Source organism: Arthrobacter sp. sptzw42 (genome assembly GCF_059089685.1).
In genome coordinates this window covers 112,056-169,237 of record NZ_JBNHEX010000007.1, presented here as the reverse complement: position 1 = coordinate 169,237, position 57,182 = coordinate 112,056, and the positions used below count along the sequence as shown (strand labels likewise).

The window sequence follows — 57,182 nt, the reverse complement described above, 5'->3', positions numbered from 1 at the left end:
CGAGGACGTCGAAGCGTTCGACGGCGGCATCCTCACCGTCGCTTTAAGCGTTGGCAGCCTGCTGGCATACGCCGCGTTGCTTCCGTTGGTCGGATTCGAAATTCCTACCGTCCTGCTTCTTTTCTTCTGGATCAAGATCCTGGGGAAGGAGGGCTGGCGCCCCGCAGTCACGGTGTCCATCATTGCCACCGTTGTGGTCTACGTGCTCTTCATCCTTCTCCTGGCCGTTCCCATCCCCCACCTTTTCTAGGAAACGTCTCCCCACATGGATATCATCAACGACGCCATCGGCGGCTTCGACGTGGTGCTGCAGCCGGGCAACCTGCTGTTTTGCCTGGTCGGCGTCACCCTTGGCATGCTTATCGGTGTACTGCCCGGGCTGGGGCCGGCAGCAACCATCGCCATCCTGCTCCCGCTGACCTACACCATGGAACCGGCCAGTGCCATCATCCTGCTCGCGGGCATCTTCTACGGTGCCCAGTACGGCGGGACCATCACCTCGGTCCTCCTGCGCCTGCCCGGCGAAGCTTCAAGCGTTGTGACAGCCCTCGACGGCTACCAAATGGCCCGGCAGGGGCGGGCCGGCGCTGCATTGGGAATCGCAGCAGTAGGGTCCTTCATCGGCGGCACCATAGCCATCGTCGGACTAACCTTCCTGGCCCCCCTGGTGGCCAGCTTCGCGCTGGACTTCGGCCCGGCCGAGTACAGCCTGCTGGCCATGCTCGGTATTTTGCTGGTCTCCTCCCTGGGCAACGGTTCGGCCCGGAAGGCAGCCGTCTCCGCCACCATCGGCCTCCTTCTGGCTACTGTGGGCCGGGACCCGGTCACGGGCGTCAGCCGGTTCACTTTCGGCTCGGACAACCTGGCAGACGGCATCGACTTCGTTATCATTGCCATGGGTCTGTTCGGCGTCGGCGAAATTCTGTACAACATGGCCACGCCCCCATCGGCATCATCGGTAACTCCCAAGTTCAAGCGGGCCCTGCCCACGGGCAGCGACCTGAAGCAGTCCTCAGGTGCCATCGCCCGTGGTTCCGTCTCCGGCTTCGCGCTGGGCATCCTGCCGGGCGGCGGAGCCACCATCGCCTCGCTGGTCGCCTACGCCACCGAAAAGAAGTTCTCCCGGAACCCAGAGCGCTTCGGGCGCGGGGCCATCCAGGGTGTTGCAGGGCCCGAGACTGCGAACAACGCGGCAGCAACCAGCTCCTTCATCCCGCTCCTGACCCTCGGCATTCCCGCCAACGGAACTATGGCCATCATGTTCGGCGCGCTCCTGTTGCAGGGCATCACGCCGGGACCGAGCCTGATCAACGATCACCCGGATATCTTCTGGGGCGTCATCGATTCCATGTACATCGGCAACGTCTTCCTGCTCCTGCTGTCGATCCCGCTGATTGGCATCTTCGTCAAGCTGTTGTCGGTAAAAGCAACCATCCTCAACCCGTTGACCGTCCTCATCACCATGATTGGCGTGTACACCGTGCGGAACAGCGTCTTTGACATGTTCCTGGTTATCATCTTCGGCGTTGTGGGCTACCTGATGAAGAAGCTGGGATTTCCCCCGGGCCCGCTCGTCCTCGCCTTCGTACTTGGAGGGCTGCTGGAAACGTCCTTCCGCCAGGCCATCCGGCTCTCCGAAGGCAGCCTCGGAATCTTCGTTTCAAGCCCCATTTCAATCACCTTGGCCGTTACTATCCTTATTGCCCTCGCTGCTGCCCCCGTAATGACCTGGGTTTTGCGTCGCCAGCAAGCCAAAACTGAGGCCGTCCTGCACACGCATGGCCGAGGATTCGAAGACTGACCTGCCCGGAAAACCACAACTCGAACGGAAGTTGCTATGTCCATCGTCTTAGGATTCATCCCCAATGAACGCGGTGAAGCCGCCTTTGCCAAGGCGTTGTCCCTGGCCTCACAGCTCAATGAGAAACTCGTCATCATCAACAGCAGCAGCCGCCATTCGCACACCGACCCGAAGCTTGCCTCGGATCCGGACCTCGACGCACTCGTGGCCCGCGCGGCCCGTGCCGGTGTCGCCGCGCGGATCGAAAGGGATGCCCATGAAGACGGCCCGGATGCCCTCATCGAGGCTTCAACGGCTGAGGACACCGAAATGATCGTCATCGGTATCCGCAAGCGCTCCCAGGTCGGCAAGCTGCTTCTGGGAAGCGATGCCCAACGCATTCTCCTTGAAGCCAGTTGCCCGGTTCTTGCAGTGAAGGCCTGACCGGCGCAGCTCTGGAAAAGCGCCGAAAGGGCAGGCAATCAGGCAACCGGCGGTAGCATGCCTTTCACTTGGATTACTTACGCCAAAGAGACTGCGAAGGGTTAAATGTTTACCTTTGATCAGCTGGCCGGCTTCATCGCCGTCGCTGAAGAACTGCACTTTGGCCGCGCCGCCGAACGCCTGGAAATGACCCAGCCCCCGCTGAGCCGGCTGATCCAGAAACTGGAAAAGATTGTGGGAACCAGTCTTTTCGAACGAACCAACAGAAACGTGCAACTGACTCCCGCAGGCATGGCCTTCCTGGACGAAGCCAGGCGCCTCATGGCACTGGCGGAACGGGCGCCTACCGCTGCCCGAAGAATAGCTTCCGGCCGCTCCGGCTACCTGCGCATCGGCTTCACCGCCGCAAGCGCATTGAACGTTCTGGGGCCACTGCTGGGGGAGACCAGCCGCCTCCTGCCCGATGTCGACGTCGAACTCCTGGAGCTGGTCTCGGGCAAGCAAATCAGCGGCCTGCTGACCGGAGAGCTGGACATGGGCCTGGCCCGTCCGCCGTTCGATGAAGAAACTTTTGACTCCCGGCTGCTCTTCAGCGAGTCCATGCTGCTCGCTGTACCCTCGGGCCACCGGCTCACAGGCCTGGGCCGGGACCTCAGTCATGAGGACTTCAAAAATGAGCCGCTTATCATGCACTCACCAACAGAAGCGCGGTACTTTTACGACCTCGTGGTCCGGATGTTTCCGATCAGGCACGGGAACGTCGTCCATGTCGTCAGCCAGATTGTCACCATGGTCTCCCTCGTTGCTGCCAAGCGGGGCGTGGCGCTTGTTCCCGCGTCCGCCGCGCAATTGAACATCGAGGGCGTCAGGTACCTGCCACTCTCAAGCCAGGGTAATAACCTGGTGGAACTGCACGCCATCTGGATTAAGAGCGCGGAAAACCCGGCGCTGCGAAGGCTTTTAAAGGAGTTGGACTTCTCCGCTGAAAGCTCGAACCTCAGCAAGTAACACCAATAATGCTTTGCGGGCATCATTGGATACCAGAAAACTCTTGGACAGGCATCACACAGCCTGCCTACTCTAGACACAACACCATCACGCCCACAGCGGCATTACCCAGAGGACACAAACCGTGGCAAAGTACTCACCCCAGGAACTGGCGGACACTCTCAAGGAAGGCCTGCTGTCCTTCCCCGTGACCTCGTTCGATGCAGAGCTGCAGTTCGATGAAGAGAACTACCGCAAGCACCTGGCCTGGCAGGCAAGCTTCCCCGTTGCGGGCCTCTTCGCCGCCGGCGGCACCGGAGAGGGCTTCTCCCTGTCCGCAGCCGAGTCCGAGCGCGTCGTCCGCACCGCCGTGGAGGAAGTGGGCGGCCAGGTTCCCGTCCTCGCCTCTGCCGGCGGATCCACTGTCCAGGCCATCGAGAACGCCAAGGCTGCCGAAGCAGCGGGCGCCGAAGGCATCCTCCTGCTGCCCCCGTACCTCACCGAAGCCGACCAGGGAGGGCTCATCGAGCACGTCAGCGCTGTCTGCAGCGCCACTTCCCTCGGCGTGATCATCTACAACCGTGCCAACGCCATCTACAAGGACACCACGGTGGCCGCGCTTGCCCACCGGCACGAGAACCTCATCGGTTTCAAGGACGGCGTGGGTGACCTCGAGCACGATGCCCGCGTCTACGCCAAGCTCGGCGACCGGCTCTTCTACCTCGGCGGCCTCCCCACTGCCGAGACCTTCGCCCTGCCGCTGCTGCAGCTGGGCATGAGCACCTACTCCAGCGCCATGTACAACTTCGTGCCGCAGTTCGCCCTGGATTTCTACCAGGACGTGCGGAACAACGACCGCGTAGCCGTCAACAAGAAGCTCAATGACTTCGTCATCCCGTACCTGGACATCCGCGACCGGGTCAAGGGTTACTCTGTCTCCATCGTCAAGGGCGGCCTTGACGCTGTCGGCCGCTCCGCCGGCCCGGTCCGCCCGCCGCTGCAGAACCTCGCTGAGCAGGACCTCGCAGACCTCAAAGCCCTCATCGCCACCGTCTCCTGATCCACCACCTCTCATAGGAGGAACCATCGTGACCCTCACCGGACACTCCCTGATCGCCGGACAAACCGTTATCGGCGAAGGAAAAACAGCCCACGGCTACAACCCCGCCACCAACGGGCAGCTCGACCCCGCCTATTCGCTCCTGACCGAGGACCAGCTCAAGGCAGCCACCGCAGCGGCCGCCGCCGCGTACCCGTCCTTCTCGACCCTCGACCCGGAATCCCACGCGGGGTTCCTCGAGGCCATCGCGGACAACATCGAAGCCATCGGCGAGGAACTGATCATCCGTGCAAGCCAGGAAACCGGCCTCCCGGCTGCCCGGCTCCAGGGCGAACGGGCGCGCACCACCGGCCAGCTGCGGCTCTTCGCAACAGTTGTCCGTACGGGTGACTTCCGCGGCGTTCGCATCGACCCCGCCATCCCGGACCGCACCCCGCTGCCCCGGGCAGACATCCGGCAGCGCCAGATCCCCCTCGGACCGGTGGCAGTGTTCGGTGCCAGCAACTTCCCGTTCGCCTTCTCCACCGCCGGTGGCGACACCGCGTCAGCCCTGGCTGCCGGTTGCCCGGTAGTTTTCAAGGCCCACAACGCCCACCCGGGCACCGGTGAACTCGTCGGCCAGGCCGTCGTCAAGGCCGTCAAGGACTTCGGCCTGCACCCGGGAGTGTTTTCCCTGATCTACGGACCGGGCGCCAGCATCGGCCAGGACCTCGTCGCCGACCCCGCCATCAAGGCCGTCGGCTTCACCGGCTCCCAGGCCGCGGGCATAGCACTCATGAAAACCGCCGCTGCCCGCCGCGAGCCCATTCCCGTCTATGCGGAAATGTCCTCGCTGAACCCGGTCTTCGTCTTCGAAGGTGCCCTGAGCGGCTCCGCGGAACAGATTGAGGCCTTGGCCCAGCAGTACGTCACCGCCGTCACCGGCAGTTCTGGTCAGCTCTGCACCTCGCCCGGCCTGCTGTTCGCCCCCAAAGGTGAGGCAGGGGACAAACTCGCAGCCGCCGTCGCCCGTGCCGTGGCCGCCTGCGCCGGCCAGACCATGCTGACCGAAGGCATCGCCGGCTCCTGGAACGCAGGCACCGAAGCACTCGGAAACGCCGCAGGTGTGGACCTCATTGGCAAGGGCCTGGAGGGTGCAACGAAAAACGCGCCCGCTCCCACCATCTTCGGCACGCAGGTCAAGGACTTCGTGACCAACCACGTCCTCCACGAGGAAATCTTCGGTGCTGCCAGCCTGGTCATCCGCTACGCCAGCTCGGAGGACCTGATCGAGGCCATCAGCGGACTCGAAGGCCAGCTGACAGCATCGCTGCATCTCACCGAAGAGGACTACCCGACGGCGGCACCCCTGATCCCGGCGTTGGAGCAGAAAGTAGGCCGCATCATCATCAACGGCTGGCCCACCGGCGTCGAGGTAGGCCACGCCATGGTTCACGGCGGCCCCTTCCCCGCCACCTCCGACAGCCGCACCACCTCCGTTGGAACCCTCGCCATCAACCGCTTCCTGCGCCCCGTCGCATACCAGAACATTCCCCAGGAACTCCTCCCTGCCCCGCTGCAGGACGAGAACCCCTGGAAGGTCAACCGCCTCATCGACGGCACCGTAGTCCTGGCAGCTGAAGAGAAAGCCGAGGTCGGCGCATGAGCAACCAGCCCATCATCACCGGCGTAGAGGTGGTCCCCGTTGCGGGCCACGACAGCATGCTGATGAACCTCAGCGGCGCCCACGGCCCGTTCTTCACCCGCAACATCGTCATCATCACCGACTCGGACGGACGTACCGGCCTCGGTGAAGTTCCCGGCGGCGAAAAGATCCGCACCACCATCGAAGAAGCCGGTGCCCTGATCAACGGCAAACCGGTGGCCCGCTATCGCTCACTCCTGCGGGAGGTCGCGGCCGAATTCGCAGACCGCGACGCCGGCGGGCGCGGCCTGCAGACCTTCGACCTGCGCACCACGGTCCATGCCGTTACCGCCGTCGAGTCAGCCCTGCTGGACCTGCACGGCCAGTTCCTCGGCGTCCCCGTGGCCGAACTGCTCGGTGATGGCCAGCAGCGCACGTCCGTGCCCATGTTGGGCTACCTTTTCTTCGTGGGCGATCACAAGCGGACGGACCTCCCCTACCTGGTGGAGGACGCCCCCGCTGACCGCTGGGAGGAGCTCCGGCGCCAGGAAGCCATGACTCCGGAGGCCGTCGTCGCGCTGGCGGAAGCTGCGCAGGAACGCTACGGCTTCAGCGATTTCAAGCTCAAGGGCGGCGTGCTGTCCGGCGATGACGAGGTGGACGTGGTCACGGCCCTCGCCAAGCGTTTCCCGGACGCACGGGTCACGTTGGACCCGAACGGCGGCTGGCTCCTGGAGGAGGCCATCCGGCTGGGCAAGCGGATGCAGGGTGTGGTGGCATACGCCGAGGACCCCTGCGGCGCCGAAGGGCGTTTCTCCGGCCGCGAAGTGATGGCGGAATTCCGCCGCGCCACCGGGCTGAAGACGGCCACCAACATGATCGCCACGGACTGGCGCGAGATGTCCCACGCCATCCGCAGCAACGCCGTGGACATCCCGCTTGCCGATCCACACTTCTGGACCATGCACGGTTCAGTCCGGGTGGCCCAGATGTGCCACGAGTTCGGCCTCACCTGGGGCTCGCACTCAAACAACCACTTCGACATCTCGCTGGCCATGTTCACGCACACCGGCGCCGCGGCTCCGGGCGAGATCACGGCACTGGACACCCACTGGATCTGGCAGGACGGACAGGGGCTGACCAAAAACCCGCTGCAGATCAAGGACGGCGCCATCGAGGTCCCGGCAGCCCCGGGCCTGGGAATAGAGCTGGACCGCGAAGCCCTGGACAAGGCCCACAAGCTGTACCTGGAGCATGGCCTCGACGCCCGCGACGACAGCATTGGCATGCAGTACTACATCGACGGCTGGTCCTTCGACCCTAAGCGGCCCTGCCTGGTCCGGTAGCAGGGCGCAGCCTCAAGGCCTGACCGCGGCCCCTTCCGTCCTGCAACCGCAGGCTGGAAGGGGCCGCAGCCGTCTGCTGCCCCAGGGGCCAACACCATGCCCAGAGGGCATGAAGCCCGGCGTAAAGCGTGTTGGACCTGCATCACAGCAACGACCTAAAGTAGGAGGGTCGCTGTGGCTGGCCCCACACTCTCCCCGCCCCGCAGCAGGCCCGGGATCTCTACCCCAAAGGAAATACAGTCAATGATGTCTGTTGACAGTGCTGTCTCGGATGTGGCCACAGCCACAAAGAAGTTCTTCAAACGCGTGCTGCCCATCATGCTGGTCATGCTGGTGTGCAACCAACTGAACCGGTCAAACATCGGCTACGCACAGGACCACCTCCAGGCTGACGTGGGCATCGGCGCCGCTGCGTACGGATTCGGAGCCGGGCTTTTCTTTATCGCCTACGCCATCTTCGAACTTCCCAGCAACGTGATGATGGAAAAGTACGGCGCCAAGGTGTGGCTGGCCCGGATCATGGTCAGCTGGGGCATCGTCTCCTTCCTGATGGCGTTCGTGCAGAACGAGACGATGTTCTATGTCCTGCGTTTCCTGCTGGGCGCAGCCGAAGCCGGGTTCTTCCCCGCCGTCATCTTCTACTTCGCCCGCTGGGTCCCCGCCGGCCAGCGGGGCAATGCCACCGCAATCTTCATCGCCGGTTCCTCCATCGCTGCCGCGATCTCAGGCCCCATCGCCGGGATGCTGCTCAGCCTCCACGGCGCCCTTGGCCTGCGCGGCTGGCAGTGGCTCTTCGGCTTCGAGGGCGCCCTGTCCGTGGTTGTGGGCTTTACCGTGTTCTTCCTCCTGGACGCCAGAATCGCGGACGCCAAGTGGCTCAACCAAGCTGAGAAGACCGCCCTGTCCCGCGCCATCGCCGATGAGGACGCCCAGCACACCGCAGCAGACGGTGGAAAGATCAACCGCTGGAAGATGCTCCTGAACCCGCAGATCCTGCTGCTGTGCGGCATCTACTTCTCCATCCAGCTGTCCATCTACGCCAACACGTTCTGGCTTCCCAGCATCATCAAGCAGATCCCGGGCACCACCGACCTCACCGTGGGCTTCCTGTCCTCCATCCCGTGGGTCTGCGCAGTGTTCGCCATGTACTTTGCCGCCAAGCTGCAGGACAAAGCCAGGTCCAAGCGCCCGCTGCTGGTGGTTGCACTCCTGGTAGCCGCCGCAGGTACATTCGCCGCCGCGGTCGCCTCGCCGGTCATGGCCCTGGTCTTCCTGGCCATCGCCGCCATGGGCTTCAGGAGCGCCTCCTCGCTGTTCTGGACCATCCCGCAGTCCGGGCTGCATCCGATGGTCCTGGCTCCGGCCATCGCCATTATCAACTCCTTGGGAAACCTGGGCGGGTTCGTTGCCCCGTTCGGTTTCGGCATCATCAAGGAGCAGACCGGAAGCGTCATCCCCGGCCTGTTTGCGCTGGCAGCGGCCTCCACAGCCGCTGCAGGCCTGGTGTACTTCCTGAAGGAACGCCGCAGCGGAAACGGCGAAGCACTGGAGTCACACGCAGTCCCAGTGGAGGCACCGGTTCCGAGCCGGGCATAACGCCTTCAAGGCCGGCAGGAATCCTGCCGGCCAACGGATGAAGCCCGGAGCCAGGGAACTGGCTCCGGGCTTTTGCGTTATTCCCCCGTGATTACCAAGGCAACACTGTGCCCGCCAAACCCGAAGGCGTTCACCAGGCCCGCCGGGGCGTTGCCTGGCTGGAGCTGGCGGACGTCTTCGGTGACGACGTTGAGCTCTACCTCGGGGTCCAGTTCCTGGACGTTCAAGGTTCCCGGAAGCATCCCGGTCCGCAGTGCCTCAACCACCACAACGGCCGCGAGCGCACCGGCACCGCCCAGCAGATGGCCGGTATGGCCCTTGGTGGAAGTGACAGGGATGTCCGGACCGAAGATTGCGTTGATCGCCTGGCCTTCCAAACGGTCCCCCACCGGCGTGGACGTGGCGTGGGCATGCACAAACCCGATGTCTTCGGCAGCAAGGCCCGCGGAATCAAGCGCCTTCTGCATAACCCGCCGCTGCATGGCAGGATCAGCCGCCACAATGTCATTTGCGTCCGATGTCACAGCACCGCCTGCCACAGCACCCAACACGGCTGCGCCGCGGGCGCGGGCGTGCTCTTCGCTCTCCAGCACCACCACACCGGCGCCCTCCGCGAGGACAAAGCCGTCCCGGCCGCCATCGAACGGGCGCGAAGCCTGCTGCGGGTCCCCGGAACGGGTGGACAAGGCGCGGATCTGGGAAAAGCCGGTGATAACCAGGTCATTAACCGAGGCGTCAACGCCGCCGGCAATCACGAGGTCGGCAGCACCGGAGCGGATCATCTCGGCTGCCTGGACAATCGCCTCCGCCCCGGAGGCACAGGCACTGACCGGCGTCCGGGCGCCGCCGCGGGCACCGAGGTCGATCGAGACCCAGGCCGCCGGGCCGTTCACCATAAGGCGGGTGAGCGTGTGCGGTGAAACCTTGCGCGGGCCGGATTCGGCAAGGGTGCGGTCCTGCTCCAGGGTGGACCCGAGCCCGCCGTACGCCGAGCCGATCACCACCGCGAAACGCTCAGGATCCACGTCCGGCGCGCCGGCCTGCTTCCAGGCTTCCCGGGCAGCGATGAGCGCGAGCTGCCCGCAGCGGTCCATGCGCTTCATTTCGCGCGTGCTGAGGTGGCCGGAAAGGTCGGTGGTCACCTGTCCCGCAATTTTCACGGGCAGCTGTTCCGCCCAGGCTTCCCCAAGCGGTCCAATGCCCGACTTGCCGGCCACCATTCCGGACCAGGTTTCGGCCACCGAGGAGCCGAGCGGGTTGATGGTCCCGGCGCCGGTGATCAATGCGCGGGGTTGGACTGCGCTGGGTTGCACTGCGTTCACGGTTCCTACTTTGCGGGGTTGTGGGTGCCGATGGGCACGAGGGTCAGGTCCGGGTGGTTTTTTTCGATCCTGCGGAGGGCCCAAACGTCGTTGAACAAGGCGAGGTACTCGCCGTCGGACCGCAGGAGCACCTCGGCGCCCGGTACGTTGGCGAGCGCGGGCATGGCGTCCGCCGTCGTGATCCTGGCCAAAGAGTAGGGCAGGCGTTCCAGCCGCATAGGGGCACTGAAGTCGTGCGCCATCCTGTCCTCCACCACTTCGAACTGCATGGGTCCGACGGCGGCAAGCACCGGCGCCTGGTCCCCGCGGACGTCGGAGCGGAGCAGCTGGATAACGCCCTCGTGCTCGAGCTGTTCGATGCCGCGGCGGAACTGCTTGAACTTGCTGGGGTCCTTGGACCGGGCCACCTGGAAATGCTCGGGGGCGAATAGCGGGATGGCCGGGTATTCCACGGCGTCCTCAAGGTAGAGGCTGTCCCCCACGCGCAGCGAGGAGGCGTTGACCAGGCCCACCACGTCGCCGGGGTAGGCCTCGTCGATCACTTCGCGCTCCCGGCCGAAGACCTGCTGGGCGTATTTGGTGGCGAAGGATTTTCCGGTGCGGGTCTGGGTGACCACCATGCCGCGCTCGAAGACGCCGGAGCAGACGCGGATGAAGGCCACGTGGTCGCGGTGGGCTTTGTTCATGCCGGCCTGGACCTTGAAGACGAAGCCGGAGAACGGGGAGGCCACCGGACGCGGCGTGCCGTCCACGTCCGGCCGCGGTGCTGCCGGCGGGGCGAAGTCCACCAGCGCGTCCAGCAGTTCCTTGACGCCGAAGTTGAGCGCGGCAGAGCTGAACAGGATGGGGGTGGCCTTGCCGGCGTGGAAGCTTTCGACGTCGAACTCCAGGTTCGATTCGATGACCAGGCCGGCTTCGTCCACAGCGTCGGACCAGTTGCTGCCCTGGCTTTCCGCCGCTTCCTGCGGGGTGAAGTACTCGGTGATGGCGATCTGTGCGCCGGCGTTGTTGCGCTGGAAATGGGCGAAGCGGTCATTGCGGAGATCCCAAACGCCGCGGAAGTCGCCGGATATGCCTACTGCCCAGGTCAGCGGCATGGGCTGCAGCCCGGTTCGCTCGGTGATCTCATCCATCAAAGCAAGAGCGTCCAGGCCGGGGCGGTCCCACTTGTTGATGACGGTGATGATGGGCAGGTTCCGCTGTTTGCAGACCTCGAACAGCTTCATGGTCTGGGTTTCCAGGCCCTTCGCGGCGTCCACGAGCATCACGGCGCAGTCGACGGCGGCGAGCACCCGGTAGGTGTCCTCCGAGAAGTCGGCGTGGCCGGGGGTGTCCAGGAGGTTGATGACGGTGTCCCGGTAGGAGAACTGGAGCGCCGCGGAGCTGATGGAAATGCCTCGGTCCTTTTCCATCTGCATCCAGTCCGAAACTGTTTCCTTGCGGTTTGCCTTGCCGCTGGACGCGCCGGCGGTGCCGATCACCTTGGCGTGCAGGGCCAGGGCCTCGGTGAGCGTGGACTTGCCCGCGTCAGGGTGGGAAATGACAGCAAAGGTCCGACGCCGGCCCGCCTCTTGGTGAATCTCCGAGATCCGGGCGGGGGTGAGGACATCTTGGGACACGGTGCTACTTTCGGTGCGGTTTTGGGCAAACCCCGTTCACTGCCTCATCAGGCGCGGCTGGGGGCCGGGGAAACGGACTGGCGAACAGCCAAGTTCAAGTTTATCGCAGGGCTGCAAACCGGCGGGGGCGGCGTTCGTACCTTCCATCGCCGCACCCGCCAGTCACCCGGCTCCCGGCCGGCCCACCCGATCAGGGAATGAGGTTTTCAGCCCGGTAGCGGTCAAACAGGGCAGTGAATGCCTCCAGCGTCCGCCGGTACCCGGTGAACCCGGCATCCCGGCTTTTGCCCATGTCCGTGACTACTTCAATATTGCGTCCCAGGTCGCTGTCCGTGTGCCACCAGGACGCGACGCGGTCCAGGTCCGGCTCGATCAGGTTATGGCGCCCGGCAAGTTCCCTCCACTGGTCCCCGCGCCCTGCCATGGTTTGTTCGAGGGGGCGTGGTTCCCGTTCGAACCCTTCCCAGGCCACGCCGAAGTAGGCCGCGAGCTTCGGCCACATCCAGCGCCAGCGGAAGACATCCCCGTTCACGATATTGAACGCCTCGTTGGCTGCTTTCGGCGTGGTGGCGGCCCAGACCATGTGCTCCGCAAGCACGCCCGCCTCCGTCATGTCAGTCAGTCCGTTCCACTGCGTCTCGGATCCCGGGAAAACGAACGGCTCGCCGTTTTCCCGGCAAAGTGCCGCCTGCGCCGCAAGCGTGAGGCCCATATTCATGGCGTTGCCCACCGCGTGCCCGATCACGGTGTGGGCGCGGTGGACGGACCAGGTGAAACCTTGCGCAGCAGCGGCGGCCCAGAGCTCATCCTCCTGCGCATAATAGAAGTTGGCCACCGGCAGGCGTGGCTCCTCCTCGTGGAAGGGCGTATCCGCCATTTCTCCGGCCGCATAGGCCTCAAAAGGTCCCAGGTAGTGCTTGAGTCCGGTCATCAGGGCAACGTGGGCTACGTCCTTGCCTCGGAGTGCCGCGAGGAGATCGCGCACCATACCGGCGTTGACGGTGATGTTTTCCTCTTCAGTGTCACGCCGCGACCATGCTGTGAAGAAGACATGCGAGGGGTTCTCGGGCCCCAGTGCAGCGGCCAATGACGCCGCCGAGGTGAGGTCAGCGGAGAGCCAGCGGACACCGGGGCGCTCTGCTCCGGGTCTCCGGGACAAGGCCAGGACAGCCCACCCCTCCCCTGCCAAATTGTCCACAAGAGCTGATCCGGCGATGCCGGTGGCCCCCACTACCAGCGCCGTCCGCTCCGTGCGGGCTGTTGTTCCTGAGGCTAAATCCATGGTGCTCCTATTGGTCGGTGCTGCCCGTGCGGCAAACGAATCCGGTGGGCCGGGCGCCGGTGTGTCGCTGCCCTGCGGGCACGGCCGCTGCCGGGCCGTTGTCGGTCTCTTAGGGACAAGCCACCTGGCCGGGCAGATATTCCTGCAGCTGCTGAGGGTAGTGAACGGAGCGGAAGCCAAAGTACCCACCCGGCCGGCCGCCGTCGGGCGCGTTAATGTACGCTTCCACGGACCCTGCAGTGGGGCACTTTAGGGCATCACCGTGCGGAAGTTGGGTTTTCTTACCCCTATCATTGAGCTTGCGGGAAAATGAGTACTTTTGTTCCTGCCGGCCAAGCGTGAAAGCCGGCATTTCTGCGGGCTGCAACCCGCACCTTTGAAGGGAAACACCTGATGGCGCGGAGCCCCGAAGAATCTTTGAGGGCAACTCTTGCCAGGGTGGCACCCGGGACCCCGCTGCGCGATGGCCTTGAGCGCATCCTCCGCGGCCGGACCGGCGCACTGATCGTACTGGGCTCGGACCGAACCATCGACTCCATTTGCTCGGGCGGCTTCGACATCGGCATTGATTTCTCCCCCACCCGCCTGCGCGAGCTCGCCAAGATGGACGGCGCTATCATCTGCGACAAGGACGCCGGCAACATCCTCCGCGCCGCCGTCCAGCTTGTGCCGGACTCCAGCATCGAAACCCAGGAATCCGGCACCCGCCACCGCACCGCCGAGCGCGTCGCCATCCAAACCGGCGTTCCCGTCATCTCCGTCAGCCAGTCGATGCAGATCATTGCCCTCTACGTGAACGGCCTGCGCCACGTCCTGGAGGGCTCGGAGAAAGTCCTGGCGCGCGCCAACCAGGCCCTCGCCACCCTTGAGCGGTACCGGTCGCGCCTGGACCAGGTCACAAGCTCCCTTTCTGCGTTGGAAATCGAAGCGATGGTGACGGTCCGGGACGTGGCCGTCACCCTGCAGCGGCAGGAAATGGTCCGCCGCATTTCGGAGGAAATCTCCCAGTACGTCCTTGAACTCGGCGAGGACGGCCGTCTCCTTTCACTTCAGCTCGATGAGCTCACCGTGGGCCGCGGCCCCGGAAGCGACGTCATTATCCGCGACTACGCCTCGCCCAACGCCTCCCCCGAGGACATCGAAAAAGCCGTCAGCGCCCTCGTGAACCTCGGGCCTACGGAGCTGATCGACCTCGGCCGGATCTCGGGAATCGTCGGCTTCGCGGGGGGCGAGGCGAACCTTGACGCCGTGGTGCAGCCCCGCGGATACAGGCTTCTTTCGGGGTTGAAGGCAGTTCCAAAGGCCGTGGCGGACCGCCTCGTGGACCACTTCGGCGGGCTGCAGTTCCTGATGGCAGCCACGATTGATGACCTGATGACAGTGGACGGCATCGGCGACCAGCGCGCCAGGACCGTACGGGAAGGCCTCAGCCGGATGGCCGAAGCAAGCCTGCTGGACCGCTTCCTCTAAAACCTTCGCGTAACAAGCCCTTTGGAGAACCCGTCAGTTCAGCTGGAAAACCGCCTTGGGGCTGGCTTTGGATCCGAGCTTCGCAGTGAAAATGTAGTACGCCCCGCCGTCTCCTGGTTTGGCTTCCACGGGCTGGCAGCCTTCAACGCTGCGGTTCCGGGACCACGGGAAGTTGGCGGTCTCGCTGGCGCCGGGTGCGATGATTTTCACCAGGTCCTCGCTCTTTGCCTGGCAATCGCGGGACGAGAAGATGCGGTCCGGCCCACTCGTCACCAAATACTCCATCTGAGAGGTCCCGATGTTGACCTCGCAGGGCATGGTGCCGCCATTGGTCACCTTGAGGGTGAGCATCGGGTTTTCCCCGGGCCCGTAGGAGGCCTTGTCCGTGGACGCGGAGACCGTGACCAGGTTCTGGTTGCAGGTGGGTGTGGCTGATGGCGTCGGGGTGGGCGTCGGTACCGAAGCCGAGCGCGACAGCGACGGTTCCGCTGAGGGGTCAGCTGAAGCCGTCGCGCCGGCGGTTGGGTCCGCTGAGGACGCCTGCTCAGACTTGCCGCCTAAGGCACCGGCCAGGGTGAACCCTCCGGCTACCAGAGCGATCACCATCAGCAGCGCCGCACCGAGGAACAGCCGGCGGCGGCGGTACACGGCCGGGCTCGCCTTATGTACGCTGCTGGAACCGGATGCCGTCGCCCTGCCCTGTGATGCTGAATCGCCTTGCCTGCCCATCCTTCTAGGCTAGAGAACCGGCGCGGATCTGCCTGCCCACCACGCCGCCGCCCTGCCGATGCTCTGGTCACATCCCGTTTCAACGGTGGAGCAGGATCAATTACAGTGTTGGGATCGACACTCCAGCCCCCGCCACAGCAATGCCCGCACTCTTTCCGGCGGGGACGGAACTGCACAGCCTGCACGGCGTGATTAACAACTGGTTCGCGGAAATTGCCCGGGACCTTCCCTGGCGGAAACAGGAATGCTCGCCCTGGGGTGTGCTTGTCAGCGAAATCATGCTGCAGCAGACCCCGGTGGTCCGGGTGCTGCCCGTTTGGAATGAATGGTTGCGGCGGTGGCCCACTCCCGCCGGCCTGGCCGGGGAACCGGCCGGCGAGGCAGTCCGCTCCTGGGGCCGGCTCGGCTACCCTCGGCGCGCGCTGCGGCTGCATGCGGCAGCAGTGGCGATCGTGCAGGACCATGGGGGCCGGGTTCCGGACAACTACGCTGAGCTGCTGGCGCTGCCCGGGGTGGGCAGCTACACGGCGGCTGCGGTAGCTGCTTTCGCCTACGGCCGCCGCGAAACGGTGGTGGACACGAATATCAGGCGGGTCCATGCCCGGCTTGTTTCCGGTGTTGCGCTCCCCGCCCCGGCGCTGACCGCAGCAGAAATGCGGCTCGCCGCCCAGCTCCTGCCGCACGACGACGGCACGTCCGTGCGCTGGAACGCTGCGGTGATGGAACTGGGGGCGCTCGTCTGCACAGCCCGGGCACCCAAATGCGGCGACTGCCCGGTCCGGAATTCCTGTGCGTGGCGGGCGGCAGGGGAGCCGCCGCCGTCGTACATTCCGAAGGGCCAGGCATGGCACGGCACGGACCGCCAGGTGCGCGGCGCCGTGCTGGCCGTACTGCGCGAGGCCGAGGCGCCCGTGCCGCCGGAGATGTTCCAGCGGGAGCCCGCGGACCTTGGTTTTGCGCCCGAGGGAATCGGCGTGCCGCTGGGCGCCCTGCACAGGCTGAATTCCGCTCCGGAGCAGCTGGACCGGGCTTTGGCGGGACTGCTCGCGGATGGCTTGGCGGAACTTCACGGCGGCGGATACCGGCTCCCCGCGTAAGGATAACGATGTTTGTACCACTTAGTCGGGGGCGGCAGAGGTCTTTCCCGCCCGGCCGTACCCTGAAGTATGGGCAAGCGCGTGCTGCTTTTGGCTCTGATGACGACGGCGGGACTTGCCTCTGCTTGCGGCCCCGGTCCCGGCGCCGTCCCCTGCCCGGCCATCGCACAAGCCACTGCCGTTTCGGTGCGTGTTTCGGCCGACTACGCCCCGCGGGTGGCAACGCTGCATCTGCAGGCCTGCCAGGACGGCACCTGCACCGAAGATGACGTGCAGCTCCACCCGGGCAGTGCCTCCATCGACCAGGGCTGCACCCCGGAGGGTGTCTGCTCTGCCACCGCTTCCCCGGATGGCACGAAGTTCGCCACGCTGTTCCTGCAAACCCTCACCGAGGCGCCAATGTCGGTAACGGCAGCACCAGCTGCCCCTGACGGATTACCCCTACCCGTGAAGACCCTGGACTTCCGCCCCCGCGGCGACTACCCCTTCGGAAAGCAGTGCGGCAGGTTCATCACCGCATCCCTGCTGCTCGACGCAGAGGGGCTGCACGAGCAGGCCTGACGGTCAGAACAGCGCCGCTTGGCTGAAGCTTTCTTCGGTACCAGCCTGGTCCGGGCATCCCCCAACCCCTGATTCCGGCAGCCACTCGAAACCCAGCTCAACAAGGAGTTCTTCAACGGACGTCTGCCCCTCCAGCACTTCAATATCCGGGGAATTGTCTTCGAGGTACAGCCGTTCCATGGCATCGAGCATATTCGCAGGAGCGCTTTGCGGTGCCGCTAACACACCGCCCGGGCATCATCCAGGTTGGACCGTGCCGTCCTACGGTTCCCCGAAGCCGGCCTGCACCAGCCCGCCGACGTAGTTGACTGCACGTTCCGCGTCCGTTCCCCACGCTTGGACGTGCAGCACTGAACCCTTGCCGGCGGCCAGCGTCATGAGGGCTGTCATGGACGCGCCGTCAACGCCATTGACCTGGACTTCCGCGTCGAGCGATGAAAGCCCGCCGGCGATTTTCGCGGCTGGGCGCGCATGCATGCCGGCCTGGTTCACCAGCTCAAAATCTCCGGTGTAATCGGGGGCGGGACCGGTGGCAGAACCCTTCCTGCCAAGCAATGCCGGTGTTTCGGAGTACAGGGCAGGGCCGCGGACGGCTTCAGCCGCCCTCTTAACCGTTTGGAGGTCGCCGCCACCCTGGGCGGCGACTGCAGCTGCCACCAGCCCCTCCACCAGGGGCGCGTCCGCCAACACCATCTTTGAGGCGTCTTCCGCAAATTCCAACGCAGACTCGGCTGTCATCACGGCCGAGCCCAGGTCGGTCATGATGACCGCACCATCACCCCCGGCCACCTTGTCCAGCGCGGCAAGAACCTTTTCCAGGCTGGTGCCGATCCTGCCGTCCATGGTGCCGCCCGCTGCCAGCAGCACGACGTCAGGCGCCATCTGCGCGGCAAGCTCCACAGCGCCGTCGGCGATCTTTCCGCTATGGGAGACCACCACAATGCTGACGGTCACGCGGCCGCCTGCACGGCGGCACGGAGGATCAGGGCACTGGAAGCGGCCCCGGGGTCGCGGTGCCCGGTGCTCCGCTCCCCGAGGTAGCTGGCGCGTCCCTTGCGGGCAACCAGTGGATCGGTAGCCACGGCTCCGGCTTCAGCGGCCTCCGCCGCGGCCACCAGGACGGTCAGTGCATCCGGGCTGCTGCCGGCGGCTGCCTGGCTTGCTGCCTCCGCCGCAGGAGTCCAGGCATCCACCATGGTCTTGTCCCCCGGCTCCGCCTTTCCCCGTGCCACTATCCCGTCGCGCGCAGCGGTGAGGGCGCCGGCCCAGGCGGCAGGAGCAATTTCCGCCGCGTCCCCCAGGGAAGTGGCCGCGCGAAGGAACGCCGTCCCATACAGCGGGCCGGCCGCGCCGCCCACCTTTGACATCAGGGTCATGGCGGTCAGCTTCAGCGCGGCTCCCGGGGTTTCCGGGGGGGAGTCGGACAGTTTATCCAAAACAGCCTGGAACCCGCGGTCCATGTTTTCGCCGTGATCAGAATCCCCAATGGCACGGTCCAGCTCGATCAGCTCCACCCTGTGCTCCGCCATTGCCTGCGCGCACAGGGTCAGCCATTTGACCGTCCACACCACATCCAGGACCACAGTCACACGCCCCAGCGCAGGGCCGCCGTGTGCACCGGCGCGTCCCACAGTTCGGTGAGTTCGTCGTCCAGCCGCAGTACCGAGATGGAGCAGCCCTGCATCTCCAGGGCGGTGATGTAATTACCTACGAGGGAGCGTTCGACGGCGGCTCCCCTGTCTTCGAGCACCTGCGCAGCCCTGCGGTAGACGATGTAAAGCTCGCTCAGGGGTGTGCCGCCCATTCCGTTCACGAACAGCAGCACCTTGTCCCCCGGCGCGATTCCCAGGTCGGTCAGTACAGGTTCGAGCAGCCGGTCCGTGATGCCGTCTGCGTTTTCCATCGGGATTCGGTGCCTGCCCGGCTCGCCGTGGATCCCAATGCCGATCTCAATTTCATCCTCGGCCAGGTCGAAGCTGGGCGAACCCGCGTGAGGTACGGTGCACGCGGTCAGCGCGACACCCATGGTGCGGACGTTGCTGTTGACCCGTTCACCTATGGCGGCAACAGCGTCCAGTGCGTCACCGCGCTCGGCAGCAGCTCCGGCGATCTTTTCCACAAGCACTGTCCCGCCCACTCCCCGACGGCCTGCCGTGTAGAGCGAGTCCTCAACGGCGACGTCATCATTGACCAGGACGGTACGGACGTTAACGCCTTCAGCTTCGGCAAGTTCTGCTGCGGTCTCGAAGTTCAAGACATCGCCGGTGTAGTTCTTGACGATGTGCACGACGCCGGCGCCCGAGTTGACCGCGAGGGTCGCGGGGAGGATTTGGTCTGGTGTGGGCGAGGTGAACACCGCGCCGGGCACTGCGGCGTCCAGCATGCCGCGCCCCACAAAGCCGGCATGGAGCGGCTCATGGCCGCTGCCGCCGCCCGACACGAGGCCTACTTTCCCACGAACCGGCGCGTCCTTGCGCGTGATGTAGGTGGGATCGGCACTTACGGTGACGAGATCTGAATGCGCCAGGCCGAAGCCCTGCACGGATTCGTCAACTACCGATTTTGGATCGTTGATGAGCTTTTTCACGGGTGTGCTCCTGGTCTGCTCCTGGAGGATGACATTCCCGACCCTACTACCGGCGTATGGGGAGGCGGTAGGGTTCCCGTCCTGTCGAACGGAGAAAAGGGACAGCCCCCAATGACTGTCCCTTTCCTTGGGCCCCCGCCCCTGCCCTCAACAGTTTATCCATTGATTCGAGTAAAAGAAAGCGCAGGTCAGGGCTATTTGTTAGGCATTGGGAAGAAACGGGCGGTTACAGGAATTTGATCATGCGGGTATTTCCCAAGGTATTTGGCTTGACCCTGGCCAAGTCGAGGAATTCCGCCACGCCTTCGTCATGGGACCGGAGCAATTCCGAATACACCATTGGATCCACTGCCGATTGGTCGGCCATTACTTCGAAGCCGTGGCGCTTGAAGAATTCCACCTCGAAGGTAAGGCAAAAAACGCGGGCGACCCCCAGGGCGCGCGCCTCCTCAAGCAGGCTCTCCACCAGGACATGCCCTATGCCTTTTCCCCGCCAGTCCGCCGAAGCGGCAAGGGTCCGCACCTCTGCAAGGTCCTCCCACATTACGTGGAGCGCGCCGCAGCCAATGACTTCGCCGTCCGAGGACTCGGCAATCCGGAACTCCTGCAGGCTCTCGTAGTAGGCCACCGTCTCCTTGGCCATCAGGATCCGCTGCTCGGCCAGCGGCGCCACAAGTTTCTTGATAGCGGAAACATCACCGGTGCGTGCAGGGCGGATATGGAAGGAGTCAGTCACAGAGCAATCCTACGAGGCGAGGGCTTCCGGCTTGGGGACTGCGACATTTACCGCGTGCTCGCTCGTTCCTCGCTTAGACGCACGCTACGTAAATGCCCCAGCCCCTTCGCCTCGTGCTTAGCCTCCTGAATGGACCTGTGCACCCATTGGTGCGCAGGGAAATGTCCCAGCCTCCGAGCCGAAGGTGAGGTGCTACAACCCCAGCTCAGGAGGCACCGAAAGGTCCTGGTCCAAGACATTCCGGGCCAGGAAGCTCTCCACGACGGCGTACCAGACCTTTGCGTGCTGCGGCTGAAGCACCCAGTGGTTCTCGTCCGGGAAGTACAGGAACCGATGCGGGGTCCGGCCGTCCTGGTCCGCCGCGAGTTGTGACTTGGACAGCAGCTCGTACCAAAGGCGCAGGCCTTCCCCGATGGGTACGCGGTAGTCCTTGTCCCCATGGATCACCAGCATCGGTGTGCTGATCTTTTCGACGTGAAGGTGCGGGGAGTTCTCCAGCGCCATCTCCTCAGTCATTTCCTTCAACCAGTACTGTGACGCGTCCGTGGTGGGGCCAAACTGGTCCAGCGCCCAGAGGCTCGCATGGGTGACGATGGCTTTGAATCGGTCGGTTTGCCCGGCAACCCAGTTGGCCATGTAGCCACCAAACGAGCCGCCCATTGCCGCAGTGCGCTCGGCGTCGATGTCAGGGCGTTCGACGGCGGCATCGGTCACGGTCATAAGGTCGGTATACGGGCTCTTACCCCATTCGCCCCAGCCCCGCTGGATGTAGTGCTGGCCGTACCCGGTGGAGAGAGCGGGATCGGGCAACAGTACGGCATACCCTTTCGCCGTGAGCAGCCACGGGTTCCAGCGCCAGGTCCAGGCGTTCCAGGATCCCAGCGGTCCGCCGTGGATCCAGAGGAGCAGCGGCGCCGGGGATTCAGCGTACGCGCCATCCGGCAGCGCGAGGTATGCCGGGACGCGTGAGCCGTCCGCCGCCGTCGCCGCAATCCGTTCCAGCTTCCCAGGATGGGAAGGCCGCTCCGCCGGTGCCGGCAACCTGGTGGTCTCCCCGGTTTGCAGGTCGATGCGCACAGCCTCCGGCGGGAACTCATAGGAACTGCGGAGGGCATAAGCACTGCGCCCCTCCGGTGAAACCACGACGTCGGTGTACGCCGCCGCGTCCTGCGTCACCCGGGTGACGCTCACTTCAGCCGCAGACGCCGGGACGCTGATCCGGAAGACGGGCGACGCGCCGTCGTCGTCCGCGGTGACCAGGAGGGCGGACCCGTCCGGCAGCCAGGCTGCCGGCTTGGCCCACCGGTCCCAGTCGTGCGCCAGGGGTGTCAGGAGCTTCACTCCGTCCGCGGCGTTATCGCTGACATCCAAAAGGTGCAGTTTCACCTGGGGCGCCTCGTGCGGGGTGGTGTCACTCTCGCTCAGCACCACCAAGGTCCGGCCGTCCGGACTGACCGGGCCGGGGAAGTAGCTCATGCCCTCGCGGTCCAGGAGCACCCTGGTATTGCCGGAGGCTGTGTCAATGGCCAGCAGGACGGAGCGGCTGTCCGCCTTGGCCAGCGGCTTGGTGTAGCTGGCATAAATGGTCCGGCCATCGGGGCTGACGACTGTTTCCGCCTCGCGCAGCCTGGCACCTGCATCAGGGGTGAGGTTCCGGAGAACCAGCGGAGCCGTGGCGTCCAGGGTGGCGGGTTTACCGGGATCCTTCTCTTTTCCCGGCTCGACAGCGAAGATCCTCGGCTGGCCGGGCCCAAGGTCCGCATCCCAGAACCGGACCGGATATCCGCTGTGCAGTATGGCGGAGACTTTGTTGTCCTTGCGAACCTTCCGCCGCTCGGCGTCGTCGTCTTCATCGGCGGATCCCGCCAGGACCTCCGCTACGACAAAGGTGGCGTCCGCGGCTTTGGCTGTCATCACGGCAGCGACGCCGCCGGGCCGGTTCAGGACCACCCTTGCCTCGCCCCCATCGGCGGGAAGGAGCCAGAGGGCGTTGACGGGGTCACCCTCGGGGCTGTCCGGATCGGGCCGGGCGGAGGTGAAGTACACGTCGCCGTTGGCAGCAAACGCCGCTCCAGCCTCACCCTTGGCGCTGCGCGTTATGCGGCGGGCATGCTTCTGCCCTGCCGGGTCCAGCTCCCACAGGGCCGTGCCGAATTCGGTTCCCTTGGCGTTCAGGGTGGCCACGGTGGTAACCAGCCGGCGGCCGTCGGGGCTCATCGCCAAACCACTCACCCGCGGGATGGACAGGTAATGGTCAAGATCATGAAAAGGGGTCAAAGGTTGCTCGTCCGGGATCGCCGGATTCTCAGTAGCCATGCCCCGATTCAACCCCACTGTGCCCCACATCACAAAAGACCCAACGGCGACGCTCACCATGCCCCTCATCGATGCCTAGCGCAAACGCTGCTGCGGGGCACTGGGCGGCCGCGGCTGGGGCGCTCCGGCCCCGGCGCCATTTGCCGCTTGCTGCTCCTTCGTCGCTTTGACGCAAGCTACACAAATGACCCCGGCACCCTCGCTTCGCTTAAGGCGGCAAATGCACGAGGTGCCGGGCATCAGGGATTTATGTAGGCGCCGTCAAAGCGAGGAACGAGCAGGCGCCGGGAAATCTCTGATGGCCGGCACCGGACCGAAACACTGCAGCCTCGTAAGCAAAGGTAACCGCCGGACGCCAACGCTTTGACGGGACGGGGGCAAGCGAAAGCCCCGCCTGCTCGGGGAGCGGGCGGGGCCTTTGCTTTGGTGTTTAGACGCTCGGGGCGATTTCCGGGATGCGCGGCTTGGCATTGCCGGCGAACGTGAACTTGGCGTCGTCGCCGTCGCCTTCCACATCCACTACGACGATGTCGCCGGCGTGGATTTCGCCGAACAGGATCTTCTCGGAGAGCTGATCCTCGATCTCGCGCTGGATGGTGCGGCGCAGCGGCCGTGCACCCATGGCGGGATCGTAGCCGCGGGTTGCCAGGAGAACCTTGGCCTTGGGCGTGAGCTCGATGCCCATGTCCTTGTCCTTGAGGCGCTTCTCCAGGCGGGTGACGAACATGTCCACGATCTCGATGATCTCGTCCTGGGTGAGCTGCGGGAACACCACAACGTCATCCACACGGTTCAGGAACTCCGGGCGGAAGTGCTGCTTGAGCTCCTCGGTGACACGAGCACGCATGCGATTGTAGCCGGTCTGCGTGTCGGTGCCGGACTGGAAGCCGGTGGCAACGCTCTTGGAGATATCCCGGGTGCCCAGGTTGGTGGTCATGATGATCACGGTGTTCTTGAAGTCCACCACGCGGCCCTGGGAGTCGGTCAGGCGGCCGTCTTCCAGGATCTGCAGCAGCGAGTTGAAGAGGTCCGCGTGGGCCTTTTCAACTTCGTCGAACAGGACTACGGAGAACGGTCGACGCCGGACCTTTTCGGTCAGCTGGCCGCCTTCCTCGTAACCGACGTAGCCCGGAGGTGCACCGAAGAGCCGGGAGACGGTGTGCTTCTCGGAGTACTCGGACATGTCCAGGGTGATGAGGGCGTCCTCTTCACCGAACAGGAACTCCGCAAGTGCCTTGGCCAGTTCGGTCTTGCCGACGCCGGTGGGGCCGGCGAAGATGAACGAACCGCCCGGACGCTTGGGATCCTTGAGCCCCGCACGGGTACGGCGGATTGCCTGGGACAGTGCCTTGATTGCCTCGTTCTGGCCCACGACCCGCTTGTGCAGTTCCTCTTCCATCTTCAGCAGGCGCGAGGACTCTTCCTCGGTCAGCTTGAACACGGGGATGCCCGTGGAGTTGGCCAGCACCTCGGCGATCAGATCCTCATCCACCTCAGAGATGTCGTCCATGCCGCCGGACTTCCAGTGGCGTTCCTTTTCGGAGCGCTCGGTGATCATCTTCTGCTCTTTGTCACGGAGCGCGGCTGCACCTTCGAAGTCCTGCGCGTCAATCGCGGACTCCTTTTCCATCTTCAGCTTGGCGATGCGCTCGTCCATGGCCTTGAGCTCCGGCGGAGCGGTCATGCGGCGGATGCGCAGCCGTGCGCCGGCTTCGTCGATCAGGTCAATCGCCTTGTCCGGCAGGAAGCGGTCAGATATGTAGCGCTCGGCGAGGCTTGCAGCCGAGGCGAGGGCGCCGTCGGTGATGGTTACGCGGTGGTGCGCCTCGTAGCGGTCACGCAGGCCCTTCAGGATCTCAATCGCATGCGCAACTGAAGGCTCCTTGACCTGGATCGGCTGGAAGCGGCGCTCCAGCGCGGCGTCCTTTTCGATGTGCTTGCGGTACTCGTCAAGCGTGGTGGCACCGATGGTCTGCAGTTCCCCTCGGGCCAGCATGGGCTTCAGGATGGACGCAGCATCGATTGCACCTTCGGCGGCACCGGCACCCACAAGGGTATGGATCTCGTCGATGAAGAGGATGATGTCGCCGCGAGTGCGGATTTCCTTGAGGACCTTCTTCAGTCGCTCTTCGAAGTCACCACGGTAGCGGGAACCGGCCACCAGGGACCCGAGGTCCAGGGTGTAGAGCTGCTTGTCCCGGATGGTCTCCGGAACATCGCCGCGGACAATCGCCTGGGCAAGGCCTTCGACGACGGCGGTCTTGCCGACGCCGGGCTCACCGATCAGCACCGGGTTGTTCTTGGTGCGGCGGGAGAGGACCTGCATAACGCGTTCCATCTCCTGCTCGCGCCCGATCACCGGGTCCAGCTTGTTCTCGCGGGCAGCCTGGGTCAGGTTGCGCCCGAACTGGTCCAGTACAACTGATCCTGCCGGCGTGCCTTCAGGCTGGCCCGAGCCGACGCCTGCGCCGGTGGTTTCCTTGCCCTGGTAGCCCGACAGGAGCTGGATGACCTGCTGACGGACCCGGTTGAGGTCGGCGCCGAGCTTGACCAGCACCTGGGCGGCAACACCCTCACCCTCGCGGATGAGTCCCAGCAGGATGTGCTCCGTGCCGATGTAGTTGTGGCCCAGCTGGAGGGCCTCGCGCAGCGAGAGCTCCAGCACCTTCTTGGCACGGGGGGTGAAGGGGATGTGGCCGGACGGCGCCTGCTGGCCCTGCCCAATAATCTCCTGCACCTGCTCGCGAACGCCGTCGAGCGAAATGCTCAAGGACTCAAGAGCTTTGGCGGCAACGCCCTCACCCTCATGGATAAGACCCAAGAGGATGTGTTCGGTACCGATGTAATTGTGGTTCAGCATGCGTGCCTCTTCTTGGGCAAGCACAACTACGCGACGGGCACGGTCCGTAAATCGCTCAAACATTTCGCCACACTCCTAGCTACGACGTACTTTGATGCTACGTGGCCCGCCCATACTTGTGGAGCGTGTTCGCCACGGGGGAAACCGGGGTGGACCGGGAATACCGGCAGCCGGTCCCGCCAGGCACCGCCGGCAGCCGGGGGGAACCCGAAAAAGTACGGTGAAACAAGCCTTATTCCGGGCCCGATGCGGCGACCCACTCCGGGCCTTTGGACACCGGTGCCTCCCAGCGCGGGTTCGCCTCCTGCAACGTCCTGCGCCCTATATGCAGCCCTGCACGCCGATGCCGCCGGCCTGTGGGAGTAAATGCGGCGTGACGGGCTCTTTCGGCGCGGGAAACCAAAGAAGCCCTGCCTCCCAAAGCGGGAAGCAGGGCTTATAGGCCGGCTCTGGCTGAAACTAGGAATTGGCCTTTTGGTAGGCTTCCTGGATTTCGGCCTGAATTCGGCCGCGGCTGTTAACGGTGTAGCCGTTTTCCCTCGCCCATTGGCGAATCTGCGCTGAATCGTGGCTGCGGCCGCCACTCGGTGCTTTGCTGCGGGCAGTCCGGCCGCTGCTGCCGCCGGAAGCCTTGCGTGAAGCGTTGATAAAACGTTCCAGTGAGGAACGGAGTTCAGCGGCATTGGCTGCCGAAAGGTCAATCTCGTAGTTGACCCCGTCAAGGCCAAACTTAACATTCTCGTCTGCGGATCCCCCATCCAAATCATCAACGAGGATGATGTTTACTTTCTGTGCCATTTAAAGTCTTCCTTTGGAAAGGGTTCGGTTTTCAGAAAAGCAGGATGTTTCACTGAAAGTATGACTCTTTTTATGGCAACGCGTCAAAGCGTAAATTGGTTCCTGGGGATATAAGCGGAAAGTCGAGCGGTTTATCTATTCGATTCCGGACCAGGGCTGCCGGCAGGCCCGGCAGCCTGCTCCTCTGCTTCAGCCTGGGCCTGTGCCTCCGCCTGGCGTTCGGATTTGTCCGCATTAAAGATCGCCTTCATGGCGAACCAGAAGAGGAGGCCCACTACCAGCGAAGGCAGGAGTACAGCTACATACTCCATGCTCAGTGCCCTTCCGGCTTCAGCAGCGGGAAGAGGATGGTTTCGCGGATTCCGGCACCGGTGAACAGCATTACCAGCCGGTCGATGCCGAGCCCGATACCGCCCATTGGCGGCGCCCCGTATTCTAGTGCGCGCAGGAAGTCCTCATCCAGCTGCATGGCCTCGTCATCACCGGCGGCTGCGTGCCGGGACTGCTCGGTAAGCCGTTCACGCTGTATAACGGGGTCGATCAGTTCGGAGAAGGCCGTCCCGCGCTCCATGCCGCCGATAATGAGGTCCCAGGCCTCGATCAGCCGGCCGTCTTCGCGGTGCGGGCGGGCGAGCGGCTGGGCAGAGGGCGGGTAGTCGTAGACGAAGGTGGGGTTCAGCAGGGTGGGCTCCACGATTTCGCCGAAGAGCTCCACTGCCAGCTTCTCGGCGTCCCACTTGGGATCGACCTTGACCTCGTGCTTGTCGGCGATTGCACGCAGCACCTCCAGCGGCGTCTCCGGGGTGACTTCCTGGCCAACGGCGTCGGACAATCCGGGGTAGACGGAAACCCAGGCCCATTCGCCGTCGAGGTTGATTTCCCCCGCTTCGGTCTGCAGGACGCGGCCGGCACCCACGGCGTCCGCGGCATCGAGGATAATTTCCTTGATGCGCTGCGCCATAACGAACTGGTCCGCCCATGCCTCATAGCACTCCAGGGTGGTGAACTCCGGGCTGTGGGTTGAGTCCACGCCCTCGTTGCGGAATACGCGCCCCATGTCGTAGACGCGGTCGATGCCGCCCACCACGGCCCGCTTGAGGTAGAGCTCCGTGGCGATGCGCAGGGTCATCTTCTGGTCGAAGGCGTTCATGTGGGTCTCAAACGGGCGTGCGAGCGCGCCGCCGTGGACCAGCTGGAGAATGGGGGTTTCGACTTCCACGTAGTTGTGGCGGAAGAGCGTCTCACGGATGGAGCGCGTGATGGCGGCGCGGGTATAGACCATTTCGCGGGCTTCGTCGCGGACCATCAAATCCACGTAGCGCTGGCGGACGCGGGTCTCCTCGTTCAGCTCGGCGTGGAGTACCGGCAGCGGACGAAGCGCTTTGGAGGCCATGGACCAGGACTCGGCCATAACGGACAGCTCACCGCGGCGGGAGGAGATGACCTCACCCCGGATGAACACGTGGTCACCGAGGTCCACAAGCGCCTTCCAGTCGGCCAGCGCTTCCTCACCCACGTTGGCGAGGCTGAGCATGGCCTGCAGGCGTGTTCCCTTGCCGTCGGTGCCGCCCTCCTGGAGGGTGGCAAAGCACAGCTTTCCGGTGTTTCGCACGAATACTACGCGGCCGGTGACGCCTACAACGTCGCCGGTGGTGTCGTCCGCCTCAAGGTGGGCATACTTTTCGCGGACCTCCGCGAGAGAATGCGTCCGTTTCACACCCACCGGGTACGCCTCAACGCCGCGCTCAATCAGCTTCGCGCGCTTTTCCATGCGGATGCGCATCTGCTCACTGGCATCAAGCGGCTCTGGGGCGTTTTTGGGCGAGGGGGTGTTTTGGGAAGTCACAATCATCAAGTTTACCGGGAGTTGGGCCCGCCCCGCTTCGCACCGGCGGACGGCACCACGGCCCTCGGGGCCGCGGCACCGCCCGCCGGAGTCACCGCCGCTCGCCGCGGCTGAACCCGGCGAGGGCAGCCTCCCCCAGGTTTTGCCACACGTTGCGGGTCTCGTGCTGCTCACGGCGGTCCGCGGGCTCATGCCGGTCCGCCAGCCAGTCGCCGTAGTGCGTGATGTCTTCTCCCTGCGCAGCTGCGACAGCATCACAGGCGAATCCAACTGCCTTCAAACCGTCCGCCAGTTCCACCGCTCCGAGCAACATGGGTTCGGGGAGCGCGGCCAGGAATGCTCCCAGCCCCGCTTGAGACACCAGCCACCGTTCACCCGCAAGCTCTGCGCCGCCGTCGTCTGAGCGGTACATCCCGGGTTTCGGCGGCACGGTGTCGAGGGACACCATCCGGTAGCGGGCCGCGGTCCGGACAGGGCCGTCCCAAGCGGCTCCGAGTTCTTCCAGTTGCGGCGCGAGCGGTTGGCCCTTGCGGTGCGCGCCCACCACCACCAGCGGTACGGCTACGGCACCCGCGGCCACCGGCCAGGGAACGGACGACGACGTCTGGCCGGAAAAATGTCCAGCTGCGGGGGCCGCGCCGCCGGCAAAGAGGGCCGGAGGATCCGGGGTGACCTCCAGGGCGCGTGCAATATCGGCAGCAACAGCGTCATCGAAGGTGCGGCCCACTACCGTCAGGCCGAATTGTGCGCCGTCCACCTCGCCGGCCGGGACGGCAACAGCGCATAGGTCGAACAGGTTGCAGAAGTTTGTATAGGTGCCCAGCAGGGAGTTGACGCCTACCGGGTCCGCCGCAACATCGGCCAGCGCGGGGTGGAAGGGTGCGGTGGGAATCAGCAGGGCGTCGAAGCTCTCAAAGCGAGACATTGCCCGGCGCTTGAGATCTTGGAGTCTTGCTGTGTCCGTGACGTAGCGGTGGGCCGGCACCTGGCCGGCGGCCTGAATGATGCGTTTTACAGTGGGGTCGATGCCCGCCTGCGTCTGCGCATCGCCGTCGGAAGCGTCGAGGTAATTCCCGACGGCGGCGTAACGCTCCGCGACCAAGGCACCGTCATATAACAGCCTGGCAGCGTCGAGGAACACATCGAATTCGAGAGGTTCGACTTCCACGCCCAGCGCCTGCAGCCGGTCAATGTGCCGGTGGAATTCGGCAACCCAGGCTTCGGGCAGGGCCGGCAGGGTGGCAGGGTAGGCGACGCGCGGCTTTTCCGGGGCGGCCAGCCTGATGTCCGCCGGCCAGGCCCTTGCCCCACCAGCCATTACGCCCATGGCGAGCTCGGCGGTGGACAGGTGGCGGGCAAAAATGGTCACGGCATCCCAGGACTTGCAGGCCGGAACCACTCCTTCGGTGGACACCACGTGCAGGGTCGGCTTGATGCCTACGATGCCCTGGAGCCCTGCGGGCACCCTGCCGGAACCGGCCGTGTCCGTCCCGATGGCGAGGTCCGCGAGGCCCAGTGCCACCGCGACCGCGGAACCGGAGCTTGAGCCACCGGAAATGAAGTCCGGACGGCGGGAATCGCGGACCGCCCCATGCGGGCTTCGGGTGCCTACAAGGCCTGTCGCGAACTGGTCAAGGTTGGTGGCCCCGAGTACCAAGGCTCCGGCGGAACGCAGCCGTGCCACGGCTTCGGCGTCCTTTTCCGGGAGGTAAGCGAACCCGGGACACGCCGCTGTCGTCGGGATTCCTGCCACGTCCACGTTGTTCTTGACGGCGAGCAGGAGCCCGGCCAGCGGCAGATCCGCACCACCGGCAACGGCCGTATCAATGGCAGCGGCCTCGGCCAACAGCTCGTCCGCTCCGCGCAGGGTGATCCAGATTTCCGGGCGGTCGATGGTTTCCAGGGCGGCGAGGGCAGCCCTGACCCGCCTGGTGGCCGCCCCTTCGGTTCCGTTGCTCATACTGCCAACTCCTCCAGGTCCTGCGCTTCCAGTCCGCCACCCGGAGCTGTGGTTTCCAGGTCCACGTCCGGGCCGCCCAGCACTACCACTGCTTCGCCCGCCACAACCTGCGAACCGGCAACGGGTAGGACCCGCAGCACCACGCCGTCGCAGGGAGCTTCCAGCACGGTTTCCATCTTCATTGCCTCCAGGGATACCAGCGGCTGGCCCTGGACCACCCGGTCGCCTGCCTTGACATCAACCTTCCAGACGCTGGCCGCGAACGGCGCGGCGACCAGGGAGCCGCCGTCCGGCACCGCCACCTCGTCCGCAACCGGGGAGACCACAGCGGCCAGCGCGTCCGCGCGGTCAAACTCTCCGGCGTCCGCCCAGGCCTGGCGCTCCACCGAGAACGCCGCGCCCTGCTTCTCGCGGAACGCCGCGATGGACCCGCGGTTTTCCTCGAGGAACACCTCGTGCTCGGCGAGCGAGAACGTGCCGTCCTCGATTTCCACGCCGCGGCCCCTGCCGGCCGCCATATCCGCGCGGAGATCCAGGAGTTCCTCCGGGCTGACCGGGTACCAGGAGATCCGGTCAAAGAACCGGAGCAGCCACGGCGAACCGGCCTCGAACGGGGCGGAATCCGCGTACCGGGACCAGACCTGCGTGGTGCGGCCAACGAACTGGTAGCCGCCCGGTCCTTCCATGCCGTAGATGCACATGTACGCCCCGCCGATGCCCACCGCGTTCTCCGGCGTCCAGGTGCGGGCCGGGTTGTACTTGGTGGTGACCAGCCGGTGGCGCGGATCCAGCGGCGTTGCCACCGGAGCACCAAGGTAAACGTCGCCCAGTCCCAAGACCAGGTATTCGGCGTTGAACACTGTATCGAATACGTCGTTCACCGACTCCAGCCCGTTGATCCGGCGGATGAACTCGATGTTCCAGGGGCACCACGGGGCGTCGTCACGGACACCGGCCATGTAGCGTTCGATCGCTTCACGGGTGGCGGGGTCGTCCCAGGACAACGGCAGCCGGACGGTGCGGCTGGGAACCACCAGCTCCGAACTTGCCGGGAGCGCGGCCTCGATCTCCTGGACCACATCCAGCAGGCGCCTGGTGGACAGAACGGAGGGATCCACCTTGATCTGAAGGGAACGGATCCCCGGGGTGAGGTCCACGATTCCCGGTACGCGGAGCTGCCCGAGGTGCTGGTGCAGGGCGTGGACCCTGGCACGGAGTCCCAGGTCCAGCACCATCTCGCCATACTCCACCAGGAGATTGTCATCGCCCGACCGGCGATAGGTGACCGCGGGCCTTCCGGCGCCCTGCGGCACCCGGCCCAGCACACCGTCGTCGCCATCCCCCCGTGCGGTGCGGACAGCAGAGGACAACCCGGCTGCAACCGAAGGGATGCCGCCGAACCACCCGGCGTCTCCGGGCAGCACCAGCTGGCGGCCCGGTCCAAGATCCCTGGCCGACGGCGACTGGCTGACAGGGATGGGAACGAACCGGACCTTGTCCCCCGGCCGAAGCTGGCCGAGCTTCCAGCGGTCCGCTGTCACCACCGTGACCGGGCAGACGAAGCCGCCCAGGCTGGGCCCGTCGGGACCGAGCAGGATGGGGGTGTCACCGGTAAAGTCCAGGGCACCAACAGAGTAGGCGGTGTCATGGATGTTCGAGGGGTGCAGCCCTGCCTCACCGCCGTCGGTCCGTGCCCAGCGCGGCTTGGGACCAATGAGCCGGACACCGGTGCGGGCAGAGTTGAAGTGGACCTCATACTCGGAGGCGTAGAGCTCCTCGATGTCCTCACGCTGGAAGAATTCCGGAGCACCGTGCGGCCCTTCCACAACGCTTAGTTCCCACGTTGAGGTCAGGGCGGGCCGGCTGTCCAACGGCACTGCCGCCGTCATCGCTTTCCTGCTTAAACCTTCCGCGGCGTCGGGGGCTTCCGCAGCCGGCTGCACTGCCCGCAGCACATCCCCTGCGCGAAGGACCCGCCCCGCGTGGCCGCCGAACTGGCCGAGGGTAAAGGTTGAGGCGCTGCCCAGGTACGGCGGTATGTCCAGGCCGCCCTGGAACAGGATGTAGCCGCGGAGCCCGTTTCCGCCGGCAGTGCCGACGTCGAGGGTTCCTCCCGCAGGGACAGTGACCGGCGCCCAGGCCGGCACGGTAGTGCCGTCGACTGTGACTGTTACCTCGGCCCCGGTGACACAGAGGGTAGTGGGGTGGGTGAAGGTCAGGCTGGGGCCGGTCATGGTGAATTCCAGGCCGGGGGCGCCTTCGGGATTGCCAAGGGCGGTGTTTCCGAGCCGGAAGGAGAGGTCGTCCATGGGTCCGCTGGGCGGTACCCCGATCTGCCACAGGCCGGTCCGCCCGGGCCAGTCCTGCACGGTTGTCTGCAGGCCCGGGCGGCCCACTGTGATGCGCGGCTCCGGATCGCCCACGCTGTCCAGGGTGCTGGTGGAGTGCTGGACCGAGCGGACTTCCGTGAGCCCGGTGGCGGCGCGGAGCATTCCGAGGTTGGTCTCGATGCCGTCGATCCGGGTGCCGGCGAGCGCCGCGGCCAGGCGCTCAAGGGCTTCAGTACGGTCCGCGCCGGAGGTGATGATCTTGCCCAGGAGGGGATCGTAGTTGGTGGAAACTTCAGTTCCCGTTTCGGCCCAGGCGTCCACACGGACATCGGCGGGGTATACGGCGTTGGTCACGGTACCCGCGCTGGGCTGGAACCCACGGGCGGGGTCCTCGGCGTAGACGCGCGCCTCCACCGCGTGGCCGGTGACCGGCAGGCTGTCAGGAATCCCGGCAAGGACCGTTCCGGCGTCCGTTCCTCCCTGAGCCAGTCGGAGCATCCACTCCACCAGGTCCACGCCGGTGACAGCCTCGGTGACGGGGTGCTCCACTTGGAGCCGGGCGTTGACTTCGAGGAAGGAGGCTTCGCGGCGGGCGGAGTCGTAGACGAACTCAACGGTCCCGGCGGAGCGGTAGTTCAGGGAGGCGCAGAGTGCGCGGGAGCTGCGGTGCAATTCTTCGCGCAGGTCCTCCGGCAGGTCCGGTGCGGGTGCCTCTTCGAGGACCTTCTGGTGGCGGCGCTGGAGGGAGCAGTCCCGGTCGCCGAGGCTGACTACCCGGCCTTCGCCGTCCCCGAAGATTTGGACCTCGACGTGGCGCGCGTTCTCGACGTACCGTTCAGCGAAAACACCGGCGGTGCCGAAGCTGGCGCCGGCCAGGCGGGCGACGCGGGGGAAGCTTTCTACAAGCTCTGCCTCGGTGCGGCAGACTGTCATGCCAATGCCGCCGCCGCCGCCGGTGGCTTTGAGCATCAGGGGGAAACCAATTCCGGCGCCTGCAGCGACGGCGGCGTCTACGTCCTCAAGCAGCCCGGACCCTGCGATCATTGGCACCCCGGCTGCCCGGGCGGCGTCGCGCGCTGTGTGCTTGGTACCGAAGATGCGCAACTGCTCCGCAGTGGGGCCTACAAAAACAAGCCCCGCTGCCTCCACGGCCTCGGCGAAGCCCGCGTCCTCGGAGAGGAACCCGTAGCCGGGGTGGATGGCTCCCGCGCCGGTGGACTTGGCCGCTTGCAGGAGTGCGTCCACCCGGAGGTAGGACTCCTTGGCCGGAGCCGGTCCAAGGAGTACTGCTGCATCTGCCAGGCGGACGTGCTTGGCGCCCCGGTCCGCTTCGGAGAACACGGCCACGGTGCGCAGGCCGAGCTTTTTGGCGGACTCGATGATGCGGCAGGCGATCTCGCCGCGGTTGGCAATCAGGAGGGTGTCGAAAGTGTTCACTGGTCAGCCTCCGGCCGGGTGACGATCATACGGACGGGGGTGGGGTTGAAGCCGTTGCACGGGTTGTTGATCTGCGGGCAGTTGGAGACGAGCACCAGGGTGTCTACCTCTGCCTTGAGTGCCACGCGCTTCCCGGGGGCGGACAGGCCGTCCACAATCCCGAGTGCCCCGTCCGGGTCCACGGGCACGTTCATGAACCAGTTGATGTTGGACACCAGGTCCCGCTTTCCGAGGTCCCAGCGTGAGCCCTCGATCAGGAAGTTCTCCACGCAGGCATGCTGTTCCCGGGTGTGCTGCCCGTAGCGGAGGGTGTTGGCCTCCTGCGAGCAGGCGCCGCCAATGGTGTCGTGCACACCTACTTCGTCTGCCACCACTGTCATGAGGGCGGCTCCTGTCTCTGCCCGCAGGACGGAACCGGTAGTGAGGATGATTGACTGCTGCCGGGCGATCGTGACGGCGGCGGAGTAGCGCACGGCGGCATCGCCGGCGGCATACAGCAAGCAGTCCACGGCCTGGTTGCCTTCGAGGTCCACGATGGTCAGCACGTCCCCGGCAGCCACAACGGCGGACCAGGGGCCGCGGGCCTCGACGAACTGGTCAAGGACAACTTCGCCGGGTGCCAGCGCGATGTCGCGGGGGTCTGTGATGGGATCGGTGTAGGTGGCGGTGTTCATCGGGCGTTCCTTGCGGTGAGGTCGTGTTCGGTGTTGTGCAGCGCCTGCAGGTGTTCGGGGGCCAGGGTGCCGGCGAGGGCGCCCGTTTCCAGTGCCGCCAGGTCCTGCGGCGCGTACCAGGCAGCAATGTCTACGGCGGTTCCCGCGAAGACCGCACGGGAGTCCAGCGGGTGGGCGGTGTTGGCGAGGACCAGCACCGCGTCCATTTGGAGGAGAAGTTCGACGGCGGCTCCCGGACCGGCGCTTCCGGTGAAGGTGATGCTGCCGGCTGGGTCTACGTTGATTCCCTTGAACAGGGACAGCGAGGGCGCCACGTCACGCGGCCCCAGCCCGCTTTTCAGGGCTCCGAGCGTGAGGAGTTCGCGGGCGGCGGGCGACGCACTGTGGGCGGTACCGGCGCCGTAGCGGGCAGTGTTGCCCTCCAGCGTGGTGGCCCCGGTCAGGGCGTCGTGGCGGAAGGAGGTATCAACCACGATCGTGGCCATCAGGCGGCCGGCATCGGAAAGGAGCGGGTGGCCTGCGCCGGGATACGCCTGCCAGGGGACCTTGACGGTGTCCGCAATGTTGAGCCGCTCGTGCAGGGCCCCGGCACGGTAGAGGAGGGTGTGGACACAGGCGTCCCCGGCGGTGTCCGTGAGCCTGATCCTGGTGCCGCGGGCCAGGTTCAGGGTGGTGTAGCGGCCGAAAGCCAAGGATTCGGCCCAGGTGAGGTTCGCGATGGCTTCTTCCGTCAGGTCGGCGGTGAGCCGGGCGGGGGCGGACGCGGCGGGCACGAACCGCATGGTGTCCGCGGTCCGGCCGTGCTGCTCCCTGGCGTGGGCCCGGGCGCCTGCCGTGGTGGCGGTGCCGGCGGTTGCTGGACTTTCCGTTACTTGTGTCATTTCGATCCTGTGTTGGTTCGTTCGGTTGATACCGGGAAATGCTGTGGAGGTTGTGAGCTGCTCAGGCGTTGGCGGCCAGGTTGCGGCGCCGGACCCAGAGGCCCAGGAGCAGGACCAGGGTGACCATGAGCGGCGCGGAGTAGAGGAGCAGCCCGTTTTCGCCCGAGGGGTCGTAGACCTCGGGCCGGGGCCAGGCAAGGTTGACCACCATCAGGGCCCCGTACAGGACGGCCAGGATGTTGACGGGCAGGCCCCAGCGTCCGAGTGAGAAGAGTCCTGCCGGAAGGGTCTGCCCCACGCGGTTCCAGTCGCCCCGGAGCCGGTTGATCAGCTGCGGCACGGTGACCAGCAGGTAGGCGAGGTAGACCATCACGATGCACACGCTGCAGAGGGTGGTGAAGAGGGCTGCATTGCCGACGTTGATGGCCAGCACGCCAACTGCCAGGGCACCGATAACAATCGACGGCCACATGGGCGTCCCGCGGGTGGGGTGCACCGAGGACAGCAGCGCCGAGGCGGGAAGTTTGCCGTCCCGTGCCATCGAGAACACCAGGCGTGAGCCGGCCGTCTGGATGGCCAGGGTGCAAACGAAGATGGCGATGGCGACATCCACCAGCAGTACCTTGCCCCAGAAAGTGCCCAGCACTGCGGTTAGGACGTAGGGCAGGCCTTCGGTGGCGAGCCGGCCGTCGTCGAGGCTGGGTGCGGCCATCAGGGCGGTAATGATCATCAGTGCGCCCCCGACGCCGGAGATGAGCAGCGCGGAAAGGATGGTCCGCGGCGCTGTCCTGCGCGGATCCTTGGTTTCTTCGGAAAGCTCGCCGGCGGAGTTGAACCCCACCATGACGTAAGCGGCCATGAGACCCGAGACCAGGAAGGCGCCCACCGCGCCGAGGTCCGAATTCTGCAGCACGGTGGTGTCGGCCACGACTTCCGGCCCGCGCTGGGCAGCGCTGAGAAGTGCAAGGATCACGGCCACAACGCCCACAATCTCGCAGCTGACTCCCACGGAGTTCACGTGCGACATCAGCTTGACGCCGAGTGAGTTGATGATGGTGGTGGCCACCAGAAGCACGGTTCCCAGGATCACGGCGTTCGTGGCACCGGTGACAGTGTTGAGTGCCGGGTCACCGCCCACCACCTGGAAGCCGTCCCACAGCTGGGGCAGCACCACCTGCAGGGCGATGGCGGCGGCGGCAGCGGTGACCACCTGGGCGATCGCCATGAACCATCCGGCGAACCAGCCCACGCCCTCTCCCCCAACCCGCCGCGCCCACTGGTAGACCGCTCCGGACAACGGGTAGCGGGCAGCGAGTTCCGCGAAGTTCAGTGCAACGAGCAGTTGGCCCACCAGCACTACCGGCCAGGTCCAGAAGAAGGCCGGGCCCGCGAAGGAGTAGCCGAAGGCGAACAGCTGGAAAATGGTGGTGAGGATGGACACAAAGGAAAAACCGGCCGCGAAGGAAGCGTAGCGGCCGAGTTTCCGGTGCAGGGTGGGCTCATAGCCAAGGGACGTCAGGTCCGCATCGTCCGCATGGACGGTGGGAAGAACGGTTGAAGTCATCGGATTCTCCGGGGGCTGGAACGGCGTTGGGGTGGAGCCTGCCGGCGGTGCAGCACTCGGCCGAAGGCTGCGGAATACCGGTCAATTGATAGTTTTCCAGCGGCATGTCCCCAAACCGTTTCACCTCTGTAAAAGGCACATAGACATCTTGTTTCGGCCTTATTTCCGTCCCCTCACCGGCGGAACTGCGGTGCGGACGGACCTGCCGGCCGGGGCGGGCGGCCGGGCGGGCGGCCGAGGGCGCGGCCGGGAAAGAGGGTGCAAGAATGATGCCGTGACTTCAGCCGGACCCGGGAGACCCCGCAGCCAACAGCCCTCCAGGCCCGGGGCCACCGCCCGTGAGGAAATCCTGGATGCTGCGGCCGAGCTTTTCACCACCCAGGGCTTTGCCAACACTTCCACCCGATCCATTGCCGACGCGGTGGGAATCAGGCAGTCCTCGCTCTATCACCACTTCAAAACCAAGGACGACATCCTTGAGGACCTGCTGGAGGGCACGGTATTGAGCGGACTGAAGTTCGCGCGCGCTGTGGCGGCCGTGCCGCCAACTGAAGGCCCGGACGGAAGCCGGCTCCACGCCGTCGCGCTTTATGACGGTACGCAACTGTGCAGTGCCCGGTGGAACCTCGGAGTCCTTTACCACCTGCCCGAGGCCCGCACCGCACGCTTCGGGCGCTTCCTCGCGGACCGGCAGGAGCTGCGCAACCTGTACGGGGAACTCGGAGCGGCACTTTCCCCGGCAGGCCCGGCAGCAACTTCAGGAGCCAGTCCAGGCGATCTGGCCTTCCGCCTCGTCGAATCCCTGATCAATCTCCGGGCAGACAAAATGGCCACTTCAGACTCACCGCTGCAGGCGGCAGACGCCGGACTCATCCTCTGCGGGCTTGGCAGCGGACTGCCCGTCATCCGCGAGCACAGCGCAGCGCTTACCAAACGCCTCGGCTGACAGCCGGCACGTGCTTGGGCCGCTGGCGGTCGAGGTGCCTGCGTCCAGGTTGCTCGGCTAGGCTCGGCATATGACGCGTGAGAACATCAGGACCCCCGACGGCGGCACACTGGAACTCTTCTCCACGGGCGCGGAACATGCTTCCGCAGGCTCTGGCGTAGTAGTTGTGGTCCCTTCCATGGTGACAGCTGCGGATTACACAAAGTTTGCGCAGAAGCTCAGCGCTGCCCTGGGCCGCCCCGTCCACACGTTCAACCGGCGGGGCCGTGGATCCTCCTCGCCCCAGCCGGAGGATTACACCCTTGACGTGGACATCCGCGATCTGGATACGGTGATGAAACACACGTCCAGCACGGATGTGTTCGGGCACAGCTTCGGCGGCGCCGTTGCCCTCCATGCGGCCAGGACGCTGCCGGTGGAGCGGCTCGCCGTCTACGATCCCGCCGTCTCCGTGAACCACAGCGTCAAGGCCGACTGGACCACCGAGTACGAACGTGCCGCCGCTGCCGGGGATGATGACCGCGCTCTGGCAGTCCTCCAGCGCGGCCTCGAAGCAGGCGGCGCTTTCTCGTCCCGCATGCCGCTCTCCATGCTGACCCTGGCCAACAAACTCACCGCCGGCACGTCAGAGGGCAAGCAGCAGCGCGAGCTGATGAGGACCGGTGTCCGGGAAATCAAGGCCATCATCGCCGCGGACATGCCGGCGGAGCCGTTCCTGGAGCTGCCCCTGGAAACGCTGATCGTGGTGGGCGAAAAGAGCCCGGCCTACTTCGGGGTGGCCTGCGGCCAGATCCACGACGTCCTTTCCGGCTCCAGCTACACCATCCTGCCGGGCTATGGCCACGACGGCGTCATCAAGGCCCCGGACAAGCTCATCGGAGAGCTCGCTGACTTTTACGCCGGCTGACCCAACCAGATAGCGCAAAGTGCCGATTTGAACGTTCGAAACGGCACTTCGCGCTGCCTGCGCCGGTTAATGTGCGGGACCGTGGCCCGCGCCGGCACCGTCGGTCTTGCGCATCATCGCTGAAAGCACGACGGCGGCGAAAGCGATGACGGTTGCCGTCAGGAAGGCGGCGCTCATCCCTGCAACCAGGCCCGACGCCGCGGAAACGACCGCGAAGATGGACACCAGCAGTGCGGTGCCCGCGGCGCCGGCCACCTGCTGCGTGGTGCTCATGATCGCGGAACCATGCGAGTACAGGTGGGGCGGAAGCGGGTTCAGGCCGGTGGTGAACGCCGGGGTGAAGAGCAGCGCCAGTCCGAAACTCAGCGCGACGTGCAGGGTGACGATCCACGCGATGGAAGTGCCGGCGTCGAGCATTGAGAACTGCCAGAGGGCCGCCACCATCAGTATGGAACCGGTGACGGTGAGCGGCAGCGGGCCCACCTTGTCGAAAAGCCGGCCGATGACGGGCCCCAGTAGACCCATCGCCAGGCCGCCCGGAAGCAGTGCCAGGCCGGTCTCGAGGGAGCCCAGGCCGCGGATCTCCTGCAGGTAGAGGGGCAGCAGGATGACGCCGCCGAACAGCGCCATCATGGCCACCACCATCAGCAGGACAGAAACGGTGAACATGCGGAAGTTGAAGGCGCGCAGGTCCAGCAGCGGGGCTTCGGCCTTCTGCAGCTGCAGCTGGCGAAGGACAAAGGCCGTGAGGCCGGCAACGCCGACGACCAACGCGGTGATGGCGGTGGCACCCGGTCCTGCCTGGCCGCCGTGGCCGCCGCCGATCTGGCTCAGGCCGTAGACCAGGCCGCCGAATGCAGGGACGGTGAGGACCACGGAGAGCACGTCAAGCTTTGTCTTTTCCGCCTCGCCGATGTTGGTGAGGTACTTGGCGCCGATGGCGAGTGCTGCAAGGGCCACCGGGAGGACGAACACAAACATAAAGCGCCACGTGAAGTGCTCCAGGATGAGTCCGGACACTGTGGGGCCCATGGCGGGAGCTACGGAAATGGCGATGCTGACGTTGCCCATCACGGCGCCGCGCTTGGCCAGCGGGACCAGCGTAAGGATGGTGGTCATCAGCAGGGGAAGCATGATGGCGGTGCCGCCGGCCTGGATGATGCGGGCCAGCAGCAGGATCTCGAATCCGGGGGCCACGGCGGCCAGTGCGGTGCCGCCGGCGAAAAGCCCCATGGCCAGCATAAACACGGCGCGGGTGGACAGGCTCTGCAGGATGAACCCTGTGGTCGGGATGACCACGGCCATGGTGAGCATGAATCCGGTGGAGAGCCACTGGACGGTGGGCGCGTCCACCCGAAGTTCCACCATGAGCCGCTGCAGGGCAACGTTCATGATGGTCTCGTTGAGGATCACCACAAACGTCGCCACCAGCAGCGTGCTGATAACAGTCACCGATTCGCGGGACATCTTCTCCGGTGCGGCGGGCTTGGTTCCGGGAGCTTGAACGGACTGGCCGCTGGCGTTCGGAGAGACTTCGGTAGACATGCGTGTTCCCTCAGGGAGTTGTGTAAGTGAAAGGTGCGCGGTCAATGCCGCTGCAGATTCCAACACTCTACCGCCTGGAGTAATTCCTCCACGCGGGACTTTTCTTTAACCCTGAGGGAACAGTGGGGGTCGGAAAGGGATGGGCCGGGGCGGCCGCTCCAGTCCGCTTAGGCCGTTTGGCCGGCGTGCTGGCCCTCCAAAATCTCCTCCACCAGCTTGCTGTTGAAGGCCGGGAGGTCATCGGGGTTGCGGCTGGTGACCAGGCCCTGGTCCACCACCACTTCCTCATCGGTCCAGTTGGCGCCGGCATTCTTCAAATCCGTCTGAAGCGTGTGGTAGGACGTGAGGTTCCGTCCGCGCACCACGCCTGCTTCGATGAGCAGCCACGGTCCGTGGCAGATGGAGGCCACCGGCTTGTGCTGTTCGAAAAAGCTTCTGGTGAAGCTCTGAGCGTCCTTGTCCACGCGGAGGTGGTCTGCGTTGATAACGCCGCCCGGGAGCACCAGCGCGTCGAAGTCCGAGGCGTTTGCCTCTGCGACCGTCAGGTCGACGTCGAAAGTGTCGCCTTTCTCGGTGCCTTCGAACCCCTGCAGCTTGCCGCTTTTCAAGGCAACCAGCGTGGGCTCACCCCCGGCGTTCTTCACTGCATTCCACGGACTGGTGAGCTCAACCTGCTCGACGCCGTCAGTCAAAAGAAAGGCGACCTTCTTGCCGGCGATGCTGTGTTCTGACATTCGTCCTCCTCACTTGAGGCGGGCCACCGGCGCCTGTATGAGGCCGTGGATGTGCCGCCTTGAGAGTTGCTTGCCTGACAGCTTCCAGCCTAGGAAAGCGAAAAGTAATAAGCAAGCTGAGTATTTTTCATGGCGGGCGGAAACCGGACGATAGCCATCGACCGCTCATGCACGGTCGCCATACTGTGCATCCCGCCTGGAATTGTCGGTGCCTCGATGGATGATGTCGGTATGGAAAACGGCGCGGGGACAGCGGCAGCGATGAAGGGTGTTCATGCCTCCGTGGCCGGCCTGGACGCGCTGTTTCGTAAGGATGCCGCCCTCACCGCTGGCGCCGCTGGTGCCTCTGCCGGTAGCGGTGTTGGTGGCGGAATCGATGTGTTGCAGCGCGCCTACGAGCTCCGGCTGGACCGGCTGGGGCTGCTGTCGAAACTCGAAGCACAAATAGCCGGGCTGAAAGCCCGGGACGCCGCCGAGGCCCTCGACCTCCAACACGCGATGACCCCGCCGGAAGCACCCGTGCACGAACGGACCTACGCCGAAATGTCCGCGATCGAGGAAATCGCCGGCATCCTGACCATCAGCTCCCCCGCAGCCGCAGCGCTCGTCACCCAGTCCCGTCAGCTCTGCACCCTGCCGCTGGCCATGGACGCCCTGTCCTCCGGCACCATCTCGTGGCAACACGCCCGGATCATCGCCGACGAAACCGAGACTCTGGGCCCCGCCGGCGGAACCGCCCTGACCGCGCACTTCCTGGACCCCGACGCACCCAGCCCCGCCCGCGGAGCGGCCGCCGGGGATCTGGTCCCCTCCCGGTTCCGGGCCAAAGTACGGACCTGGCGCGAACGCCACCACCCCGAATCCCTCGAAACACGCCACGCCAAAAGCGCCGCCGACCGGCGCGTCGAACACTGCCCGGACAGGGACGGCATGGCCTGGATCTCCGCTTACCTGCCCGCGGATAAAGCCTCTGCACTGTGGAACAACATCACAGCCACCGCCCGCGGCCTGCAAGGACCCAACGAACCCCGCACCCTGGCCCAACTCCGCCCCGACATCCTCTGCAACCGGATACTCCGCACCCGCGAACCCGGCACACAGGAACCCGGCACGCAGGTACCCGGCGCCCGGGTCCTTCCAACCGGACCCGTTCCCGCCGGGAACGCGGCACCAACCGTTGGCGGCGGGTCAGGGCAGCCAGGCGCTGAAGTTCCCACCCCGCGGACCGAGGTGCTGGTCACCGTCCCGGTGTTCGCGCTCCTTGGCCTCACCGACGAACCCGCCATGCTCGACGGGCACGGCCCCATCCCGGCATCCATGGCCCGGAAACTGGTTGCGGACGGGGCACACTCCTTCTACCGGGTCCTGGTCGACCCAAGGGATGGGGCGCCCCTGGAGATCGGCCGCAAAAGCTACCGGCTCCCCGAAACGGTGAAGCGCTGGCTGCGGATGCGGGACGGTAAGTGCACCTTCCCCTGCTGCAACAACCACACCCTCGACAACGAAACAGACCACCTGCTCGCCTGGCACCACGGCGGAACCACCGGAATCAACAACCTGGCCCAGCTCTGCCCCAAACACCACCGCCTCAAACACAACACCCCATGGGCACCCACACCAGCAACCCGAAACGAACCACCCGGCTGGACCTCACCCACCGGCCGCCACTACAAAAGCGAACAACCCGACCAGGAACCACCACACTGGCCCGACGGGTGGCATCCCACCGGACCAGACGGCTACCTTTGTGCCGGGATGACCGGCTCTGCCCCGGTGAAGCCGCCCCAGCCCCTGCATCCTCCCAGCGCCCAAGTTCCTGCCTACCGATAGGAGCCTTTTCGAAGACACTCTTGCGGGCCACTTAACCGGGTGAGGTGCTGAGCTGCGTGGGCAGAATGTGTTTGCAGGCAGTTTTGTCTGGCTAACCCCGGTGGTGCTCAATCAGCCAGCCGGCCATCTGCCGGGCGCGCCCGGCGGCCTGCACGTCCCCCTCTATGGCCTGAAGAATGGAGCCTTTCATGAGGATCAGGAGCGAACTGGCAAACTCCCCGGTGCGCACCAGCCCCGCCTCTTCGCCTGCGCCCTGGATGTGACCATGAATTTTCGCGAGGTACTCGATGCTGGCCCGCCCCAGGGGATGGGCCGGTCCCATCTCGAGCAGAACTTTCGCGAAGGAACAACCCTCGAAGTCCTCCCGCCTGAACCAGTCCGAGAACACGTCAAAAATGGCCAGCAGCTGCTCCTCGGGATTGCGGCCCCGGCGAAGGGCCTCAGAGAGTATTGCATCCACGGTCCACTGTTTGTCCCGCTGTTCAAGGAAGGCCAGGACCAGGGAGTCCTTGGACGGGAAGTGGCGGTAGAAAGTGGCTTTGGCCACGCCGGATCGTTCAATCAGCTCATTGACGCCGACGTCACGGACGCCGCGTCGGGAGAAAAGCTCGTACGCCACCGACATGATCCTGGCAACGGACGTGCTGGCAGCGGTTTCAGGTAGGGGTGCGGCAGTGACCAGGGGTGAAGGAGCCACCGCGGAAGGCGGGGCCGAAGGTTCCAAACCCACCGCAGCCGGTGGAAGTTCCGCTTCTGGGTTCATTGCAATTCCAGCTTACCGCCGCCAGGGAAGACAGACCGGTCTTACCCGCTGTAATGTTGCTTCCAGCGCAGTGCTTGAGACGCCGCGGAGGTACCGGAAGGGCCGCTTCGGATTGGTGCAAGGAGGCCCCTATGTCAGCGGAGCGGATATTCCAAAGCGTGCCGTCGGATCCGGACCCCTGGATGTCCAACGATACGCCCGCCGAAATTCGTCGGCTCGCCCTTGAATCGCTTCGATGGCAGGCGCAGGAAATCATTGACGAAGTTCTCCACAGCAAGGCACCCGATGGAGAACTGGCCAGGGCCAGGATGCGGCGCTGCGTCGCCCGGCACCCCGGCGAACCGGAGCAGGCGTTGCTGGAGCAGCTGGCATGCAACCCGGATCTGCCGGTTTAGGGAAACTCTCTGGGCCAGAAGAGCTGGCAGCTACGAGCTCAAGGGCATATTGTCGATCAACCGCACCGGCCCCACCTTGGCGGCAATCAACGCCAGCGCTTCACCGCGGAAAGGGGTCTCGCGGCAGTTTTCGGCCAGCGGCTCCAGGGTGTCCGGATCCACCACCTCCAAGTAGTCCAACGCCACGAGCGGCTGGGACTCCACCATCGCCTGCGCCGATTCCAGATCCAGGGGTTCGCGGGATCTCGCCCTCTCCTCGAGTAACCGCAGTGCGCGGGACAGCACCAGCGCGGCTTCGCGTTCGTCCTGGTCGAGGAAGCGGTTGCGGCTGGAGAGCGCCAGCCCGTCCACGGCGCGCACGGTGGGCACGGCCACGATTTCCACCGGGAAGTTCAGGTCGGCCACCATCCGCCGGACCAGCGCAAGCTGCTGGGCGTCCTTCTGGCCGAAGTAGGCGCGGTACGCCGGCAGGCCACCCTGCACCTGCCCGGAAGCCGGCAGGCCCGACCCAGGTATGCCATAGTGCAGCAGCTTGGCCACCACCGTCAGGGCGCCGTCGAAGTGACCCGGCCGTGAGGCACCCTCCCACTTTTCACCAAGGATCCCGGATGTGACGCGCACCAGCGGCTCGCCGCCCGGGTACACCTCGTCCACGGAGGGCGCAAAAACCAGGTCCACGCCCTGTTCTTCGAGGAGGGCAGCATCGGCGTCCAGGGTCCGTGGGTAGCGGTCAAGATCCGCCGCGTCGCCGAACTGCAGCGGGTTGACGAAGATGGTGGCCACCACAACGTCATTCTGTTCGACGGCGGTGCGGGCCAGGGCAGCATGCCCCTCGTGCAGTGCCCCCATGGTGGGGACGAGTCCCTGGGACCTGCCGCCTCTGAGCGTCAGCAGGCGGCCGCTCTCGGCGTGCAGGTCGGCAACGGTGGTAACGATCTTGATGGGCATTCTCAGTCTTCCTCAGGTTCCAGGGCCTTGCGCAGTTCATCCAGCTGGCTTGGTTTCAGCAGCCCGCGGCCCTCGGCGCGGAGGCCTGTGGCGCGCGCCATCGCGAGGTAAGCTGCCAGCACATCGCCCTGCCCGCCGCCGTCGAACTCCCGCAGAGCCTCCGCATGGGCTTTCACCGTTCCGACGTCTCCGCGGGCAACGGGCCCGGTAAGGGCGGACTCCCCGGAGGCCAGCGCGTTCTCGAGGGTTGCCCTCAACAGGGGGCCGAGCATGCGTTCCGGCGCCTCCACCCCGACCACACTGAGCAGCTCGGAAGCCTGCGCAACGAGGGTTACGAGGTGGTTGGAACCGTGGGCCAGGGCTGCGTGGTACAGCGTCCGGTCCGCCTCGGCGATGACGACGGGTTCGGCACCCATCTCCACCACGAGCGCCTGCGCGATCGGCAGCATGGCAGCATCAGCGGTCACGCCGAAAGTGCAGTCCAGCAGGCGCGTCAGGTCCAGGCTCATGCCGGTGAACGTCATAGCGGGATGCAGGGCCAGCGGAACCGACCCCGCGGCGCGCACAGGATGCAGCACCCCCACCCCGAACCGGCCTGACGTGTGCGCAACCAGCTGGCCCGGCTGCCAGGCGCCCAGTTTCGCCAGTCCTTCAACCAGGCCCGGCAGGGCGTCGTCGGGCACTGCCAGGAGCACCAGCTCTGAGCGCTCCACGATCTCCTGGACTTCCAGGATGGGCACGCCGGGGAGCAGTGTCCCGGCCCGCTCACGGCTTGCTTCGGAAACGGCCGAGACGCCGACGACGGCGTGTTCAGCTGCGCGCAGGGCGGCACCGAGCACGGCACCCACCTTTCCGGCACCGATGATTCCGACGCCCAGGCGTCCGGGTTTAGCCATGCTGCTGGCCTTCCTGTTGTTCAGGCTCAACTGCCGGGGCGACCTGCGCCAGCCACTGTTCAGTAGTTTGCCGCTTCCGCGCCAGCCGGGCGCGGGCGGACTGTTCGTCAAAGAGTGTCCGCGCCTGCTCACCGCCTGCCTGCCGCAGCCGCGGCACAACCGGCCCGGCGGTGGTATGCAGGACCAGGTCAGTCACCCCGAACCAGCGCGCCACGGGGCCCTGGTGCAACGCCATCGACTGGGTCCGCTGATGGGGCACCACCACGAGATCGCGCCACCAGCGGCCTGAGCGGATCAGCAGGGCGGTGCCGGTGGCGGTAAATCCGTTCCGCCGCCATCCCAGTGGCGCCAGGAGACGCGCCCTGCGCGGCGTGGTGACAAAACCGCCGTCGGAATCCATCCCGTGCAGCCCGGCACCGAAAACAACGCCCGGCTGCGGAGTCCCGGGGTCCGGAAGCACCAGCGCGAGAATCGACATCACATCCTCGAGCCTGCCCACCGGCAGGAGCGTTGTACGGCCGGAGCCCTCGCCGGCTCCCTCAACGGCGCCGTATCCTGCGACGTTCACCTGGATCCGGTACCAGCCCAGCGCCCGCCACATCGGCGGCTGAGCTACTTTCAACGCCTGGATCCGGCCGGGCGGAAGTGTTTGGGCCTGCGTATCAAGCAGTCCGTACCGCAGCCGGATGCCATCAGGAGAAATGGCCGCAGTAAAGTTGTACCCCTTGTTGAATAGGCCCCAGTAACTGGCTGCGAGGCCAAGGGCGGCAGGGATCAGGTAGAAGTAGAACGCCGCGTTGCCGGTGATGGTGGAAAGGACCACTGAGCCCACCGCGCCCACCACCACAAAAATGCTCTGCTCGCTGAGCAGCAGGGAACCGATAAGGCGCGACGGCGGCACGGAGAGTACCGGAAATTCCGGCGCCTCAGGTGCCGGCTCCTCAGGGCGGGATGGATCCAGCGTCACTCCGGCTGCCCGGGCGAGGATGGTGGCCCGGAGCTGCCGGGCCTCGTCCATCTTCAGGTAAGCCAGCCGGACAGCGGACTCTCCGGCATCTGCAACCTCGAACTTGAGCTCGGCCAGGCCGAAGATCCGGGCCAGGAGGGGCTGCACGATGTCGATGGCCTGCACACGGTCCAGCCGGGCCTGGCGCTGCTGCCGGAAGACGAAACCGGTGTTGACGCGGACATAGCCTCCCGAGACTTGGTACTTGGTGAAATACCAGGTGAGGATGAAGCCCAGCACCGCGATGAGCAGCACCACACCGCCTCCGGCCAGCAGCATGGGCGCCCGGCCGGCGAACTCGTCTTCCAGGATGGGCCTGCCCTGCAGCGCCCGCTCGAAAACGTCCCGGCCGAAAAAGAAGCCAATGGCGGCCAGGGCTACCCAGCCACGGACAAAAGGCGACGCAGGGTGCACCCGCAGCCATTCGCCGTCGCCTCCGGCGCCCAGTGTGGACCCCGGCGCGGGATTTTCGGAAGCGGGGACAGCAACGGGGTCCCCCAGTTCCGGACGCGGCCCCTCCGCCGTCACAGTCCTGCCAGCCTGGCTTCGCCCCGGGCAGCGAGCTGCTCACGCAGCCGCGCACCTTCGGCCGCGGGCAGACCGGGGATCTGGGCGTTGGTGCCGGGTGAGGCCGTGTGCAGCTTAAGCGTGCACAGTCCCAGCCCGCGTTCCACGGGCCCCACTGCGATGTCCACGTACTGCATGCGGCCGTACGGAACAGCCATGGCGCGCTGGAAGAAAATACCCGTCCTGATCAGGAGATCGTCGTCACGCTCGGCGTATCCGATGGCCCGCACCTGGCGCGGAATCAGCACCAGCCGCCAGACAGCGAGCACCAACGCCGCCGCAGGCACGGAGGCGGCCAGCCACAGCGGCGGCCAGGCCCAGACATCCAAAAGGACAAACAGCAGGGGCAGGGACAGGACAAGCACCGTTATAAGGTTCCCCAGCGCCCACTGCACCAGCCGGACAGTGACGTACTTCGGTGATACCCGCTGCCAGACAATTCCCGGCGGATCAATCGCCTCGGTATGCATATTCGCCTTCTCCTGCGGCAGCTTCTCCGCGTACCGCGCGGCCGGGCTTGCCGTCTACGCCGTTCGTATCGCCGTCCTCCGGCGGAATCCGGCAGAACCGTTCAACCAGCAGGCCCACCACGATCATGACCAGCCCGCCGGCGGCCATGGCGAGGGCCCGCCATGTGATGCCCTGGTTGCTGCGCAGGCTCCAGATCCGCAACTGGTCCAGGAAGATTCCCACGTGCCAGCCGAGCAGGACCGTCCCGGCGTAGGCGCAGGCCTGGGCCAGCACCAGTGTGCGCGCTGCGAGGAGGGGATCTAGCATCCTCTTCTTTTGCGTGCTGTTGGGCTTGTTGCTGTTGCGCCACCGCAGGACCCTGACGCCGAGGACCAAAGTGATGACGACGATGACTGCCATGGTGGCGAGCGCCGTCAGCGGCAGGACCGGAGTGCCCATGCCATAACGGCTGGTCACCACGGTGGCGGACCAGCCCGCCACGGCCAGGATGAATCCAATCAGCAGGAGGCGCAGCGGGTTAAGGGGTTTCATCGCTTCTCCACCGCCCCCGCGGTGGGCAGTCCGTCGAAGTCGCCAAAGCCGTCGAAGGGGGCAATCCCGGCGAAATCCTCCGCCCGCGCGGCCAGGGTGCTGACGCGTTCGCCGTTCAACGTGGCTGCCGGCTCGATGAGCGACCAGGGATAAAGCACGAAGGCCCGGGAAGCTGCGCGGGGGTGGGGAAGGGTGAGGTCAGGATTATCGCTGCGCAGCTCGCCATAGGTGATGATGTCGACGTCGAGCGTGCGCGGCCCCCAGCGAACTTCCCGCACGCGGTGGTGCTTGTTTTCCACGGCCTGGCAGTGTTCGAGCAGTTCCTGCGGAGGAAGGTTGGTTTCGACCGTGATAACCATGTTCAGGAAGTCGGGCTGGCCCGGCGGCCCGCCCACCGGCTTCGTCTGCACTATCGGCGACACGGCGAGGAGGCGGATTTCGGGCGGGTCGACGAGGTCTGCAACCGCCTCGGTCAGCGTCTCGTTGCGCTCGCCCAGGTTGCTGCCCAGAGACAGCACCACCTTGGAATAACCCGGATTCATTGTCCCTCCCCCTGGACTGGTCTCTCCCCGTTGTTCCGTGCACGGTGGACGCTGACGGACACGTCACCGAAAGGCACCTCGATGGGGGCCTGCGGTTTGTGCACCGTGACGTCCACGGCCTGGAGCCTGAATTCACTGAGCAGGCTCTCCGCTATCCGGACCGCCAGCGCCTCAATTAGGTTCAGCGGCTCCCCCGAGATCCATTGAGTAATACGCTGAGCCACCTCGCCGTAGTGGGCGGTGTCCCGGACATCGTCGGATTCCGCCGCCTGGGCGAAATCCAGATAGAGCACCGCGTCCACAACAAAAGGCTGGCCCTCGCGGCGCTCAAAATCAAACACACCGTGATGGCCGACGGCGGTGACGCCGGTCAGCGTAATCCTGTCCATGGCTGGTCCTACTGGGTGGTTCTTGGGGCGGCCATGCGGGCGGCCACCTTGACGGCGTCGAGGCTGGAGCCGACGTCGTGCACGCGGACGGCCCAGGCACCCCGGGACGCGCTGATGGCGGTAACCGCAGCGGTGGCGGCGTCCCGCTCCTGGGGCGTGGCGGACTTACCGGCCACGGTCAGCAGCGTCCCAAGGAACCGCTTGCGGGAGGCGCCCACGAGAATCCTGTGGCCCAGGCTTTCCAGCTGGTCCAGGTTTTGCAGCAGCTCCCAGTTCTGGGCGTCGTTCTTGGCAAACCCCAGCCCCGGATCGATGATGATCTGGTCCTGGGCAACACCCGCGGCATAAAGCTTGTCCCGTACTCCGGCCAGTTCGGCCACTACCTCCCCGGCAACATCCGTGTACTCCGCGAGGGAGTTCATGGTGCGGGCGTCGCCGCGGCGGTGCGTGAGGATGTAGGGGGCTTTGGAGGCGGCTGCGAGTTCAGCCATCTCCGGTTCCATGGAGAGGCCTGAGACGTCGTTGATGATGGCGGCTCCCGCTGCGAGGGCGGCAGCGGCAGTGGAAGCGTGGATGGTATCGATGCTGACCAGGGCACCGGCCTTCACCAGCGCCTCGATCACGGGAATCACGCGCTGCTGCTCTTCTTCCGGGCTGACGTCCTCAGCACCGGGACGGGTGGACTCTCCCCCGACATCGATGATGTCCGCTCCCGCGTAGAACATGCGCAGTCCGGAGGCGATGGCAGTGTCCGCCGTCGCGTTCTGGCCGCCGTCACTGAAGGAGTCCGGGGTGACATTGACGATGCCCATGACCAGGGTGCGGTCCGTGGGCAGGTCTTCGAACCGCGCCAGCGGACGTGGTTTCCGGAGGACCGGCAGCGGAGAGGTCGCCGGGCCGGTTCCCGGCGCTGCAGCAAGTGAATCCATGGTGATGGTTACCTTCCGAGGATGAGGCTCATGGCTTCGGCGCGGGTGGCCGGGTCATGAAGCTGCCCGCGGACCGCACTGGTGACGGTCTTCGCTCCGGGCTTGCGGATACCGCGCATTGACATGCACATGTGCTCGCATTCAACTACGACGATCGCGCCACGGGGTTTGAGGTGGGCGACCAGCGCTTCGACGATTTCCGTGGTGAGGCGCTCCTGCACCTGCGGACGGCGGGCGTATATGTCCACGAGCCTGGCGAGCTTGCTCAGCCCCGTGACCTTGCCTTCGTGTGAGGGGATGTAGCCCACGTGGGCCACCCCGTGGAACGGCACCAGGTGGTGCTCGCAGGTGGAATAGAAGGGAATGTCCTTGACCAGGACCAGTTCCTCATGGTCCAGGTCAAACGTGGTGGACAGGACGTCTGCGGGGTCGTGGTGCAGCCCGGCAAACATCTCGGCGTAGGCTTTGGCCACCCGCTTAGGGGTGTCCACCAGGCCGCCGCGGTCCGGATCCTCCCCGATGGCCAGGAGGATCTCACGGACAGCGGCCTCGATCCGGGGCCGGTCCACCTTCAGGTGTTTGGAGTGGTGGGCGCCGCCCTCCGCCGGGTATCCGGCGGAGGCGGGAACGTCGTCATCGTCGAAGTGGGTCACGTAAGAAGCTTAGCCGCGAAGGACGTCAGGCCCCGAGTCGGGGATTCCTCCCTGGAACGGGGCGTCTTCGGGAACCCCCTGCGGATGCGGCGGCTGGGCGTCCAGCGGCTCATCCAGCCGCGCCCGCTTGGCTTCCTCCTGGGCCTCGCGCTCTGCCTTTTCCAGGCGGGATTCCACCGGTCCGGCCTTCTGGACCGGACGGGTTTCCTTGGAAAGCCACACCTCGCGGAAGTCGCGCTTGCGGATGTCGCGGAAGATGTCGGAAATCTCGTTCTGGTTCAGTGTTTCGCGTTCCAGCAGCTCGAGGGCCAGCCGGTCCAGGACTTCCCGGTTTTCGGTGAGGATGGCGTAAGCCTCGTCGTGGGCCTGGTCAATCAGCCGGCGTACTTCCTCATCCACCACGTAGGCGATCTGGTCCGAGTAGTTGCGCTCGTGCCCGGCGTCGCGTCCCAGGAACGGTTCGCCGCCGCCCTGGCCCAGCCGGACAGCGCCGACACGCTCGCTCATGCCGTATTCGGTGACCATCTTACGGGCGGTTCCGGTGGCCTTCTCGATGTCGTTCGATGCGCCGGTAGACGGATCGTGGAAGACGATCTCTTCTGCGACGCGCCCGCCCATGGCGTAAGCCATCTGGTCCAGCAGCTCGTTGCGGGTCACGGAGTACTTGTCGTTTTCCGGAACCACCATGGTGTAGCCCAGTGCCCGGCCGCGGGGAAGGATGGTGATTTTGGTGACCGGAGCGGAATTCCGGAGCGCGGCTGCCACCAGGGCGTGGCCGCCCTCGTGGTATGCGGTGATCTTGCGTTCGTGTTCCTTCATGACCCGGCTGCGCTTCTGCGGGCCTGCCATCACACGGTCAATGGCCTCGTCCAGTGCACGGTCATCGATCAGGTTCGCATTGGAGCGGGCGGTCAGGAGGGCGGCCTCGTTCAGCACGTTGGCCAGGTCGGCGCCGGTGTAGCCGGGGGTCTTCTTGGCGACCGCCTTGAGGTCAACGCCGGGCGCCATGGGCTTGCCCTTGGCGTGAACCTGCAGGATCTGGTCGCGGCCGATCAGGTCCGGCGCGTCTACGCCGATCTGCCGGTCGAAGCGGCCCGGGCGCAGCAGTGCGGGGTCCAGCACGTCCGGACGGTTGGTGGCGGCGATCAGGATGACGTTGGTTTTGACGTCGAAGCCGTCCATCTCCACCAGCAGCTGGTTGAGGGTCTGCTCGCGTTCGTCATTGCCGCCGCCGATGCCGGCGCCGCGGTGGCGGCCTACGGCGTCGATTTCATCCACGAAGATGATGGCCGGCGAGTTGGCCTTTGCCTGTTCGAAGAGGTCGCGGACGCGGGAGGCGCCGACGCCGACGAACATCTCAACGAAGTCCGAGCCGGAGATGGAAAAGAAGGGAACACCGGCTTCGCCGGCAACAGCGCGGGCCAGGAGGGTCTTGCCGGTGCCTGGAGGGCCGTACAGCAGCACACCCTTGGGGATCTTGGCGCCTACGGCCTGGAACTTGGCCGGTTCCTGCAGGAATTCCTTGATTTCCTGGAGTTCCTCCACGGCCTCGTCCGAGCCGGCCACATCAGCGAATGTCACCTGCGGCATGTCCTTGCTGACCATCTTGGCCTTGGACTTGCCGAACTGCATGATCTTGGAGCCGCCGCCCTGCATGCGGGTCATCAGGAACCAGAAAAGGGCGCCCAGCAGGATGACCGGGATCAGGAGGGAGAGCAGGCCGGAGAACCAGTTGCTTTCAATCGGCTGGTCCGTGTAGCCGCCGGTGGGGGCAGAAGCGGTAACAGCCCGGACAACGTCCTGGGCACGGGCGTCAACAAAGTAGAACTGGACGCTTTTGCCCTTGTCCTGCCCGTCCTGCTGGTAGTTCTCCTTCAGCACCAGGTCAACGCGGTTTTCGCCATCAAAAATCTTGGCCTGCTCGACGTTGTCGCCGGCGAGCAGTTCCAGGCCCTTGTCAGTGTCAATCCGTGCGGCGCCGCCAGGGGCCAGGGTTGCAAAGGCCACCAGGAGCATGCCGATCACGACAACGATCCAGATGCCCGGGCCCTTGAAGAAGTTCTTAGCTTTCATCTGTTCGGGGGCTGGCCCCGTCCCTCCTGGTAGTGCTGCACGGCGAGTAGTCTGCGCGCGTGATGGTGCTGCGTCAGCTTCTAGCTATACACCGTCCGGAGTAGATCACGCATGGTACGGGGCAAAAGTTCCCTCTGGGCGTACTGGAGCCGCCCAGGGCAGGACCCTTCGCTGCCCTAGGTCCGGGGTCCTGCCACGGACCCGCGCGGCACCAGCGGGCAGTCCAGGAGGACCGGTTCGGTGACTGCCTCGTCAGCTGCGGAGTCCTCTTCCACTGTTTCCACCAGCCGTTCCGCGGCCCAAGCGCCCATCTCGTAGTGGGGCAGGGCCACGGTGGTCAGCCCCGGGTGCAGGTTGGCGGCAATCAGTTGCAGGTCCTCGAAGCCAACAACGGAAAGGTCGGCAGGAATGGACAGTCCCAGCTCGGCGGCAGCCCGGTAGGCGCCCATCGCCATTTCGTCGTTGTAGCAAAACAGGGCCGACGGCGGGTTGCCGGATTCGAGGATCCTCCGGACCGCCTCGTAACCTCCCTTTGCGTCGGCCGGAGCTGCCTCCACAGCCGCCGAGCCGCCGTCGAGCCCGGCGGTGATGAGGGCGCCGCGGTAACCACGCAGCCGCTCCCGCGCAGAGAGAACCTCCGCTGCGTTGTTGATAAAGCCGATGCGGGTATGCCCGGCAGCAAGCAGGGTTTCGACGGCGGTTCGCGCGCCGCCGCATTCGTCCGGAACCACCGAGGGGAAGCCAGCGCCGGCGCCGACGGCGTTCACGAGGACAGCCGGCACCTTGGCGAGACTAGCCGGGGCCTCTCCGGCCAGGTTGCACGCGGAGGCGTAAAGGACACCGTCCACCTGCCGCCCCAGCAGTTCCTCCACGTCCGCTTCCCGGGACTCCCGACTGTCAGATGGGGAGCTGCTGACCACCATCAGGGTGTACCCGCGGGACCGGGCAGCACGGTCTGCTCCCAGGATGATCCGTCCGGAATGCGGGGTGGTGGACGTACCCCCGCTGACCAGCCCCAGTATCCCGGTGCGCCTGCTGCGGAGCGCCTGCGCCAGACGGTTCGGCCCGTAGCCCAGTTGCAGGGCGGCGGCCCGCACCTTGTTCCGCGTCACGGGGCTGATCCGCGCGTGGGCGGCATCGTTCAGGACGTGGGAAACGGTGGTAACGGACACCCCCGCGGCCAGGGCCACATCCCTAATGCCAATGTTCCCGGGCAAAGTCCGCGGCGCAGCCTACTCGTAAACGTGCGGTGCCAGGGTTCCCACGAAGTCAAGGTTGCGGTACTTCTCGGCGTAGTCCAGGCCGTAGCCCACGACGAATTCGTTGGGGATGTCGTAGCCAACGTACTTGACGTCGATTTCCACCTTCGCGGCCGTGGGCTTGCGGAAGGCGGTGCAGATCTCAACTGAGGCGGTACCACGGGACTCCAGGTTGGTCTTCAACCAGGACAGCGTCAGGCCGGAGTCGATGATGTCCTCGACGATCAGTACGTCCTTGCCCATCAGGTCAGTGTCCAGGTCCTTGAGGATACGGACAACGCCGGACGACTGGGTACCCGAACCGTAGGAAGAAACAGCCATCCAGTCCATGGAGATGTGGCTGTGGAGTGCCCGCGCAAGATCGGCCATGACCATGACGGCGCCTTTGAGGACGCCCACGATCAGGATTTCGCGGCCCTCGTAGTCCTTGTCGATCTGGGCAGCAAGTTCGGTGATCCGCTGCTGGATTTGCTCCTTGGTGTAGAGAACGTGCTTGAGGTCTGCCTGGACGTCGTTTGAATCCACCAATGGCTCCTGTGTAGATGCGGGGTGCGACTATTTTGCGGGCGGTTTTTGAGGCCGGAATACTAGCTTCCCACAGCGTGCGCCTCCGCGGGGACCGGGTGAGTCCGGATCGGCGGCGGCAGGGCGGTCCGCGGCAGGTACGTCCTCAAGCTGCGCCAGCGACAACCTGTACACTCCCACTCCCCCGGGCAACTCAACCGGGCCGGCCGAGCCCTGCCGCCGCAGCAACGCTTCCGCCGCCAGAAGCCGCTGGTAACTGGGCTGCTGCCCGCCGACGCCGGCCGCTGCCTTGGCGATCACCCGGAACCGGATGGCGGGGGCAAGAGCGCGCAACGCCTCCTCGGGAAGGCTTAATTCCGAGCCGTTCCGCTCCACCAGTGACGTGAAGGTGGCTTCTGCCACATCCTCCAGGTAGTCGGCGTCCAGCTGAAGGATGGACGCGGTGCGGGCCAAGGACTCGGCGACGCCGGGACCCAGCTTTTCCTCGAGGTGTGGCAGCACTTCCACCCGGGTGCGTGACCGGGCGAAGGCCGGGTCAGAGTTGCTGGGATCGTGCCACGGACGCAGGTCTTCAACTGCACAAATTTCCTCGGTGTCCGCCCGGCGGAGTCCCAGGAACGGCCTCAGCAGCTTCCCCCGCGACGGCCTCATCCCTGCCAGCGAACGGGTGCCGGAACCACGGGCCAGGCCCAGCAGCACCTGCTCGGCCTGGTCATCCAGGGTGTGGCCCAGCAGGACTGCGTCCGCTCCCTGGGCGCCTGCGGCCGCTTCGAGCGCTGCGTGCCGGGCTTGACGCGCCGCGGCTTCCGGCCCGAGCCCTTCTCCGGCTACCGTCACCCGCCTGACTTCCACGGGGGCAAGGCCGAGTTCCGCCAGGACCTCCGCTGTTTCCGCCGCGACCGCTGCAGAACCCTCCTGCAGTTGGTGATCCACCACCACCGCGCCCACCGAGATGGGGTGGCCGTCAACGTGTCCGCGACGGGCGAAGTAGGCGGCCACCGATGCCAAGGCGAGCGAATCCGGGCCGCCGCTGCACGCCACCAGTACGTGCCGCGGATAACCGGCCCGGGCCAGAGCGTCCTGAAGCATCTTCCGCGCCGTCCCGACCACGGGCGCGAGCCGTCCGGGCCGCAGACGGCCGCTGCGCTGGGCGGGTTGGGGCGCGGTATTGATCAGATTCCCATCCGCTCGAGCCACAGCTTGGCGTCGTGGATTTCCGGCTCGGTGGGCAGGTGGTCCACGGACTCCCAGACCCGGTTGAAGCCGTCCATTCCGGCGGCGTCCACCACGGCACGGACAAAACGGGCGCCGTCGGAGTACTGGCGCATCTTCGCGTCCAGGCCCAGCAGGCTGCGGATGAACTTTTCCACCACGCCGCGGTCCTTGCCGCGGTCGTTGAACCGCTGGCGGATGGTCTTCACGGACGGCACGATGCTGGCATCCACGGCGTCCATCACCACGTTGGCGTGGCCTTCGAGCAGGCTCATCACGGCGGTGAGGTGCGAAATGGCGGCCTTCTCCTCCGGATCCTGCAGGAGGTCCAAAATGGCGCCCCGTCCAGGCGTGTTTCCATTGCCCGTACGGTCCTTCAGGGAACGGGCAGCGGCGGTGGCCCGCTCCATCAGCGTGTCAACGTTGCCCAGCAGATGCCCGCTGAGTTCGTCGATCTGCTCCAGCATGTGGTGCCGCAGCCAGGGAGCGGCCGCGAACTGGACCCTGTGCGTCTGTTCGTGGAGGCAGACCCAAAGGCGGAAGTCCTCGGGAGTGACGTTCAGTTCGCGCTCCACGGCCACGATGTTGGGGGCGACGAGGAGCAGTCGCCCGCCCGACGGCGCCGTGGAACCTTCGGCAAGGGCGGCAAAGGGATCGTACTGGCCCAAAACCTTGCTGGAGAGGAAGGCGAGGACCGCACCGAGCTGGCTGCCGGTGATGGCGCCGCTGACACTGGCCGCGGCGGGACTCACCGTGCCGCGCCGGTTCTCGAGCATCTTTTCCATGGCGGGCTTGAGCATTACGGCGAAGCTTTGGGTGTTGGCTTTCGCCCATGAGGCGCGGTCCACAACCAGCACTGTGGAATCGCGGAGGTCCCGCGCCGCTTCCAGGCCGGTAATCTCGTGGACGTGCTCCACCGAGGCATCCGCAAGGCGGCGAAGGCTGTCCACGGCGTCACCTATTTCCGCCTGGTTCAGGACCGGGCCGGCAGGAACCAGCCGCGCCGCGGTGGAGGCGGCGAGGTCCCAGTTGATCAGGGACGATGCCTGGCTGGACAAGGTTTGGGCTGACGACTCACTTGCAGTGGACTCCATAGCTCCCATCAGACCACAGCAGCCCCGGGATAGTCCTTAAGTTCGCTGACCGGCGAACCCC

General features: G+C 65.6%; 51 protein-coding genes (1 of these 51 only partly in view). 15 read left to right on the top strand and 36 right to left on the bottom strand.

Annotation, left to right across the window (positions count from 1 at the left end; translation table 11 throughout):
* From AC5RT4_RS11270 to AC5RT4_RS11235, 8 genes are all read left to right on the top strand, one after another.
* Nucleotides 1-250 carry the end of a tripartite tricarboxylate transporter TctB family protein gene (locus AC5RT4_RS11270; protein ID WP_494105760.1) on the top strand. Its footprint begins 254 nt before the window's first position, so only the last 250 of its 504 coding nucleotides appear in the window; its start codon lies beyond the left edge, outside the window; it ends in the stop codon at nt 248-250.
* Nucleotides 251-265: 15 nt separating this feature from the next.
* Nucleotides 266-1,801 carry a tripartite tricarboxylate transporter permease gene (locus AC5RT4_RS11265; RefSeq protein ID WP_494105759.1) on the top strand — a complete coding sequence of 512 codons (1,536 nt, stop codon included), beginning with the start codon at nt 266-268 and terminating at the stop codon, nt 1,799-1,801.
* A gap of 36 nt (nt 1,802-1,837) precedes the next feature.
* Entirely contained in the window at nt 1,838-2,224 is a 387-nt protein-coding gene (locus AC5RT4_RS11260; protein ID WP_494105758.1) for a universal stress protein, read from the top strand.
* 105 nt (nt 2,225-2,329) lie between these two features.
* Nucleotides 2,330-3,232 (top strand): LysR family transcriptional regulator, encoded by a 903-nt coding sequence (locus tag AC5RT4_RS11255; protein WP_494105757.1) that lies wholly within the window; start codon nt 2,330-2,332, stop codon nt 3,230-3,232.
* A gap of 124 nt (nt 3,233-3,356) precedes the next feature.
* Nucleotides 3,357-4,271 carry a 5-dehydro-4-deoxyglucarate dehydratase gene (gene kdgD, locus AC5RT4_RS11250; RefSeq protein WP_494105756.1) on the top strand — a complete coding sequence of 305 codons (915 nt, stop codon included), beginning with the start codon at nt 3,357-3,359 and terminating at the stop codon, nt 4,269-4,271.
* 28 nt (nt 4,272-4,299) lie between these two features.
* A complete protein-coding gene (locus tag AC5RT4_RS11245) occupies nt 4,300-5,916 on the top strand; it encodes an aldehyde dehydrogenase (NADP(+)) (RefSeq protein WP_494105755.1) in 1,617 nt (538 codons plus the stop codon).
* Nucleotides 5,913-7,241, top strand: a complete 1,329-nt coding sequence (locus AC5RT4_RS11240) for an enolase C-terminal domain-like protein (protein ID WP_494105754.1) — start codon at nt 5,913-5,915, stop codon at nt 7,239-7,241. The genes AC5RT4_RS11245 and AC5RT4_RS11240 overlap by 4 nt, the downstream gene beginning before the upstream one ends.
* A gap of 243 nt (nt 7,242-7,484) precedes the next feature.
* Entirely contained in the window at nt 7,485-8,837 is a 1,353-nt protein-coding gene (locus tag AC5RT4_RS11235) for an MFS transporter (protein ID WP_494105753.1), read from the top strand.
* A gap of 77 nt (nt 8,838-8,914) precedes the next feature.
* Here the strand turns inward: AC5RT4_RS11235 and AC5RT4_RS11230 are convergent, their stop codons facing one another.
* The 3 genes from AC5RT4_RS11230 to AC5RT4_RS11220 form a co-directional block, all read right to left on the bottom strand.
* Nucleotides 8,915-10,159 (bottom strand): beta-ketoacyl-[acyl-carrier-protein] synthase family protein, encoded by a 1,245-nt coding sequence (locus AC5RT4_RS11230; protein ID WP_494105752.1) that lies wholly within the window; start codon nt 10,157-10,159, stop codon nt 8,915-8,917.
* Between the two features lie 5 nt (nt 10,160-10,164).
* A complete protein-coding gene (locus AC5RT4_RS11225; RefSeq protein WP_494105751.1) occupies nt 10,165-11,778 on the bottom strand; it encodes a peptide chain release factor 3 in 1,614 nt (537 codons plus the stop codon).
* 190 nt (nt 11,779-11,968) lie between these two features.
* Nucleotides 11,969-13,060 carry an SDR family oxidoreductase gene (locus AC5RT4_RS11220; protein ID WP_494105750.1) on the bottom strand — a complete coding sequence of 364 codons (1,092 nt, stop codon included), beginning with the start codon at nt 13,058-13,060 and terminating at the stop codon, nt 11,969-11,971.
* Between the two features lie 393 nt (nt 13,061-13,453).
* Between AC5RT4_RS11220 and disA the strand changes: the two genes are divergently transcribed.
* On the top strand, nt 13,454-14,530 hold the full coding sequence (gene disA, locus AC5RT4_RS11215; protein WP_494040437.1) for a DNA integrity scanning diadenylate cyclase DisA: 1,077 nt from the start codon (nt 13,454-13,456) through the stop codon (nt 14,528-14,530).
* Between the two features lie 33 nt (nt 14,531-14,563).
* Here the strand turns inward: disA and AC5RT4_RS11210 are convergent, their stop codons facing one another.
* On the bottom strand, nt 14,564-15,259 hold the full coding sequence (locus AC5RT4_RS11210) for a hypothetical protein (protein WP_494105749.1): 696 nt from the start codon (nt 15,257-15,259) through the stop codon (nt 14,564-14,566).
* Between the two features lie 140 nt (nt 15,260-15,399).
* Between AC5RT4_RS11210 and AC5RT4_RS11205 the strand changes: the two genes are divergently transcribed.
* Together AC5RT4_RS11205 and AC5RT4_RS11200 are read left to right on the top strand one after the other, a co-directional pair.
* The gene (locus tag AC5RT4_RS11205) at nt 15,400-16,356 is read left to right on the top strand and encodes an HhH-GPD family protein (protein ID WP_494105748.1); all 957 of its coding nucleotides are present in this window, start codon (nt 15,400-15,402) and stop codon (nt 16,354-16,356) included.
* Nucleotides 16,357-16,425: 69 nt separating this feature from the next.
* A complete protein-coding gene (locus AC5RT4_RS11200) occupies nt 16,426-16,917 on the top strand; it encodes a hypothetical protein (RefSeq protein ID WP_494040434.1) in 492 nt (163 codons plus the stop codon).
* Between the two features lie 3 nt (nt 16,918-16,920).
* Here AC5RT4_RS11200 and AC5RT4_RS11195 read toward each other — a convergent pair whose 3' ends face one another.
* The 15 genes from AC5RT4_RS11195 to AC5RT4_RS11125 form a co-directional block, all read right to left on the bottom strand.
* Complete coding sequence (locus tag AC5RT4_RS11195) at nt 16,921-17,097, bottom strand: hypothetical protein (protein ID WP_494105747.1); 177 nt, start codon at nt 17,095-17,097, stop codon at nt 16,921-16,923.
* 81 nt (nt 17,098-17,178) lie between these two features.
* Nucleotides 17,179-17,871 carry a dihydroxyacetone kinase phosphoryl donor subunit DhaM gene (gene dhaM / locus AC5RT4_RS11190; RefSeq protein WP_494105746.1) on the bottom strand — a complete coding sequence of 231 codons (693 nt, stop codon included), beginning with the start codon at nt 17,869-17,871 and terminating at the stop codon, nt 17,179-17,181.
* On the bottom strand, nt 17,868-18,500 hold the full coding sequence (gene dhaL / locus AC5RT4_RS11185) for a dihydroxyacetone kinase subunit DhaL (protein WP_494105783.1): 633 nt from the start codon (nt 18,498-18,500) through the stop codon (nt 17,868-17,870). Before dhaL ends, dhaM begins: the two co-directional genes overlap by 4 nt.
* A 2-nt stretch (nt 18,501-18,502) precedes the next feature.
* Nucleotides 18,503-19,504, bottom strand: a complete 1,002-nt coding sequence (dhaK, locus tag AC5RT4_RS11180; RefSeq protein ID WP_494105745.1) for a dihydroxyacetone kinase subunit DhaK — start codon at nt 19,502-19,504, stop codon at nt 18,503-18,505.
* Nucleotides 19,505-19,730: 226 nt separating this feature from the next.
* The gene (locus tag AC5RT4_RS11175) at nt 19,731-20,240 is read right to left on the bottom strand and encodes an amino-acid N-acetyltransferase (RefSeq protein ID WP_494105744.1); all 510 of its coding nucleotides are present in this window, start codon (nt 20,238-20,240) and stop codon (nt 19,731-19,733) included.
* 192 nt (nt 20,241-20,432) lie between these two features.
* Nucleotides 20,433-22,556 (bottom strand): S9 family peptidase, encoded by a 2,124-nt coding sequence (locus tag AC5RT4_RS11170; protein WP_494105743.1) that lies wholly within the window; start codon nt 22,554-22,556, stop codon nt 20,433-20,435.
* 430 nt (nt 22,557-22,986) lie between these two features.
* On the bottom strand, nt 22,987-25,479 hold the full coding sequence (locus tag AC5RT4_RS11165) for an ATP-dependent Clp protease ATP-binding subunit (protein ID WP_494040428.1): 2,493 nt from the start codon (nt 25,477-25,479) through the stop codon (nt 22,987-22,989).
* A gap of 396 nt (nt 25,480-25,875) precedes the next feature.
* On the bottom strand, nt 25,876-26,214 hold the full coding sequence (locus AC5RT4_RS11160) for a histone-like nucleoid-structuring protein Lsr2 (protein WP_494040427.1): 339 nt from the start codon (nt 26,212-26,214) through the stop codon (nt 25,876-25,878).
* 131 nt (nt 26,215-26,345) lie between these two features.
* Nucleotides 26,346-26,525, bottom strand: a complete 180-nt coding sequence (locus tag AC5RT4_RS11155) for a hypothetical protein (protein WP_494040426.1) — start codon at nt 26,523-26,525, stop codon at nt 26,346-26,348.
* A 2-nt stretch (nt 26,526-26,527) separates the two neighbouring features.
* Nucleotides 26,528-28,066 carry a lysine--tRNA ligase gene (gene lysS, locus AC5RT4_RS11150; RefSeq protein WP_494105742.1) on the bottom strand — a complete coding sequence of 513 codons (1,539 nt, stop codon included), beginning with the start codon at nt 28,064-28,066 and terminating at the stop codon, nt 26,528-26,530.
* Nucleotides 28,067-28,151: 85 nt separating this feature from the next.
* Nucleotides 28,152-30,020, bottom strand: coding sequence for an allophanate hydrolase (gene atzF, locus AC5RT4_RS11145; RefSeq protein ID WP_494105741.1), 1,869 nt, complete (start codon nt 30,018-30,020; stop codon nt 28,152-28,154).
* Complete coding sequence (gene uca / locus AC5RT4_RS11140; RefSeq protein ID WP_494105740.1) at nt 30,017-33,787, bottom strand: urea carboxylase; 3,771 nt, start codon at nt 33,785-33,787, stop codon at nt 30,017-30,019. The genes atzF and uca overlap by 4 nt, the downstream gene beginning before the upstream one ends.
* Nucleotides 33,784-34,461, bottom strand: coding sequence for an urea amidolyase associated protein UAAP2 (locus AC5RT4_RS11135; RefSeq protein WP_494105739.1), 678 nt, complete (start codon nt 34,459-34,461; stop codon nt 33,784-33,786). The genes uca and AC5RT4_RS11135 overlap by 4 nt, the downstream gene beginning before the upstream one ends.
* On the bottom strand, nt 34,458-35,342 hold the full coding sequence (locus tag AC5RT4_RS11130; protein ID WP_494105738.1) for an urea amidolyase associated protein UAAP1: 885 nt from the start codon (nt 35,340-35,342) through the stop codon (nt 34,458-34,460). The genes AC5RT4_RS11135 and AC5RT4_RS11130 overlap by 4 nt, the downstream gene beginning before the upstream one ends.
* Before the next feature lie 61 nt (nt 35,343-35,403).
* Nucleotides 35,404-36,906, bottom strand: coding sequence for an amino acid permease (locus tag AC5RT4_RS11125; protein WP_494105737.1), 1,503 nt, complete (start codon nt 36,904-36,906; stop codon nt 35,404-35,406).
* Nucleotides 36,907-37,180: 274 nt separating this feature from the next.
* On the opposite strand from AC5RT4_RS11125, the gene AC5RT4_RS11120 reads away from it, so the two are divergent.
* Together AC5RT4_RS11120 and AC5RT4_RS11115 are read left to right on the top strand one after the other, a co-directional pair.
* Complete coding sequence (locus AC5RT4_RS11120) at nt 37,181-37,852, top strand: TetR/AcrR family transcriptional regulator (protein WP_494105736.1); 672 nt, start codon at nt 37,181-37,183, stop codon at nt 37,850-37,852.
* A gap of 70 nt (nt 37,853-37,922) precedes the next feature.
* Nucleotides 37,923-38,759, top strand: coding sequence for an alpha/beta fold hydrolase (locus tag AC5RT4_RS11115; RefSeq protein ID WP_494040418.1), 837 nt, complete (start codon nt 37,923-37,925; stop codon nt 38,757-38,759).
* A gap of 66 nt (nt 38,760-38,825) precedes the next feature.
* On the opposite strand, the gene AC5RT4_RS11110 is transcribed toward AC5RT4_RS11115, so the two are convergent.
* Nucleotides 38,826-40,304, bottom strand: a complete 1,479-nt coding sequence (locus tag AC5RT4_RS11110) for a DHA2 family efflux MFS transporter permease subunit (RefSeq protein ID WP_494040417.1) — start codon at nt 40,302-40,304, stop codon at nt 38,826-38,828.
* A gap of 167 nt (nt 40,305-40,471) precedes the next feature.
* Complete coding sequence (locus tag AC5RT4_RS11105) at nt 40,472-41,038, bottom strand: type 1 glutamine amidotransferase domain-containing protein (RefSeq protein WP_494105735.1); 567 nt, start codon at nt 41,036-41,038, stop codon at nt 40,472-40,474.
* Nucleotides 41,039-41,254: 216 nt separating this feature from the next.
* Between AC5RT4_RS11105 and AC5RT4_RS11100 the strand changes: the two genes are divergently transcribed.
* Nucleotides 41,255-42,868, top strand: coding sequence for an HNH endonuclease signature motif containing protein (locus tag AC5RT4_RS11100; RefSeq protein WP_494105734.1), 1,614 nt, complete (start codon nt 41,255-41,257; stop codon nt 42,866-42,868).
* A gap of 91 nt (nt 42,869-42,959) precedes the next feature.
* On the opposite strand, the gene AC5RT4_RS11095 is transcribed toward AC5RT4_RS11100, so the two are convergent.
* Nucleotides 42,960-43,493 (bottom strand): TetR/AcrR family transcriptional regulator, encoded by a 534-nt coding sequence (locus AC5RT4_RS11095; protein ID WP_494105782.1) that lies wholly within the window; start codon nt 43,491-43,493, stop codon nt 42,960-42,962.
* A 269-nt stretch (nt 43,494-43,762) separates the two neighbouring features.
* Here AC5RT4_RS11095 and AC5RT4_RS11090 point away from each other — a divergent pair, with 269 nt between their 5' ends.
* Nucleotides 43,763-44,026, top strand: a complete 264-nt coding sequence (locus AC5RT4_RS11090; protein WP_494040413.1) for a hypothetical protein — start codon at nt 43,763-43,765, stop codon at nt 44,024-44,026.
* Nucleotides 44,027-44,056: 30 nt separating this feature from the next.
* On the opposite strand, the gene panC is transcribed toward AC5RT4_RS11090, so the two are convergent.
* The 14 genes from panC to AC5RT4_RS11020 form a co-directional block, all read right to left on the bottom strand.
* Complete coding sequence (gene panC / locus AC5RT4_RS11085) at nt 44,057-44,974, bottom strand: pantoate--beta-alanine ligase (RefSeq protein ID WP_494105733.1); 918 nt, start codon at nt 44,972-44,974, stop codon at nt 44,057-44,059.
* Nucleotides 44,975-44,976: 2 nt separating this feature from the next.
* Nucleotides 44,977-45,870 (bottom strand): Rossmann-like and DUF2520 domain-containing protein, encoded by an 894-nt coding sequence (locus tag AC5RT4_RS11080; RefSeq protein WP_494105732.1) that lies wholly within the window; start codon nt 45,868-45,870, stop codon nt 44,977-44,979.
* Nucleotides 45,863-47,404: a PH domain-containing protein gene (locus tag AC5RT4_RS11075; RefSeq protein WP_494105731.1), complete on the bottom strand. Its 1,542-nt coding sequence runs from the start codon at nt 47,402-47,404 to the stop codon at nt 45,863-45,865. The genes AC5RT4_RS11080 and AC5RT4_RS11075 overlap by 8 nt, the downstream gene beginning before the upstream one ends.
* On the bottom strand, nt 47,401-47,913 hold the full coding sequence (locus tag AC5RT4_RS11070; protein WP_494040409.1) for a PH domain-containing protein: 513 nt from the start codon (nt 47,911-47,913) through the stop codon (nt 47,401-47,403). Before AC5RT4_RS11070 ends, AC5RT4_RS11075 begins: the two co-directional genes overlap by 4 nt.
* On the bottom strand, nt 47,894-48,445 hold the full coding sequence (locus AC5RT4_RS11065; protein ID WP_494105730.1) for a DUF3180 domain-containing protein: 552 nt from the start codon (nt 48,443-48,445) through the stop codon (nt 47,894-47,896). Before AC5RT4_RS11065 ends, AC5RT4_RS11070 begins: the two co-directional genes overlap by 20 nt.
* A complete protein-coding gene (gene folK / locus AC5RT4_RS11060) occupies nt 48,442-48,987 on the bottom strand; it encodes a 2-amino-4-hydroxy-6-hydroxymethyldihydropteridine diphosphokinase (RefSeq protein WP_494105729.1) in 546 nt (181 codons plus the stop codon). Before folK ends, AC5RT4_RS11065 begins: the two co-directional genes overlap by 4 nt.
* Nucleotides 48,984-49,376 carry a dihydroneopterin aldolase gene (folB, locus tag AC5RT4_RS11055; RefSeq protein WP_494105728.1) on the bottom strand — a complete coding sequence of 131 codons (393 nt, stop codon included), beginning with the start codon at nt 49,374-49,376 and terminating at the stop codon, nt 48,984-48,986. Before folB ends, folK begins: the two co-directional genes overlap by 4 nt.
* Before the next feature lie 8 nt (nt 49,377-49,384).
* Nucleotides 49,385-50,305 (bottom strand): dihydropteroate synthase, encoded by a 921-nt coding sequence (gene folP / locus AC5RT4_RS11050; RefSeq protein ID WP_494105727.1) that lies wholly within the window; start codon nt 50,303-50,305, stop codon nt 49,385-49,387.
* An 8-nt stretch (nt 50,306-50,313) separates the two neighbouring features.
* Nucleotides 50,314-50,958 (bottom strand): GTP cyclohydrolase I FolE, encoded by a 645-nt coding sequence (gene folE, locus AC5RT4_RS11045; RefSeq protein ID WP_494040404.1) that lies wholly within the window; start codon nt 50,956-50,958, stop codon nt 50,314-50,316.
* 9 nt (nt 50,959-50,967) lie between these two features.
* Nucleotides 50,968-53,031: an ATP-dependent zinc metalloprotease FtsH gene (gene ftsH / locus AC5RT4_RS11040; protein ID WP_494105726.1), complete on the bottom strand. Its 2,064-nt coding sequence runs from the start codon at nt 53,029-53,031 to the stop codon at nt 50,968-50,970.
* Between the two features lie 176 nt (nt 53,032-53,207).
* Nucleotides 53,208-54,248, bottom strand: coding sequence for a LacI family DNA-binding transcriptional regulator (locus AC5RT4_RS11035; RefSeq protein ID WP_494105725.1), 1,041 nt, complete (start codon nt 54,246-54,248; stop codon nt 53,208-53,210).
* A 15-nt stretch (nt 54,249-54,263) separates the two neighbouring features.
* Entirely contained in the window at nt 54,264-54,815 is a 552-nt protein-coding gene (gene hpt, locus AC5RT4_RS11030) for a hypoxanthine phosphoribosyltransferase (protein ID WP_041651844.1), read from the bottom strand.
* A 30-nt stretch (nt 54,816-54,845) separates the two neighbouring features.
* The gene (gene tilS / locus AC5RT4_RS11025) at nt 54,846-55,904 is read right to left on the bottom strand and encodes a tRNA lysidine(34) synthetase TilS (RefSeq protein ID WP_494040401.1); all 1,059 of its coding nucleotides are present in this window, start codon (nt 55,902-55,904) and stop codon (nt 54,846-54,848) included.
* Between the two features lie 83 nt (nt 55,905-55,987).
* Nucleotides 55,988-57,121, bottom strand: coding sequence for a zinc-dependent metalloprotease (locus AC5RT4_RS11020; protein ID WP_494040400.1), 1,134 nt, complete (start codon nt 57,119-57,121; stop codon nt 55,988-55,990).
* Between the last annotated feature and the right edge of the window lie 61 nt (nt 57,122-57,182).

What these genes read in the sequence shown, in the direction of transcription:
- AC5RT4_RS11265 (WP_494105759.1), top strand. Translation starts at nt 266, where the DNA reads ATGGATATCATCAACGACGCCATCGGCGGCTTCGACGTGGTGCTGCAG.
- AC5RT4_RS11260 (WP_494105758.1), top strand. Translation starts at nt 1,838, where the DNA reads ATGTCCATCGTCTTAGGATTCATCCCCAATGAACGCGGTGAAGCCGCC.
- AC5RT4_RS11255 (WP_494105757.1), top strand. Translation starts at nt 2,330, where the DNA reads ATGTTTACCTTTGATCAGCTGGCCGGCTTCATCGCCGTCGCTGAAGAA.
- AC5RT4_RS11240 (WP_494105754.1), top strand. Translation starts at nt 5,913, where the DNA reads ATGAGCAACCAGCCCATCATCACCGGCGTAGAGGTGGTCCCCGTTGCG.
- AC5RT4_RS11235 (WP_494105753.1), top strand. Translation starts at nt 7,485, where the DNA reads ATGATGTCTGTTGACAGTGCTGTCTCGGATGTGGCCACAGCCACAAAG.
- AC5RT4_RS11220 (WP_494105750.1), bottom strand. Translation starts at nt 13,060, where the DNA reads ATGGATTTAGCCTCAGGAACAACAGCCCGCACGGAGCGGACGGCGCTG.
- disA (WP_494040437.1), top strand. Translation starts at nt 13,454, where the DNA reads ATGGCGCGGAGCCCCGAAGAATCTTTGAGGGCAACTCTTGCCAGGGTG.
- AC5RT4_RS11210 (WP_494105749.1), bottom strand. Translation starts at nt 15,259, where the DNA reads ATGGGCAGGCAAGGCGATTCAGCATCACAGGGCAGGGCGACGGCATCC.
- AC5RT4_RS11205 (WP_494105748.1), top strand. Translation starts at nt 15,400, where the DNA reads ATGCCCGCACTCTTTCCGGCGGGGACGGAACTGCACAGCCTGCACGGC.
- AC5RT4_RS11200 (WP_494040434.1), top strand. Translation starts at nt 16,426, where the DNA reads ATGGGCAAGCGCGTGCTGCTTTTGGCTCTGATGACGACGGCGGGACTT.
- AC5RT4_RS11195 (WP_494105747.1), bottom strand. Translation starts at nt 17,097, where the DNA reads ATGGAACGGCTGTACCTCGAAGACAATTCCCCGGATATTGAAGTGCTG.
- AC5RT4_RS11170 (WP_494105743.1), bottom strand. Translation starts at nt 22,556, where the DNA reads ATGGCTACTGAGAATCCGGCGATCCCGGACGAGCAACCTTTGACCCCT.
- AC5RT4_RS11165 (WP_494040428.1), bottom strand. Translation starts at nt 25,479, where the DNA reads ATGTTTGAGCGATTTACGGACCGTGCCCGTCGCGTAGTTGTGCTTGCC.
- AC5RT4_RS11160 (WP_494040427.1), bottom strand. Translation starts at nt 26,214, where the DNA reads ATGGCACAGAAAGTAAACATCATCCTCGTTGATGATTTGGATGGGGGA.
- AC5RT4_RS11155 (WP_494040426.1), bottom strand. Translation starts at nt 26,525, where the DNA reads ATGGAGTATGTAGCTGTACTCCTGCCTTCGCTGGTAGTGGGCCTCCTC.
- lysS (WP_494105742.1), bottom strand. Translation starts at nt 28,066, where the DNA reads ATGATTGTGACTTCCCAAAACACCCCCTCGCCCAAAAACGCCCCAGAG.
- atzF (WP_494105741.1), bottom strand. Translation starts at nt 30,020, where the DNA reads ATGAGCAACGGAACCGAAGGGGCGGCCACCAGGCGGGTCAGGGCTGCC.
- AC5RT4_RS11135 (WP_494105739.1), bottom strand. Translation starts at nt 34,461, where the DNA reads ATGAACACCGCCACCTACACCGATCCCATCACAGACCCCCGCGACATC.
- AC5RT4_RS11130 (WP_494105738.1), bottom strand. Translation starts at nt 35,342, where the DNA reads ATGACACAAGTAACGGAAAGTCCAGCAACCGCCGGCACCGCCACCACG.
- AC5RT4_RS11125 (WP_494105737.1), bottom strand. Translation starts at nt 36,906, where the DNA reads ATGACTTCAACCGTTCTTCCCACCGTCCATGCGGACGATGCGGACCTG.
- AC5RT4_RS11115 (WP_494040418.1), top strand. Translation starts at nt 37,923, where the DNA reads ATGACGCGTGAGAACATCAGGACCCCCGACGGCGGCACACTGGAACTC.
- AC5RT4_RS11110 (WP_494040417.1), bottom strand. Translation starts at nt 40,304, where the DNA reads ATGTCTACCGAAGTCTCTCCGAACGCCAGCGGCCAGTCCGTTCAAGCT.
- AC5RT4_RS11105 (WP_494105735.1), bottom strand. Translation starts at nt 41,038, where the DNA reads ATGTCAGAACACAGCATCGCCGGCAAGAAGGTCGCCTTTCTTTTGACT.
- AC5RT4_RS11100 (WP_494105734.1), top strand. Translation starts at nt 41,255, where the DNA reads ATGGATGATGTCGGTATGGAAAACGGCGCGGGGACAGCGGCAGCGATG.
- AC5RT4_RS11095 (WP_494105782.1), bottom strand. Translation starts at nt 43,493, where the DNA reads ATGTCGGTGGCGTACGAGCTTTTCTCCCGACGCGGCGTCCGTGACGTC.
- AC5RT4_RS11090 (WP_494040413.1), top strand. Translation starts at nt 43,763, where the DNA reads ATGTCAGCGGAGCGGATATTCCAAAGCGTGCCGTCGGATCCGGACCCC.
- panC (WP_494105733.1), bottom strand. Translation starts at nt 44,974, where the DNA reads ATGCCCATCAAGATCGTTACCACCGTTGCCGACCTGCACGCCGAGAGC.
- AC5RT4_RS11080 (WP_494105732.1), bottom strand. Translation starts at nt 45,870, where the DNA reads ATGGCTAAACCCGGACGCCTGGGCGTCGGAATCATCGGTGCCGGAAAG.
- AC5RT4_RS11070 (WP_494040409.1), bottom strand. Translation starts at nt 47,913, where the DNA reads ATGCATACCGAGGCGATTGATCCGCCGGGAATTGTCTGGCAGCGGGTA.
- AC5RT4_RS11065 (WP_494105730.1), bottom strand. Translation starts at nt 48,445, where the DNA reads ATGAAACCCCTTAACCCGCTGCGCCTCCTGCTGATTGGATTCATCCTG.
- folK (WP_494105729.1), bottom strand. Translation starts at nt 48,987, where the DNA reads ATGAATCCGGGTTATTCCAAGGTGGTGCTGTCTCTGGGCAGCAACCTG.
- folB (WP_494105728.1), bottom strand. Translation starts at nt 49,376, where the DNA reads ATGGACAGGATTACGCTGACCGGCGTCACCGCCGTCGGCCATCACGGT.
- folP (WP_494105727.1), bottom strand. Translation starts at nt 50,305, where the DNA reads ATGGATTCACTTGCTGCAGCGCCGGGAACCGGCCCGGCGACCTCTCCG.
- ftsH (WP_494105726.1), bottom strand. Translation starts at nt 53,031, where the DNA reads ATGAAAGCTAAGAACTTCTTCAAGGGCCCGGGCATCTGGATCGTTGTC.
- tilS (WP_494040401.1), bottom strand. Translation starts at nt 55,904, where the DNA reads ATGCTTCAGGACGCTCTGGCCCGGGCCGGTTATCCGCGGCACGTACTG.
- AC5RT4_RS11020 (WP_494040400.1), bottom strand. Translation starts at nt 57,121, where the DNA reads ATGGAGTCCACTGCAAGTGAGTCGTCAGCCCAAACCTTGTCCAGCCAG.